Here is a 56,683-nt window from a genome sequence, read left to right on the forward strand (position 1 = left end):
ATGACGCGCTTGGCCGCATCCTCACCGCTGACCTTGGTGCCGGCCGCATCGTTGTCGCGGAACGGGTAGGACATGGGTGCGCGGTAGACCTCACCGGCGAACGGGCCGAAGCCGGCCTTGTACGGGTGGGCCTTCGCAGTCATCGCCATGGTCAGGTTGGTGCGGCCGTGGTACGCGTGGTCGAAGACGACGACAGCGTCACGACCGGTGTGCGCACGGGCGATCTTGACGGCGTTCTCGACCGCCTCGGCGCCGGAGTTGAGCAGCACCGTCCGCTTCTCGTGGTCGCCCGGGGTCAGGCGGTTGAGCGCCTCGGCGACCTCGACGTAGCTTTCGTACGGGTTGACCATGAAGCAGGTGTGGGTGAACGCCTCGAGCTGCTCGGTGGCAGCCTTGACGACCTTCGGGTTCGAGTTTCCTGCGGTCGTGACCGCGATGCCGGATCCCAAGTCGATGATCTGGTTGCCGTCGACGTCCTTGAGGATTCCTCCGCCGGCTGCCACCACATACGCGGGCAGGCTGGAACCGACGCCCGTCGCGACGGCAGCAGTGCGACGCGACTCGAGTTCCCGAGACTTCGGTCCGGGGATCTCGGTGACGACTTTACGTTCCTGCGGCAGGGATTCGCCGCCAATTTCCAATGCTGTCATACGGGGAAGAATAAGCCAGCGCAACGGTTTTTGTCACTCTGCGTCCGCGAGCTGGGCAGAATTAACAGCGAGAGCCGTCCAGAATTACGAAATCCGTTGCTCTCTGCCGCCTTTCCGAGATGCGGAAACAGCGCCCGCCCGCGTGGCCCGAGGCCGGATTGCGCCGAGTGTGAAATCAGCGGTGCTGATTCCGCATGTCGACCTCCCGGTTTCGGCCGGGCAGGCTGGTCCGGTTCCCACGCTCCGGGGCGACGATCGTCTCCTGGGTGCCGACCACGAGGTTGCCCTCGCCGAGGTCGAAGTTCAGGGACGCTTCGGCGGAGATGTTGCGCTTGATCACGGCCAGACCGATCGGACCGAGTTCATAGTGGAGAGCCACCGAGGTCAGCTGTCCCACGGAACGCTCGGCGCCGCGGACCGTGCTGAGCACCTCGGCGCCGGGATCCGGCTGGATGTGCCCGGATCCGTCGAGGTGGACGAAGACGAGGCGTCTGGGCGGCTGCCCCAGATTGTGCACGCGCGCCACGGCCTCCTGACCGCGGTAGCAGCCCTTGGCCAGGTGCACGGCAGTGCGCAGCAGGTCGAGTTCGCCGACGAGCGATTTGTGGTCGATCTCGGGCCGGCCCGGCCGCCAGGCGGCGATCCGCAGCGCTTCCCAGGCGTCGAAGCCGGCGACGGTGAAGTCAGCCGCCGAGGTGGCCCTGAGCTCGTCGCGGGAGACGATCCCGATGACGAAGGGGGTCTCGAGACCAGGATGCTCGGCGGAAGCGGCCTCGAGCCCGAGGTCGAGCTGGGCATAGGACGCCGAGCCCGGGCCGATGTGCGGCCAGGGGTCCTCCCACACCTGGGTTCTCGGCAGGGCCTCGGGCAGGGCGCGCACGGCGCCGATGCACTGATAGTCGTCGCTGACGTCGTCGATCGTCACCCGCATCATGAACACCATGGAGCGGAGGAACTCGAGCGTCTCTTCGGTGCGGAAGTCACTGATCGCCCACAGGGCCTCACCGTCGTCGACGAGGCGCAGCCACCCTTCGATTCGGCCGTTTGGGTCGAGCACCAGTGTCTCGGTGGAGACCCCGGGAGCCAGCGCGTCGAGCTTCTGGGTCGTGATCGAGTTGAGCCACTTAAGCCGGTCGGCTCCGCTCAGACGCAATACGCGCAGGTGAGCGAGGTCGACGATCGCGTCCTTCTCCGCCAGCGCCCTCTGCTCACGCAGGGGCCCACCGTAGTGGAGCGGGGTGTGGACGAGGTCTTCGACGCCGAAGACGGCCGAGGAGCCCAGTGGGCGCGGCAGTGACGAAGACGGCATCTCAGGACAGCTTCTTCAGTCGTGCGGAGGAATGCGTGGCGAGCTCGTGGCCGAGCGCCGCCATATCCCAGGCCCACATCAGTTCGCCGCCCACGAGCCCGTACATGCGGGTCGAGGCCGTGTACTCCTTCGCGGTGCGGGTGCGCGCGACCATGTCGGTGGCGAGATCGATGCGCGGTCCCTTGACGTGACCGGCATAGAGTTCCATGACGCCGTGCGGATGGACGATCTCGGCTTCGATCTCGAAACCGTCGTCGTTCGTGCGCAGGGTTTCGACTGCCGCCGCCGAGGTGAAGCTGGGGTCCTCGGTGGGAACCAGCATCCCGGGCCCGACGTCCCCGGCGTCGCGCTGGCGCACGAGCTGCCAGATCCCCGATTCCAGGGTCAAGGTCGACTCGAGTTCGCCCTCCTCGTCGAGCAGCCAGGCATGCGCGGTGTACTGCAGGTACGGGGTGCCGGGATGGGCGACGAAGTCGATGCGCTGCCCGAACTGCTTCTCAGGCGTATCCGCGTAACCGACTACTCCGACGCCTTCCCACGACCCGATCAGCCAGGACAGGGGGACGAGCTCGGGATGGACCGAGGCATCGATTTCGATCATCGGACTCAGCGCTTGACTTTGAACAGGTTCGTGACGACCTTGATGGCGACGCCAAGGGCGCCGAGGGCTGCGAGGCCGACGAGGGATGAGAAGAAGAGTTCGAGAGCATGCAGGTTTTCCATGCCGCCCAGTCTACAGTTCAGCGCCGACGGATTTCATCGTCGGTCCGAGAGGTCGATAGGAGGCCTGGATGCCGGCCATCGAAGTCCGGCACCAGAGTCGGTCGACCCGAAGCCGAACTTCAATGGAGTTGGCACTGTCTGCTTTGGATGGCTCGACTTGCAAACCGAGCCATCCAAAGCAGACCGGTGACAACACGAAAGCAAACCGTGCTTTTCGCGACGAGTCGATCAGAAGATGCCCGGATTGGTATGGCGCTGACTATCGCGGATGAAGTCAATTCTTTCTTGACTGAAAGGCCTCAGCGCGGGATCCCAAACCGGCAGTCCTGCTGGTGGCTGCGCCGCTCCCGCACCGTTGCCTTCGCCTTGTGTGGCACCGGCGATCAACGCCTCCAAGTGGGCCACGGTATAGCTGCTGCCGTCGTTCATGACGACCCAGAAGTTCTCCGCAGTGACCTGGCTGAGATCAGCAGGATGATAGATCCATGCGATTTCGGGGCTGTTGGACAAGGCCGGTTCAGTCCAATCCCGGTACATCACCCACCCCGGCGGCACCGCGGTGTAGTACTGCATGAGCACTGCTCCCTGGTTGGCCGGACTATTCGGGTCATAGCGATGAACCAGGTAGTAGTCGGCAGCGAATTGGCTGATGCACACATCCCCGTGAGTCACTCCGTCTTGGATGAAGTAGTGGCAGTAGTCCTCACCCCACCAATCCTCCGGTGCAGTCGTGTACTCCAACGGTTGGTCCTCAGCATCCGCGAAGTCTGCGTCGTCTGGTTCGAAAACATCCTCCGGGGGCTCTTCCGGCAGGGGCTGGTTCTCCGGCAGGGGCTGGTTCTGCGCACCTGCGTCCGAAGACTCCCCCTCCGAACCTCCCTCTGCAGGGGCAGTACCCGGGTCACGAGGGATATCAGAATGTTCAGTCGCCGTCTGTCGCGGGGGTTCTGCACTCTGTTCGTCGGCACCGTCTGAGCACGCACTTCCACTGCCCATGAGCGCAAGCAGGCAGATCGTCACCAGGAGTTTCTTGCGCATCGTCAGCCTCCTCGCCGAGAGCGGTGAGGAGCAACTCTAGCACCGCCAGAGACCGCGCGATAGGTGCCGACAGGCCACTATTCCGCTCCGGACAGACCATTGCGTGACCGAAGGCCAGAAGCCGGCCACGAAGCGAAACTCAGAAGCCGATTTCAACGCAAGCGAGCTCGGCCTCAGAGAGCGACGCGCTCGAGGGCGTAGACGACGACGCCGCCCAGTGCGATGGGGGCTGCGCCCAGCGCGAGTTGGACCGCGAAGCTGCGGGCCTTCTCCACGCTCTTCTTCGATTCGATGTTCTGCGCGATCTCCAGGTTGGCCGCTTGGTACTGCGCGTAGGCGATGAGCCCGAGCATCCGATCCACGCCCGCCACGAGGAGGCCCATGACGGCGCCGAGGACGAGCGCGAGCGGCCAGCCGACCGAGGCGTCGAGGACGAGCACGGAACTGATTCCGGCCACCGCCGTGGCCATCGCCACAGCCAGGGGCGAGGTGTAGATGGGCGGCCACGGCAGAGCGGTCATGCATTCCGCCGCCATCAGCGCCATCAGCCCGACGACGATGGCCTCCTTGTCGCCGGGGACGGTGATGGCCGCGACCCAGGTACTCGTCGAGAGCACGATGACTCCACCTGCCACCTGGGCAGACACATTGGCGACGGCGTCGGAGGCCCCGAGGCCGCGGACGAGGTTCTGCACGAAGGCCCACAGCAGACCGAGGCCGGCCAGCACGGGCAGCCAGTCGAGATAGGGAGCCGAGTGGTCACGCCACGCGGCGAAGAGACCGGCCAGACCGAACAGCGCCAGCATGATCGACGTGGCTCGCGGCTGAGGGGAGTCGGTGAGACGCGGCCAGCCGTACGCGACGCCGAGGACGATGAGCACGGTCGACAGAAGGAACAAGGTGTAGCCCCAGTACACCGAGGCCCCCAGAGCCAGGGCCAAGGCGAGGGCGATTGCAACTCGAATCCATCTGATCACACGACTATCGTGCCTCATCGCGGCCGGACGACACGATTCCAAGAGGCGAAACAGCCGCTGACTATACTTTCCTCAGGCCGCACATGGGTGGCCGGCTCGAGTCCGAGGAGATGGAGGGGAAACATGCGCATCCTGCTCATCTGCCCGGATTCCCCTCCCGACGCCCCTCTCTCCCTGCAGTCCCTCGACTATCTGGGTCATCAGATCGAGTCGTTGAGCATCGATCGGCTGCGAGCCGCCGGCACAACCCCGGGTTCCACGAGCGCCACCAGCGCCACGAGCCGGGCACCGGCCACCGTCGCCACCCCCGCCGCGACCATCCCCGAGGCCGATGTCGTCGTGGCCGACGCCAGCGTCGACCTGTCCCTGGCGCCCCTCATCGCCTCCGTCCTCTCCGCCGCCGAGATCGATCTGCCGGTCATCGTCGTCCTCGGCGAGGGCGGGCTGGCCGCCGCCTCGGCGAAATGGACCGTCAGCGACATCGTCCTCTCCACAGCCGGGCCCGGCGAGGTCGAAGCCCGCCTGCGCCTGGCCCGCGACCGACACCTCGCACGTGCCGCTGGCGGCCATGCGCCGGCCGGAGCGCTGCCCGGCGCCGGCAGCGCGCAGCACTCCGGGCTCCCCTGGTCCGCGGACTTCCCCTCCGGTGACCAGGACCCTGCCGTCGTCGTCATCGGAACCCTGCGCATCGACGAGACGGCGTTCACCGCCGACCTCGGCGGGCGCAGCCTCGACCTCACGTATCGCGAGTTCGCCCTGCTGAAGTTCTTCGCCTCCCACCCAGAACGGGTCTTCACCCGCGACGAGATCCTGCTCAGCGTCTGGGGTGACGACTACTACGGCGGTACGCGCACCGTCGATGTGCATGTGCGCCGCCTGCGTGCCAAACTCGGCAAAGACCTGGAGAACGCCATCCACACCGTGCGCAACGTCGGCTATCGCTTCAGCCCCGACGCCGCCATCGAGTCGGACGAAGACTCCGACACCGAGGAGAACTGATGAGAATCGCAGCCACCGGTGCCGTGACCGGAACCCGGATCGAACCTCTCGCCGAGGTGGAGCTCGAGTTCCTCGACCGCGCGACGACAGTCGATGGATCCCCCGCGATCTCCGGAGGGCTGCTGGCCATCGCCGCCGGAGACGATGACGCCCACGATGCGCAGACCGCGTCCAGCGTGTGGCGCGTATACGAGAACGACGAGGCCGACAGTCGTGAGAGGCTCGTCGGATACGGCATCCGGGCGCTGCAGGGCGAGCGACATGCCGCCGAGTTCGTCGTCGACCCCGACCGCCGTCGCCTCGGGGTCGGAGAGGCTCTGCTGTCGGAGATCCTCGCCGAGGAACCGGACTCCTGGTGCTGGTCGCACGGCGACCACCCCGGTGCGCGCAGGCTCGCCGCCATCCACGGCCTCGGACGCGACCGCGTCCTCTACCAGATGCGCACCGACACCGATCTCGCATTGTCCGATCTGCCGGAGGTCTCCGCTCCCGAGGGCGTGACCATCCGCTCCTTCACCCCGGGTGACGAAGCGGGCTGGCTGCGGGTCAACAACGCCGCTTTCGACTGGCACCCGGAGCAGGGTGCGCAGACCTTGGACGACATCGCACGGATCGTGACCGCCGAGGACTTCGATCCGGATTCCGTGATCATCGCCGCCCGAGACAATGAGGCCGCGGCGGCCGACGAAAGCAGCGCGACCGCAACGGCCGACGCCGTCATCGGCTTCCACCAGACCAAGAGCAGTGAGGACGAGACGATCGGTCGCCTCGGCGAGGTCTATGTCGTGGGCGTCGATCCCAGCATCCACGCCAGAGGCGTGGGCAGGGCGCTGACCCTTGAGGGGATGCGGCGGATGGTCGCGGCGGGTGCGCGGGCGATCGAGCTCTACGTGGAGAGCGACAACGAGGCGGCGCTAGGCTTGTATCAGCGGCTGGGATTCCACGTCGCGGTGGCGCATGTGTCGTATGCGCCGGCTTCCTCGACCGCAGGCAACCAGGAGTAGACCGATGTATGACATCACAGCAGCCGGCAGGGAGCTCGACCTGCCCGACCCCGCGGATCGCTTCCTCGACCGGGAGCTGAGCTGGCTGGCATTCAACGAACGTGTCCTCGACCTCGCCTCCGACCCGAGCGTACCGCTGTTGGAGAGGGTCCGCTTCCTCTCGATCTTCGCCACCAACCTCGACGAGTTCTTCATGGTCCGCGTCGCCGGACTCAAGCGCCGGATCAACACCGGCCTCGCCGTGCCCACTGTGACCGGGCGGATGCCACGCCAGGTCATGCACGCGATCGGGATCCGAGCCCATGAGCTGATGACCCGCCACGCCGAACTCCTCAAGACCGACATCGGGCCGGCGCTCGACGCCGAATCGATCACCAAGGTGTCGATGGACGACCTGCGGCCGGAGGAGCGCGCCCGCGTCGACGAATTCTTCGCCCGGCACGTGTTCCCCGTCCTCACCCCGCTTGCCGTCGACCCTGCCCACCCGTTCCCCTACATCTCGGGGCTCTCGCTCAACCTGGGCGTGCTGCTGCGCTACCCGGAGTCGGGCAAGGAGCTCTTCGCCCGGGTCAAGGTGCCGCCGCGACTGCCCCGGTTCTTCAACGTCGCCAAGGTCGCCGACCGTCCTGTCGGCCGTGACGTGCCGTCCCGGTTCGTCGCTCTCGAGGACATCATCGCCGAGCACCTCGACACCCTCTTCGAGGGCATGGAGATCATCCACCATTCGACCTTCCGCGTCACCCGCAACGAGGACCTCGAGGTCGAGGAGGACGACGCGGAGAACCTCCTCAAGGCGCTCGAGAAGGAGCTCCTGCGCCGCCGCTTCGGGCCCGCCGTGCGGCTGGAGATCACCGAGGACATCCACCCCCGGGTGCGGGAGATGCTCAAGGACGAACTCGGCATCGACGAGTCCGAGATCTACCAACTGCCGACCCCGCTCGACCTCTCCGGCATGTCAGACATCGCCGACGTCCCCCGCGACGACCTTCACTTCCCGCGGATGGTCCCGCAGATGAACAAGGATCTGTCCCGCCGCGAATCGAGCGACCAGGTCGACGTGTTCGCCGCCATCAGCCAGCGCGACATCCTCCTCCACCACCCCTACGACTCGTTCTCCACCAGCGTCCAGGCCTTCCTCGAGCAGGCCGCGGCGGACAAGAACGTGCTCGCGATCAAGCAGACGCTCTACCGCACCTCCGGCGACTCCCCCATCATCGACGCCCTCGTCGACGCCGCCCAGGCCGGCATCCAGGTGCTCGCCGTGGTCGAGATCAAGGCCCGCTTCGACGAGGAGGCCAACATCACCTGGGCGCGCAAGCTCGAACGCGCCGGCGTCCACGTCGTCTACGGCATCGTCGGACTCAAGACGCATGCGAAGCTGTCCCTCGTGGTCCGGCAGGAGGCCGAGGGGCTGACCCGCTACTGCCACGTCGGCACCGGCAACTACCACCCCAAGACCGCCCGCCACTACGAGGACTTCGGTCTGCTGACCAAGGACATGCAGGTCGCCGACGACCTGACGAAGCTGTTCAACCAGCTCTCCGGATATGCTCCGCGCGCCGAGTACTCCCGGCTCCTCGTGGCTCCCACCCGCGTCCGGGCCGGCCTCATCGAGCTCATCGAGAAGGAGATCGCCATCGCCGAGGCGGGCGGCGCCGGGCAGGTCCGCATCAAGGTCAACTCGATCGTCGACGAGGCGATCATCGACTCCCTCTACCGCGCCTCGCGGGCGGGAGTCGACGTGGAGGTCTTCGTCCGCGGCATCTGCGCACTGCGTCCCGGAATCCCGGGGCTGAGCGAGAACATCAAGGTCCGGTCGGTCCTCGGGCGGTTCCTCGAGCACTCCCGCGCCTTCGTCTTCGGCAACGACGGCGACCCGATCGTCTACATCGGCTCAGCCGACATGATGCACCGCAACCTCGACCGCCGGGTGGAGGCGCTCATCGAGCTCCGCTCCTCCGATCACAAATCCGAGGTCATGACCCTGTTCGATCTCGCCTTCGACCCGTCCACCTCGGCGTTCGAACTCGCCGCGGACGGCACCTGGCACCGCGACGCGAACGACGAATCCGGTCAGCCCCTGACCGACTACCAGAGTGAGCTCATCCGCCGGCATCGCCGCAGGCGGAGGATCGGGGAGGACGGGTGAACCCCTCCTCGGTCGACAGCGCTCAGGCATCGTCGCGGGTCCGCGCCGACATCCTCGCCGCCGGAGCAGTGTGCTGGCGGGAGGGCCACTACGGCCTCGAGGTCGCCCTCGTCCACCGTCCCCGCTACAACGACTGGTCCTGGCCCAAGGGCAAGGTGGAGCCGGGCGAGACCCTGCCCGAAGCGGCCATCCGCGAGGTCAAGGAGGAGACGGGCTTTGACATCCACCTCGGCGTCCCACTGCCCACGGCCACGTACAAGGTCGGCGGCAACAACCTCAAGAAGGTCTTCTACTGGTCAGCCGAGGTCAAGGGCGACCTGGTCTTCGCACCGAAGAACACCCGCGAGGTCGACGAGGCGCGGTGGTTCCCCCTCGCCGAGGCGCGGGTGAAGCTGAGTTCGTATGCGGACCGGGAGCAGCTCGACGCGGTGGAGAAGTTCGCCGACACCGACGCGCTGCGGGCCTGGCCGCTCATCCTCGTCCGGCACGGCAAGGCGTTCCCCCGGTCGAAGTGGCATGAGACGGAACATGTGCGCCCGCTCCTGGCGCTCGGTACCCGGCAGGCGATGGCCCTGACCGGTCTGCTCGGCGCCTGGGACGTCAGAAAGCTCATCTCGAGTCCGTGGAAGCGGTGCATGGCGACCCTGGTCCCGTTCTCGGCGGCCACCGGCAAGCCGATCAAGAAGGCGGCGTGCCTGAGCGAGAAGGCGGGGTCTGCGAACCCGGAGAAGACCGCTCGCTACATCGAGAAGCTGCTCGAGAAGGGCAAGCCGCTGGCCTACTGCACGCACCGGCCCGTGCTCCCGACCGTCCTCGGCGTCTACGCCAAGCACGCACCGCAGCGAGTCGTCGAGAAGCTGCCGACAGTGGACCCGTACCTCAAGCCCGGCGAGATCCTCGTCGCCTACGTCCGCCCGGGCTCGGTGCCCCGCATCGTCGAGGTCGAGCGATTCCGCCCGATCGACTCCTGAAGCCCGCGGCGAGGTGCCTGAAGCCCGCGGCAGGGCGCCTTGACGCGCCCTCGCGGCAGGGCGGCGGGTGCACGGCGGGGAGACGCCCACAGTCGCCTCGGCGGCAATCGTTTCATGGAACTCTGCTTCCTGTGACTCCGGACTCAGAGCAAACTCATACGTTGCGGAGTCATTCACCTTCCATTCACTTGCGCACTCCCCGCGCTTCACGGACGGTCCTTAGCGTGGAAGGCGAACGATCGAGATCTCTCGAACCGTGTCCATGTGAAGAAAGGCATCTTCGTGAAGCTTAAGCATCTGGCTCCATCCGCGGCTCTCCTGGCAGTCGGCGCACTCACCCTGTCGGCATGCGGTGGAGCATCCGCCACCGGCGAGGACACCTCAGGCGGCGACAGCGGCCTGCAGGGCACGATCACCGGGATCGGCGCCTCCTCCCAGAAGGCCGCCATGGATGCCTGGACCGCCGATTTCGCCACGGCGAACTCCGGCGTGACCGTCAACTACTCTCCGGATGGATCCGGTGCCGGACGTGAGCAGTTCCTCGGCGGGAACGCCCAGTTCGCCGGCTCCGACGCTCACCTCGACGACGACGAGGCCGAGTCGGCCAAGGAGGTCTGCGGACCCGAGGGCGCCTACGAGTTCCCCGTCTACGTCTCCCCTATCGCCGTCGCCTTCAACCTCAAGGGCGTCGACTCCCTCAACCTCTCGCCCGAGACCATCGCCAAGATCTTCAAGGGCGAGATCACCAACTGGAACGACAAGGCGATCAAGGCCGACAACCCGGACGCGCAGCTGCCCGACCTCCCCATCACTGCGGTCCACCGCGCCGATGACTCGGGAACGACCGAGAACTTCGCCGAATACCTCAAGGAAGCCGCAGGCGATGCCTGGGACGCCGAGGTGGACGGAAACTTCCCCAAGGAGTACGGCGGCGAGGCGGCGCAGGGCACCGACGGCGTCGTCCAGACCGTGTCCGACACCGAAGGCGCGATCGGCTACGCCGACGCCTCGGCCGTCGGATCGCTGGGCCAGGCCAAGGTCAAGGTCGGCGATCAGTTCGTCGAGCTGACCCCGGACGCCGCCTCGAAGGTCGTCGACGCCTCCACGAAGGTCGAAGGCCGCGGAAAGGGCGACCTCGCCTTCGATCTGGCCCGCGACACCACCGAGTCGGGCGCCTACCCGATCGTCCTGGTGTCCTACCACGTCGTCTGCTCGACCTACAAGGACCAGGAGACTGTCGACCTGATCAAGGCCTGGGAGAAGTTCGTGATCTCCGAGGAGGGCCAGCAGTCTGCGGCGAAGTCTGCCGGCTCGGCGCCGCTGTCGGCTGACCTGCGCTCGCAGATCGAAACCGTCATCGATTCCATCACAGTCGCAGGCTGAAAGTCACGCCCCTGACCTGCAACGATTGACCGTCACAGAGCGGCGCAGCTGAGGAGAGTTCCCACTGCGCCGCTCTTGGGTGTCCAGGATCCGCGAGCGGATCTTCGCGACGATTTCCACGAGGAGTACCTGTGCCGACCAGCACACAGACCACAGCGACCGGCCCGGCGGCCGGCGCGCCGGGGCCGGCTCTCGGCCCGGCAGTCCAAGGGACGAGGCCCAAGGCCGTGATCCGGCCCGGGGATCGGATCTTCTCCGCCGCGACGCTGATCGCCGGCATCCTGATCCTCGCCATCCTGGCCGGCGTCGCCCTGTTCCTGCTGGCCCAGTCGAAGGACACGATCGACGCCCAGATCAGCGACCCGAGCGCCATCACCGGTGGCAATGGGTTCCTGGCCTACGTCTGGCCCCTCGTCATCGGAACCCTGGTCTCCTCGGCCATCGCGCTGGTCGTGGCGACGCCCTTCGCCCTCGGCATCGCACTCTTCACCACGCACATGGCCCCGCGCCGGCTCGCCCCTGCGCTGGGCTACGTCATCGACCTCCTCGCCGCGATCCCCTCCGTGGTCTACGGCCTCTGGGGCATCGCCCTGGCCGGCAATCTCACCGAGTTCTACCTCTGGCTGTCGAAGTGGTTCGGCTGGATCCCGATCTTCGCCCCAGCCGCTGACGGCTCGGTGTCCAACACGGGCCGCACCCTCCTCACCGCCTCTCTCGTGCTCTCGATCATGATCCTGCCGATCATCACCTCGCTGACTCGGGAGATCTTCCTCCAGACCCCGCGCCTGCAGGAGGAGGCGGCCCTGGCCCTGGGCGCCACGCGCTGGGAGATGATCCGCATGTCCGTGCTCCCGTTCGGGAAGTCCGGAATCGCCTCGGCGACGATGCTGGGCTTGGGCCGAGCACTGGGCGAGACCATGGCCGTGGCCATGATCCTGTCCCCCGGGCTGCTCACCGCGTCGCTGGTCGTCAGCGGCAACCAGACCATCGCTTCGGAGATCGCGCAGAACTTCCCCGAAGCCGCAGGACTGCGCCTGTCCGAGCTCATCTCGATCGGCCTGGTCCTCTTCGTCATCACCCTGCTAGTGAACATGGCGGCGCGCGCCATCGTCGCCAAGACCTCAGTGAAGGGAAGTTGAGATGCTGACGACTTCGGACACCACCTCCTCCCGCTCCCGCTCGCTGACCTCGAAGCAGCTGCCCAAGGCCACGCCCTGGGTCATCGCCGTCGCCTCGATCGTCGTCGCCGCAGGAATCAGCTTCCTCGGCCTGGGCAGATTCTCCATCGCGGTCACCGCGGTCCTCGCGGGAGCCATCAACGCGATCGCCGTGTTCGCGATCTCGGCTGCCTATGAGGGCCGCCGCAAAGCCGTCGACCGGGTCGCCACGACCGTCGTGTCCTCGGCCTTCGTCCTCGCCTGCGTGCCGCTCATCTCGCTGCTGTGGCTGACCGTGTCCAAGGGTGGGGCCGCACTCGACCTCAACCTGCTCTCCCGCACCATGCTCGGGATGAAGGGCGTCCTCGACCAGCAGTACGTCGCCGGGGAAGCAGGACTGGCCGGCGGCTTCTACCACGCGATCGTCGGCACCGTTCTCATCACCGTGGCCGCCTGCGTGATCTCGATCCCCATCGGCGTGCTCGCCGCGATCTACCTCGTCGAGTACGCCGGGAAGAACAAACTCGGCAAGGCCATCACGTTCCTTGTCGACGTGATGACGGGCATCCCGTCGATCGTCGCGGGTCTGTTCGCCTTCGCCCTGTTCTCCACGATCGCGAATGTCCTCATGCCCGAGGCCGCGGGAATCGCGAAGACCGGCTTCACCGCCGCCGTCGCCCTGTCCGTGCTGATGATCCCGATCGTCGTGCGCAACACCGAGGAGATCCTGCGGTTGGTGCCGATGGATCTGCGCGAGGCCTCTTACGCCCTCGGCGTGCCGAAGTGGAAGACGATCGTCAAGATCGTGCTCCCCACCTCGGTCTCCGGAATCCTGTCCGGCGTCACCATCGCCATCGCCCGCGTCATCGGTGAGACCGCACCGATCATGGTCACCGCCGGATTCGCCAAGAATCTCAACTGGAACCTGTTCTCCGGCTGGATGTCGACGCTGCCGACCTACATCTACGATTCGCAGCTGCGTCCGGTCTCCCCCGGCGACGCCGCGATCGCCAGTTCTGAGCGCGCCTGGGCGGCAGCCCTCGTGCTCGTGGCCCTGGTCATGATCCTCAACCTGCTCGCCCGGGTCATCGCCAAGGTGCTCGCTCCGAAGGCCGGGCGCTGATGTGCGCGGGCGGCCTCGGCACTGCCGGTAACCTCGGCGCGGGCCGCTACTCAGCCATACTGACAACCAGCCGTTCCCACTGATTAAGGAAACACAGTGTCCAAACAGATCGACATCAAGGATCTCAACATCTACTACGGCGACTTTCAGGCCGTCGAAGGTGTCGAGATGCAGATCAAGCCCCGTTCGGTGACCGCCTTCATCGGCCCCTCCGGCTGCGGCAAGTCCACCGTGCTGCGCACACTCAACCGCATGCACGAGGTCATCCCGGGTGCCAGTGTCCGCGGTGAGGTCCTCATGGACGGCAGCGACATCTACGGGGCCGGCGTCGACCCCGTCAACGTCCGTCGCGAGGTCGGCATGGTGTTCCAGCGGGCCAACCCGTTCCCCACGATGAGCATCAAGGAGAACGTGCTCGCGGGTGTGCGGCTGAACAACAAGCGCCTGTCGAAGGCGCAAGCCGATGAGTTGACCGAGCGGGCACTGCGCGGAGCCAACCTGTGGAACGAGGTCAAGGATCGCCTCAGCCTGCCCGGCTCCGGCCTGTCGGGCGGTCAGCAGCAGCGGCTGTGCATCGCCCGCGCGATCGCGGTGGAGCCTGAGGTCCTGCTCATGGACGAGCCGTGCTCCGCGCTCGACCCGATCTCGACTTTGGCCATCGAGGACCTCATCAACGAGCTCAAGGACAAGTACACCGTTGTGATCGTCACCCACAACATGCAGCAGGCCGCCCGCGTCTCGGACAAGACCGCGTTCTTCAACATCGCCGGCACCGGCAAGCCGGGCAAGCTCATCGAGTTCAACGACACCTCGGTGATCTTCTCCAACCCGGAGAAGGAAGAGACCGAGAACTACATCTCCGGCCGCTTCGGGTGATCTGAGGACCAGCGCAGGCTGGGTCGCGCGCAGCCACTTCTGCCGACGTTCATTCCGGTCACGAGTCTTCTGCCGACGTCCATTCCCAGGTCGATAATGGTCGATCCGGACCGGATATTTCGACCATTTCCCACCTGGGAATCGTGATCCTGGTTCTCAGTCCCCCAGGCGGCGGGCCCAGTGCCAGCAGGTGGTCGAGCGCCGAGGTCAACTGTCCCGGCAACGGAGCGCCGGGACGGGGGGCTCCCGTTCACATCCGTGGGAAATGGGCGCCCACTCGTCCCGACGCCACGCCGCGCCCGGAGAGATCCTCAGGGAGTGATGAACCCGGATTCGAACGCCGCGATCACCGCCTGCGTGCGATCCCGCGCACCGAGCTTGCCGAGCACGGAGCTGACGTAGGTCTTCACCGTCTCCACCCCGAGGAACAGTTCGGCCGCGATCTCGTTGTTGCTCAGCCCTCGCGCCATCAGCCGCAGCACCTCATCCTCGCGCCCGCTCAGCTGCGCCGTGGCCACCCTCCCCGAACGCGGCTGCGCCCGTGCTGCCATCTCCCGCACCTTCGCCGGGTACAGGAGCACGTCGCCGCCGGCCACGGTGTGCACCGCCCGCATCAACTCCTCGGGCTGGGCGCGTTTGAGCACGAACCCGTCCGCGCCCGCGCGCAGGGCTTCGAAGACGTAGTCGTCGCTGTCGAACGTCGTGAGGATGAGGATCCGTGGCGGCTCCTGCAGCCCCAGCAGCAGCCGAGTCGCCTCCAGACCGTCGAGGCGAGGCATGCGGACATCCATGACGACGACGTCGGGGCGGGTCCGGCGCACCAGGTCGAGCGCCTCGGCGCCGTCCGACGCCTCCCCCACCACGTCCAGTCCGGGATCGGAATCGATGATCGCAGCCAACCCTGCCCGCACCAGCGGTTCGTCGTCGATGAGTGCGACCCGTACGCTCATGAGCTCTTCTCCCTCGTCACCGAACTGTCCCGTCCTCTCTGACCTCGACCGCTGACACCTGGATCCGCGTCGCCGCCAGTGTCCTCCGCATCTCCGCCCGTGTCCTCCGCGGGCAGCGCGACCCGGAGCACCCAGCGATCGCCCTCGAGTCCCCAGTCCACCGTCCCGCCGAGCATCTCGACCCGTTCCCGGATCCCGCCCAGACCGCTCTCCCTCGTCACAGCCGCTCCGGTTCGGCAGGCATTGCTCGAAACCATCCTCACCCTGCCGTCCGCCACCGTCAGGTCGAGCGACATCCCCGGCGCCGAGGCGTGCCGCAGTGAGTTCGTCATCGCCTCCCTGACGATCAGGTGAAGTTCGCCGGAGACCGCTGTCGGCAGCGCTGAGACCTCCCCTTCGATGGTGAGATCGACGGGGTGGCCGAGAGAGCGCGCTTCCGCGGCCAACGCGCGGATGTCGTCGACGCTCCGCCGAGGCGACGCCGAGGTGGCGGTTCGCACCTGCGTCCGCGACGCCGAGGTGGCGGGCAGCTTCTGATCGACAGAGGCGGAAGTCTCGCCCTGTTCGGCTTCGGCGCGAAGGAGGGCGAGGACGTGGTCGAGTTCGGCCACCGCCTCCCGACCGGTGTGGGCGATCTCGTCGATGGCCGCCTCAGCGGTGGTGGGGTCGATGTGCAGCAGTCGCTTGGCGACGGCGGCCTGCATCGTGGTCACGGTCAGAGCGTGGCCGATCGAATCATGGACCTCCCGGGCAAGGGTGCTGCGGCGGAAGGCTTCGACGCGGGCTCGGCGGTCGAGCTCCTGCCGGTCCGCACTCGACGGGCCCAGCAGGACGACGGAGTAGTGCGGGAGGAAGAAGCAGGTGATGACGATGAAGCCGAGGCACACGATGAGGACGACGACGGCGAGCACGACGGCCAGGCCCGGCGTGAGGAAGCCCGGGACGCGGTCTGCTTCCGTGATCTCCCGGTAGAGCAGCTCCGCCTGGGCGGGGTCGACGATGAGGACGAGTGCCGTGGGCAGGATGAAGAACAGGGTGACCAGCAGCACTCCGCCCGAGAACGCGTGGGCGAAGTAGAACGCGGCGCCGCGGAGTCGATCGCCCGGGTCCGGTCGCCTCGGCGCGGTGGGGATCGAGATGTCGAGCAGGTGAGCGGCGAGGGTGCGCTCGAGTGCACGGGTGACCTCAAGGAACGCGGGCAGGCAGAGCAGCGCGAAGACGAGCACACCGGTGCCGAGGACGAGGAAGGGACCCGCGACGTCGGCGCGACGGCCGGAGACGGTGAGGATCCAGAGCAGCACAAGGGTGTAGGGCACGGCGAGGACGCCGCCGATCAGCAGGACCAGCAGCCTGCGGCACACGGTCGAAAGCCAGCTCTTCATCTCACTCACAGCGTAGGCCACTCCCGGGGATCGGGACGCGAACCTCTTGCCGCCACGCTATCGCCGATATATCGTTGTATATCGTTAAGACTGTTCGCGACAACTGCAGGAGGCTGTGATGAACGACTTCATGAATGGCGGATTCGGACGCCGATCGGGCGACTTCGGACACGGCAGCGGCATCTGGGAGGCGATGGAGCAGTTCCGCTCCTCGTTCGGTCCCCGATCGAGCACCCGGATGAACCGCGGCGACGTGAGAGCCGGGATCCTGGCGCTGCTCGCCGAGTCGCCGATGCACGGCTACCAGATCATCCAGGAGATCGAGGAGCGCAGCGGCGGCGCATGGAAGCCGAGCCCCGGATCGGTGTACCCCACCTTGCAGCTGCTCACCGACGAGGGTCTGATCACCGCTGAGACCTCGAACGGCCGCAAGACGTACTCCCTCACCGAGGCGGGCCGGGAGATGGTCGACGCCGATGCAGAGCGGCGCGCACCGTGGGAGTCGATGGGCGGGCACGAGTCGTCGCGGGCCTCCGACCTCGCGAAGGCGGGCATCGAACTCGCCCAGGCAGCCGCGCAGGTGGGTCGCACCGGCAGTTCGGATCAGGTGAAGCGCGCCGTCGACGTCCTCCAGGATGCTCGCCGCCAGATCTATTCGATCCTCGCCCAGGACTGAGACGGTGGCGCCGTCGCGTCGCTATCGCGTCATCCTCCGCTTCGCCTTCATCCACCTCGTGCAGACCTGGTGGTTCGAGCTGTTCCTGCCCCGCATCGGTTTGGGCGCACTCTCCGCGCGAGGTCGTGCAGACCGGCTGCGGCGGATGGCGGAGCGCTTCCACGTGCTCGCCGTCCGCCTCGGCGGGCTGATGATCAAAGTGGGGCAGTTCCTCTCGTCACGACTCGACGTCCTGCCGCCCGAGGTCACAAAGGAGCTCGAGGACCTCCAGGATGAGGTCCCGCCCGTTCCGTTTTCTGAGATCCGCGCCCTCGCCGAGGCGGAACTCGGGGTCGGTCTCGACGTCGCCTTCTCCTCCTTCGACGTCACACCCCTGGCCGCAGCCTCCCTGGGTCAGGCGCACCGCGCGAGGCTCTCGCCCGACGATGCGGCGGCATCAGGCACCGAGGAGGTCGTCGTCAAGGTCCAGCGGCCCGGGATCGAGACGATCGTCGACATCGATCTCGCCGCCCTCCGGAGGATCGCGGGGTGGCTGAGCAGAATCCGGCTGGTCGCCCGGCGCGTGAACATGCCTGCCCTGGTCGAGGAATTCGCGGAGATCAGCCTGGCCGAGATCGACTATCTCCACGAAGCGGCGAACGCCGAACGATTCGCCGAGAACCTCGCCACCGACGCTTCGGTGAACGTGCCCGATGTCGTCTGGGAACGGACCACGAGGCGCGTGCTCACTCTCACCGATGTCACCGCGATCAAGATCAACGACACCGCGGGGCTGCTTGCGGCCGGAATCGACCCGTCCGCGGTCGCCTCGCGCTTCGCCGCCGTCATGTTCGCCCAGCTTTTCGGCGACGGCTTCTTCCATGCCGATCCCCACCCAGGGAATCTGTTCGTCACCGTCAGAACAGGGTCCGAGGCCGGGCCCCAGGCCGGGACTGCCACCAGCTCTGAGGCCCGTTCCGAGGCCGGGCCCGCTTGGCAGCTGAGCTTCGTCGACTTCGGCATGATGGGCGAGATCCCGGATTCGCTGCGCGCCGGGCTGCGTGAACTCGTCATCGGGGTCGCCGCCCGCGACGGGAAGCGCCTCGTCGCCTCCATTGAGGACATCGGGGTCGTTCTCCCCTCCGCCGACATCAGTGAGCTCGAGCGGGCGATGACCCAGCTCTTCGCCCGGTTCGGCGGCATGAGCATCGCGGATCTCCGACGTGTCGATGAGGCCGAGCTGCGCGATTTCGCGGTCGAGTTCGGCGAAGTCGTCCGGGGCATGCCGTTCCAGCTGCCGGAGAACCTACTCCTCGTCATCCGCGCGATGTCGCTGACCTCGGGGCTGTGCACGTCACTCGACCCGGAGTTCAACATGTGGGAGTCCGTCGAGCCCTATGCGGCAGCGCTGCTGCGCGAAGAGCGGGGAGATCTCGCGGCACACCTGGGGCATGAAGCTCTGTCCTTCGCGAGCGACGTCGTCCGGCTTCCCGCCCGGCTGCACTCCCTCGCCGGTCGGATCGAGGACGGCCGCCTGACCGTGGGCACCCCGCAGCTCGAGCGACGGATGACTCGTCTGGAGCGCACGGCTCGCCGGGTGGTCTGGGCGATCGTCTTCGCCGGCCTCCTCATCGCCGGTGCCCTGCTCCGCGATGAGGAGCCCACCTTCGGTGCGGTGCTCATGGTCGCCTCGGCGATTCCGCTGTCGATCGCTGTAATCACCTTCCGGCGGCCCTGAGCTCAGCCGGTGAGTGCACGCACTCCCAGGCCGAGGACGATCGCGAGCAGCGCCGCCGCGGGGATCGTCAGCAGCCAGACGGCGATGACGGGGATGAAGAACCGGGCCCGGGCGTGACCGGGGCGGCCGGCGAACTGGGTGCCGAGGATCGCCGACCCGAGAACGAAAGTCAGCGACACGGGCACGCGCATGACGATGGCCGCGATGTACATGAGGACAGAGGCGGTCGCGTCCGCCGCGGCGAACTTCACCGGGTCGAGGCTCGCCATCCGCACTGACAGTGTGCGCACGACCCGCCAGCCGCTCAGCCCGGTGCCCAGGGCGAGCGCCGCCGCAATGAGGATGCGCACCGGCCAGGAGATGCCGAGATCGGAGAGTTCGGTGTGCGGACTCGCCTCGACCGCCAGCAGAGCCACCATCACGAGCGCCGCGGTCTTCTGCGCGTCCTGGATTCCGTGGACCAATGACAGTGACGCGGTGAGGACGGAGTCGACCATCCGCGCGCCGCGGAAGAGCGGCTTGGGCGGAGTCGATGCCACGAGCTTGGAGACCAGCAGAGTCAGCGCCCAGGACAGGAGGAATCCGAGGATCGGCGAGATCAGGAGCGGCAGAACCACCGAATGCACGCCTTCGTCTAGGTCGATCGTGAAACCGAGGACGATTCCCGCACCGAGGAGACCCCCGATGAGGCAGTGCGTCGAGGACACCGGCAGCGCGAGCCAGTAGGTGAAGAGGCTCCAGGCCGTCGCCGCGACGAAGGCGAGGATGATCGAGGTGAGAATCACCTCGGCGGCGCCGTCGAAGCGCACGATCTGGTTGGCGACGACGAAGCCGATCCCCTCCCCCAGCAGCGCCCCGATGAAGTTGAAGATCACCGCGAGCGACACAGCCCAGCGAGGGCTGAGGGCACGCCCGACCACGGCATTGCCGATGGTCAGTGCCGCATCATGGAAGCCGTTCGAGCCGACGAAGAGCACCGCGGCCACGATGACTCCCGCCAGGAGGAGCTCCACTGACTACGACTCCTTGATCGCGATCGAGGCGACGACCTTGCCGAGCTCGGTGAAGCCGTGGGCGGCACGGACGAAGGCCTGTCCCAGCTGGGACACCGCTGCCATGTAGGTCAGGCCACGCTTCGAGTTGGTCACCGCGTCGGACATTCGCCACTGCAGGCTCTCGACCTGGTATGTCAGTCTGTTGATCGCATCGACATAGTCCCACTGGTCGAACTTGCCGGGCAGGCGGGTGATCATCCGACTCGTGTGGTCCGTCTGATTGGACAGGACGGCGAGGGTCTCGAGGACTCCGGACGGAAGTTCGTCGAATGCTTCGGAGGCGAGGACGAATCCGACGCCGTGGAGCCGATGGCAGATGTCTCGCATATGGTGGCCGAGCAGATAGAGGTCGTTGCGGTCGAACGGGGTGATGTAGTTCTCGCGCAGGGCTCGCAGGACGGCCCCCATGTCGTCGTCGGCGCGGTCGCTGATCTCTTGAAGGCGAGCCGCGACATCGCGTCGCTCGGTGACTTCGATACCGGAGAGTTCGGCCAGCACCAGGTTGCATTGGCGCATCTGTCCGACCAGGTCGGACATCCGCTCGTAGAAGACAGTGTCCTGCGGAACGCGTCTGAGCCGCATGCCATCCTCCTGCCCGGCCCGGGCGAGCCGGACGAATCATGCCTAAGTTGTGAGCCGGACGCTGAACCGCGAGAGCGCCTCTCGGCGATAGGCCGCTCGCAGCGGCTGAGGTTGGAGCCCGGGGCTTCGGCGATCCAGCGTCCGGTGGCCTCGAGGGCCACACACCACGATACCTGTTCACGCTCCTGAGTAAACCGTCGCCGGGGAATCGAGGCGATTGAAAAATCTCACACCCGCAGGTGCGGGCGTTCAGTCGAGTCCGCCGTTGCGGCGCGAGAGTGCGGCGTCGCGCAGATCCCGCGAGAGCTGCTCGAGGCGAGCGCGGACGTCCTCGCTGCCAGCGCCCGCCGCGCAGAGCCGGACGAAGGCCGCAGCCCGCAGGAGGGCGATGACGACATCCCCGCGGAACGCTCCGGCAAGGATCTCATCGATGGCGCGAGCCACCTCGGCGGGGCCGGCGGGGATCTCGACCCCGGCGAGGATCTCGTCCATGCCGATGCCCTCGGTCAGCTGTCTCTGCCCGGTGGCGAACATGTCGCTGAGCTCACGCGGCTGGGTGCGGATCCACTCCCGCAGAGCGTAGAGCCGCCAGAGCGCGCCGGGGGCGGACACGGCGGGAGCGCTCGACCACATCTCGGCGATGACTTCGAGGCCGATGTCCTCGGTCAGTTCGACGAACCGCCTGGTCGCGGCTTCGTCGCGGTGTCCGTGGACATCGCCGAGCAGGAGCGCGGCAGTGGCGTGGGACGTCTCGGATCGGGTGACCGGATCGGTCGAACCGCTCAAGGATTCGAGATCGGCCAGCGGGATGGGACGGTGGAACGGTCGCTGTGTCATCGTCGACCAATTCTAGTCCTCGAACCGGCCGGGGGCACTGTGGTCGTGTGGAGCCGCCGAGTCTGTCGCAATACGGTCAGGGAACACTGGCCCGTCTCACAGTGGCCCGAACTAGACTGAAGGCGATGCTTGCAGGCAGGGTACTCTGTCCTGATCTGCGATGCGCGGACTCGAACTGTTGAACGCGGAAGGGACTCTCGTGGCCAAATCGTATGTGGTGAGAAAAGGGCTGGACCGGGCGGCGAAATTCGCCGTCAACGAGGATGGGTCGCTTCATCCCCGGACCCAGTCGATGCTGTCGAAGCTGCTCTCCGTGCAGCGTCCCGTTGCGCTGGCCTACGTCCGCAGCCTGCGCCGCAAGCACCCCGAGGCGACTCCCGAGGAGCTCATCGCGATCATTCGCCGGCATTATCTGACGCTGACGACCTCGGGAGGCGCGGCTGTCGGCGCGACTGCCGCGATTCCGGGTCTGGGCACGACCGCTGCACTGGGGGTCGCCGCTGTGGAGACTGCCGGGTTCCTCGAGGGCACGGCGCTGTTCGCCCAGGCCGTCTCCGAGATCCACGGACTGCCGGTCAAGGACGCGAACCGTGCGAACGTGCTGGTGCTGGGCCTGATGCTCGGCCAGGACGGGAAGAACCTGGTCCAGAAGCTCGGCAAGGAGTCCGTCGGCCCGGAGGCGGTCCTCGGCAACTGGGGCTCCGTCGTCACCAAGCAGCTGCCCGGCCCGTTCGTCGACATCCTCTTCCGCAAGCTGCGCAAGACGTTCATCCGCAAGTTCGCGACCCGCGCCGGTGGGTCACTGGTGGGACGCCTGCTGCCGTTCGGCGTCGGGGCGGTCGTCGGTGCCGTGGTCAACTCGCAGATGTCGCGGAAGGTCGCCGCCGAGGCGAACGACGCGTTCGGTCCTGCTCCGACCGTGTTCCCGCTGGAGACAGATCCGGAGTTCGTGCCCCCGAAGAAGGATCGGAAGCTCCTGTCGACGCTCAAGCACGTGGCCGCGCTGCGCGGCAAGATCAAGAAGAGCAAGCCGATCGAGAGCGATGTCGTCGACGAGGCGGTGGCGATCGAAGGACCCGCGCCCGAAACGGCGATTCCCGATTCGACGGACATCCGCACGACCGCTCGGAATGACCAGGAGCAGTAGGTCCTCCGGTTTGGGAAAACACCTCGCCTCGCTCTAATATTGGTGAGTCTCCGATTGAGCGTGCGCAAGTTTCGTGTCGCACGCTGCGGTTGGGGCGGGGCCTCTAGCTCAGTTGGTAGAGCAGCGGACTTTTAATCCGCGGGTCGTGGGTTCGATCCCCACGGGGCCCACCGTGACACCATGGACTTCACCAGTCCAGTTCCACTGGAACACACTCAATCGTCGCTGCTCCACAGTTGTCGGCGGGCCGTCAGCAGCTCGATCTCAGGGCGCTCGGCTACGAAACGCTCAGCCTGGTCCAAAACCTCGACCACGCGGCCGCGGTCCCCGGCGACCAAGCCCACACCGATGGCCGCACGCCGGTGCAGATCCTGGTGATCGACCTCAGCTACCGAGGCGTCATACCGCCGCCTGAGGCCGGCCAGGATCGGGCGCACCACTGCCCGCTTGGCCTTCAGCGAATGCACGTCGCCAAGCAACAGGTCGAATTCGATCCAACCGATCCACATTGCTTCATTATGCCGCCCGATGGGTTCGTGGCAGTATCTTTTCTGAAGGTTACTGCAGGCGGACCGGAGGAACGCATGATCGGCGATGAAAGCATCAGGGAGTACCTGGACCGCACGGCTTCCCATGCGCCTGCCCCCGGTGGCGGAGCCGCAGCGGCCCTCCAATTGGCCCAGGCGGCGGCGCTGACTGCCATGTCCGCCAGGTTCACCACGGGCGCCAACTTCGCCCAGCACGCCCCGCTCGTCGAGCGTGTGCTCGCCGCCGCCCAACCGCTGATTGCCGAGTCCCTTGACGTGGGCGACGCTGACGCGGAGGCCTTCGCGAGGGTCGCCGACGCCTATGCCCTGCCGCAGGGCTCGGCAGCGGAAAAGGATGAACGGACCGCAGCAATCCAGGCGGCGTTGGTCGAAGCGACCGAGCCCCCGCAGCAACTGATCGAGCTGGCCCGGAGCATCTCGGCACTCGGCGAAGAACTGCTCGGTTGCGCCAATCCGAATATCCTCAGCGATATCACTGCGGCCGCGGCGGCGGCACGAGCAGCCGCCACAATCGCGCAGGCCACGCTGGAGATCAACCTGGCCAGCGTCAAGGACAGCTCCGCCCGCCGGACGATCGAGGACCGCATCCACGCCGCGGACGACGTCATCGACTTCTGCAACGGCCTCATCGTCCGAACCCGGGAGGAGATCGCCCGGTGACCGTGACCACCTCGCACCATGGGCACGGCACCTGGCGGCGTGGTCAGCTGCTCCGTCCCGCCTCGGCGACGCGTCGTTGGTGGGCCCGCATCATCGACGCCCTGCTCATCCTCGTTCTGACTTCGGTCACCGCTGTGACGGCAATGTCCCTGTACGGAGCGACCGTGCTCAGTCTGGACGCTGCCACCGCCGCGGCACTGCTCAGCTACCCGGCGGTCCTGCTCCTGTTCGGCGCACTCTACGGGTGCACCCTCTCACCGGGTCAGGCCATGATGGGAGTCGTCTCCCTGAGGACTCACGACGGGAGAAGAGTCGGCTTCTGGAGAGGAATGGGACGCTACCTCGGCGTCGGTCTCTTCCCGATCGCCCTGGTGGTGCTCATCTGGACGCTCTTCGAGGCAACGAGCTTCGGCTCGGCACCGATCCGCGTCTGCCAGCGGGTTCGGTAGGAGCGTTTCGGCCGCATCCGACCTCGCGGGGCCCACCACGGAACATGAGTGTCACCAGCACGATTCCGCTGGAACTCGCTCAGTCGTCACTGCTCCACAGACCTCAGGGCACTCGGCGACGAAACGCTCGACCTGGTCCAGAATCTCGTCCACACGACTCTGTCCCCGGCGACCAGGCCCATACCGATGGCCGCGCGTCCGTGCAGGTCCTGGTGATCACCCTCGGCCACCGAGACCTCGTACCGCCGCCTGAGGCCGGCGATGAGCGGGCGCACCACCGCCCGCTTGGCCTTCAGCGAATGTACGTCGCCGAGCAACAGGTCGAATTCGATTCACCCGATCCACATTGCTTCATTATGCCGTCGGGCAACGGCTGGATCTACTCGTGGGCGACAGGGACCGCCCGGCGGCTCCGCGTCGGCCGACGTCCCTGAGCATCCGGCCGGGCCGGCGGTCACAGCTCCTGAGGTTCACGGCGTGGGGCGGCGAATGCCGTCCTCGACACACCGGAGCCACCGGAGTACCAGCCGCTCGGGCCGATGCGGGCACCCATTCGAGGCACGTACTGATCGAAGTACACGCGCGCGACGAGTTCACGCCGGCTGGAGACCCCGGCCTTGGTGAAGATCGACTTGAGGTGGTCCTGGACCGTGTAAGGCGAGAGGTGCAGCGCTGCGGCGATCCCCCGAGTGTCGATGCCGCGCAGCACGGCCGTGACCACGTCTCGCTCGCGGAGCGTGAGGTCGAACGCAGCCCCGATCAGGTCGATGACGTCCTGCGGTCGCGCCTCCTCGATCGTGACGACCACGTCACCAGCGCGGTCACCGGCACCGCCGAGTGGCGACGCGTGCAGCACGACCCAGACTCCATCCGCCGTGCGGGCGCGGATCCGCGGCACGGTGCCGACCTCGCCGCGGGCGAAGCGGCGGGCGCCGCTCACCAGTGCCTGCGCCGACGTCAATGGGTCGGCCATGCCGGGCACGGCAATCATCTGTGCAAGGAGCGCATGCGCGCCCGGAGTCGACTGCACGACGCGGTCGTGGGAGTCGAAGACGACGACCGCCGGGCCCGCCTGGGCTCCGGCCTCCTCTCTGCTGAGCTTGGCGAGCAGGCCGGTGCGGAAGCCGCGGGTGAACGCCGGCGCGACGGCCGATAGGAAGTCCAGCTCTTCCACCGCGAACGCCGGTTCGCCATTGCCCCGGAACAGCGAGATGTGTCCCCAGGCGCCGTTGCGGTCGACGAACGCGACGCGCGCTTCGTCGCGGAAATCGAAGTGGGGCACGAGGAGTTGGGACATGCGCACCGAGAGGTCCAGCACCCCCTGCGTCACATGATTCATGCCGATGGCGATCTGACCCGCTGCGACCATTGCGGTGATCGAGGTGGGATCGTCGCTGCCGTACTCGATCTGCGACCAGGTGACATCCTGCTCGTTGCGGCCGTCGAGCTCACCCAGCTTGCGTGAGCTCGAGATCATCGTCGTCGCCGGATCGAGCGTCGAGATGCACGCCGCCACGAACGGCACGACGTGCTGCAGCGTGGCCGCCGTCTCGTCGACGAAGCTGTGCAGCGGCAAGCCTGCGCGCGAGATCACGTCGATGTCGCTGCGCGCGCGACCGAGCGCCAGTGCCGAAGTCATGGACCAAGTGTGCTCCCGTGCAGCGTTCCGTCGCTACCCCCAGGCATCTGGGGGCGGAGATTCCCACACGAACTGGGATGTTCCCCGCCCGCCGCCGCCAGCCAGAGTAGAAGTGTCCCAATCGACTCTCATCCAGGAGCAATCATGACCCTTGCCGACTTCACCACCACGGCCGACGCGCGACCGGCATCCCTTCGGGACGCGCTCGGCGACCGCGTCCTGTTCGCGGGAGATCCCGGCTACGATGCGGCACGCGTGCCGTGGAACGTGGCCGTTGACCAACGTCCCTACGCGGTGGTCCGGCCCGAGACTCCCGAAGAGGTGGTCGAGGTCGTCCGCGCCGCCGCGGCAGCCGGACTCCGCGTCGCCCCGCAGTCGACCGGCCACGCCGCCGCCGCGCTCGCCGATACCGATCTCGCCAACGTCGTTCTCGTCTCGCTCGCGGGCATGCGCGGGGTGACTGTTGACCCTGTCACGCGCACTGCCCGGGTGCTGGGTGGCTCGCTCTGGAACGACGTCATCGAGGCCACCGCGCCCCACGGTCTGACCGCGCTGCACGGCAGTGCGGGCGATGTCTCCGTCGTCGGCTACACCCTGAGCGGCGGCCTGTCATTCTACGCCCGCGCCCACGGGCTTGCGATCAACACCGTCCAAGCGGTGCAGGTCGTCATCGCCGACGGCAGCCTTGTGAGAGCGAGCGCCGACGAAAACGCTGAGCTTTTCTGGGCGATGCGCGGTGGCTCGGGGGCTTTCGGCGTCGTCGTCTCGCTCGAGCTCGATCTGCTGTCGTACACCGATGTGTTCGCCGGCATGATGCTGTGGGATGCATCGCGAGCGGTCGAGATCTCACACACATGGGCGGAATGGACCGCCACAGCGCCCGAGTCCGCGACGACCACGCTTCGGGTGATGAATTTCCCGCCGCTGCCCGAACTGCCACCGTTTCTGTCGGGCCGATCCGTGGTCGTGATCGACGGGGCGATCCTGGAGACGGATGCCGTGGCGTCCGCGCTTCTCGCGCCGCTCCGCGCGCTGGCCCCCGAGATGGATACGTTCACACGCATCCCGGCCGCAGGCCTCCTCGCGGTGCACATGGACCCGCCCGGGCCGACACCCGCCGTGACGGCGCACTCGATGCTGATGGAGCTCCCGGCCGAGGCAGTGGAGGCGTTCGTCGCGGCTGGTGCCACGCCGGGGGTGTTCTTCGCAGAACTGCGCCATCTAGGTGGTGCGATTGCGCGGCGACCTGAGCACGCCGGCGCGGTCGCCTCGGCCGAGGGCGCATATCTCGCTCACACGGTGGCGATGGTGCCGTTTCCTGAAGCGGAGGCGGAGGCGGATGACGCGGTGCGGGCAGGACTGGCCGCGCTCGAACGGTGGAAGGCTTCCAATCTCATGCTCAACTTCATCGACGGCGGCGCCGACCGCGATGCCGGTTTCGGTGAGGCCGTCGAGCGTCTGCGCGCACTCAAGCAGCGCTTCGACCCACACGACGTCTTCGCGTCGGCGCACGCGCTCTGAGCGCCGATCGGTCCGTCTGGCGAGGTCCCGGCGGACCGATCACGGCCGTGGCAGTCTGTCTTCCGCCCCCGGTCGGGTCGAAGGGCGCACTTCAATCAGCGGCCGCCTCGGCGAGCTCACGTGCCGCCCGGGCTTCGAGGTCGGCGAGTTCGTCCAGTCTGTCGGCCAGACGAGCGAAGTGGGCGCAGCGGCCCTCCGCGGTGACATCGGGGTTGCTCTCGTCAATGAGGCCGTCCCACAGCGGTGCCAGTCTCCGGTAGCTGGCCGCAGACTGCTCGAGAGTTCCGAGGCCGGGCAGCTCGGCCGCCTCTGTCAGGAAATCGGCGTAGAGCCCACGCAGACCCCCTGGCCCGCCCCACCGGTTTCCGCCTGCGGTGAGCTGAACCATCTCCAGGCCCTCCCGCAGACGTCGCTGGTCGGCGAACAGTGTCGACCATCCCCGCTTCGAGCGTTCATCGCGCAACAGTCCCGCCCAGGTACGCATACCCTGCACCCCGAACTTCGGCAGCCATGACGACGGGATGCCCTCCAGCGGCAGCGTTCCCAGCAGCCGGCCGGTCGTCTCCGCGATCGCGATCCTCACCTGTTCGGCGAGCTGCTCGATGCCGTGCCCGCCGGGTTCGGTCGCGATGCTCACGGCCCAATGCCGGTCGGCCCTGCGTCTGCGCCTGGCCTCGGCGAGCTCAGTCCGCTTCAGCCGGCGCAGACGGTCGGCGTCGTCTTCACCCGGGCTCCATCCGCCTCCGTCGACGAGGCGGTCGTCCCCGTCCCGCCCGACCACGGCGATGTCGATCGATTCCTGGTACAGCGGACCATCTGAGGAGATCCAGGGGAGCGCTCCGTGGGTCACACGGACGACGCATGCTCGGCCCGCCTCCAGGGCGGAGTCGAGTGCGTCGGCTGCCGCCTTCGCCCCCGTGGTGCCGGTGCGGTCGAGGGCGACACCGGAACGGTCGAGCATCCGGTCCGTATAGGCCTCGGGATGGGCACGCAGCACCACGGTCGCGGTGGTCAGCTCCTGGTAGCTGAAGGTGGCGAACATGAAGCCGATCCCTCCGCCGAGCCCGGCGAGCATCGCGGGGCTGAAGGGCTCGCCGGTGAGCGGGTTCTCCACTCCGGCCTGCGCAAGGATCCGGTGCCAAAGTGCCGCGTCATATTGGGCGGTCGATGAATCGGCTCCGATCGGCAGTGCAGGATATCCCGGGAGCAGGCCGGGTTCAGGGGCAGGCGTCGGGCGAGCTGCCATGATGCGCAGGCGGGCCGTGGTGTAGCGTTCGCCGGTCTTCTTCATCCGCTCGCGGACAAGACTCTTGAAATGCTTGTTCTGGACCATGATGGTTCCTTCCACGCGGGCAGAATCCTGGTCCCACGCACCGCAGACACGCCCGCACACGAAGGTGCCACTGAGCCGATGACCCGAAGGCTGAACCTCCTTTGCCCCGTGGGTCCGGTGGCGTGGGCGCCGGCGGCGGGGGTGGGCGTTGGGTCGCGCCACTCCCGATCCTAGTACGCCCTCGCAACCGGCGACAGGGCAGAAGCTTCACTCGCGCCGCAGGTGCTCGATCAGCCCATCGAGTTCGCCGCGCTGGGCTGTGGCCGAAGGCAGGAGCGGAAGCTCGGTGACTGGGACCTCGGGCAGCTGCTCACGCACCCGGTCGAGGAGCTTCGCCTCCGCCCGTCGCCGCCCAGCCAGCAGCTCCCCGGCATCGTCGGGTGAACGACGATTGGCGACCAGGCCCGCGACGTCGATGCCCAGATCATTCAGGTGTCCGTGCAGTTCGATGGTCTCGGCGACCGGCATCGCCTCGGCGGTGAACACGATGATGAACGCGGTGCGATCGGCGTCGAGCAGGGTCGAACGCAGCGTCTCGAAGCGCTCCTGACGGCGGAGGAGAGTCGCCCGGAGCCGGGAGTCCGCGTCCTCCCGCTGCGCCTTCGCTCCCCCGAGACCGTGCAGGGCAGAGGCGAACTTCTCGGACCTGTCCCGATTGGCGAGGAGTTCTCCTGTCCACGTCGAGAGGCGGCCGGGCAGAGCCATCAGCCGCACGGTGTGTCCGGAGGGTGCCGTGTCGAACACGATCCGGTCATAGTCGGAGAAGCCGTCGGCGACCACCTCGGCGATCCGGTCGAGAATCGCGGATTCATGGCTGCCGGGGGCATGGCGAGCCAACTCGAGATGCCGGCGGGCAGCCTCCTGCATGTGCTCGGGCACAAGCTCGGCCATGGTCGCCCCGACCGCGGCGAAGTGCCGCGACACTGTCGCCTCGGGATCGATCTCGAGACCGTCGAGATGCCCGGTGTCAGCCGCCAGGAGCCGCCTCGGTCGATCGCCGATCTCGGTCGACCAGAGGTGACCGAGGTTGTGGGCAGGGTCCGTCGAGACGACGAGAACCCGGTCCCCCGCCTCGGCGAAGGAAGCACCGAGCGCGGATGCGACGGAGGTCTTGCCCACACCGCCCTTGCCACCGACGAAGATGACCCGGCGGGTCTCGAGGAGTTTCAGCAGCATGAGATGTGCTCCAAGGGTGACCGGCGCATGCCCATCCGACGGTGCCAGTCGTGGAAGTTCTCATAGAGGACGGGCATCAGCTCAGCAGTGTAGTAGGCGGCCGGGTCCGGCACACCGAGGGCCTCGGCCAGGACAATGAGGGTGAAGAAGTCGTCCTCGTCCCGCTGAGCCCGCGCGAAGGTGCGCCGATACGGACCCATGTAGTATTCGCGCAGCCCCTCGGAGAACGCCGACAGGCGCCGGGCCCAGGTGGCCCAGCGCCCGTCAGCAGGAGAATCGGTCATCTGTTACGACTGGAGTAGGCGGCGTCCGCATCGAGCGCCTCCGGCTCGTCGATGCGCGCGCGGCGCATCGCGCCGATCGCCTCCACGGCCACCCAGACCGCGGCGATGATGATGACGATGTCGATGACCAGCAACAGCCAGTCGCCGTCAGCCGTGAGCGATTGCAGCTGCACTATGGCGGCGTAGAACGACATGACGAACACGAACACCAGTGGGATGAGCGCCGGCCACGGATTGCGGCGCTTGCGCAGGAGGATGACGGCCAGGATCGACAGGGTCAGTGAAGCCATCAGCTGGTTGGTGGTTCCGAACAGCGGCCAGATCCGCAGTCCGCCCTCTCCCTCGAGGCCCTGGCTGAACGTCAGTGCCAGCACCAGTCCGACGACGATCACGGTGGCGGTGTACTTGCCGACCTTCCAGCCGAAGGATTCGCCGATCTCCTGGATGACGAAGCGGTGCAGTCGCACACCGGTGTCGAGAGTCGTGGCTGCGAAGAGGATGGTCATGGTGGCCAGCACTGTGGCCGCGAGTGAGGCGGGCAGGCCGAGGCCGTCGGAGACGATGGCGCCTCCGCCGGAGACGAAGGCTCCGACTCCACCTTCGTTGAATGCCGTGTAGACGGACTCCCACTCCGCCACCGTCTTGAAACCGGCGGTGGTGGCCAGAATCGCGCCGAGAGCCAGCAGGCCCTCGCCCACGGCTCCGAAGTACCCGACGAATCGGGCGTCGGGTTCCTTGTCGAGCTGCTTGGACGTGGTGCCCGAGGAGACCAGACCGTGGAATCCCGAGATCGCGCCGCAGGCGATGGTGACGAACAGCAGCGGCACGAGGCTCGGCGTACCCTCCGGCACCGCAGTGTTCCAGCTCGGGGCGACGACAGTCGGTGCCGAGAGCAGCACCGCTCCGAAGAGGATTCCGAGGCCGATGAAGAGCTGGACTCCGTTGATGTAGTCACGCGGCTGGAGGAGAACCCAGACCGGCAGCAGTGAGGCGATGGCGGAATAGAGCATGAGGGCGAGGATCCAGAAGGTGGCCGGAGACATGCCGAGGATCGGGTCCGGCAGCACGATCGGGAAGGCATCGCCGAGGAGGATGAGCGCGTAGAGCGCCACGACCCCGATCACGGTGACCGCGATGAGGTTCATCCTGTACCGGTAGACCGCCTGACCGACGAGCAGCGCCACGACGATCGCACCCCAGGAGGGGATGACGGCTTCCGGATTGCTGATGAGCAGATCCTTGATGATGACGGCGAACGCCATGAGGACCATCAGCAGGAGGACGAAGATGATGACGAGGAACAGGCTGGCCCCGCGTTTGCCGATGTAACGCTCGGACAGTGAGCCGATCGACTTCCCGCGGTTGCGGGCAGAGGCCCACAGCGCTCCGAAGTCGTGCATCCCGGCGAAGAAGATCGTGCCCAGAGTCACCCACAGGAAAGCGGGCAGCCAGCCCCAGATCACGGCGACAGCAGGACCTGCGATGGGCGCGGCCCCCGCCACCGAGGTGAAGTGGTGTCCCCACAGGATGTACTTGTTCGTCGGAACATAGTCCACCCCGTCCTTGAGCTCATGGGCTGGAGTGGAGAAGTCGGGGTCGAGTTGGAAGATCCTCTTCCCGAGGAACTTCGAATAGACGAAGTATCCCAAGGCGAAGATCCCCAGACCCACGAGGAGGAGAACTATTGAGTTCATGACTGGCGCATCCTTCCGGCGTCATTGTCGCAAGCCGATTTGCGCCCAGTCTATTCGTGTCCTTCTCCCAGCGCATTCACACCGTCGAAGTCGGTCCCCGGCGTCACCACCGGAGACGGCGTTGACCTGCTGGAGGACTCAGTTGAGCCGGGGACCGCCGAGGGATCGCTCGAGGGGGATGGAGTTGTCCTGCCATGGGGTGAGAACCCAGGCAATGAGGTAGGCCCCGACCCCGACGACGGGAAGCAGTGAGGCGACGAGGATGAGAAGGCGGACCAGCCACACGTTCATGTGCAGCGACTGAGCCAGACCGCCGGCGATGCCGCCGACGATTCGCTGTGGTCCGCGCCGGAAGCCGGATTGACGAATGGCGTTGAATATTCTGTTCATGTCTTCGACCATACGCCGTGCGCTCTCCGCCCGCAGTGGAGCAGACCCGTTGCCTCGCGGAGGATAACCCGAAACACGCCTTGCCCGTCTGTGCGACAGCAGGTCAGCTGTTCAGGACCTCTGTGATCGCGGCGAGCGCCGTGCGCAGTTCGAGGTCGCTCGGAGCCCCGTAGCCGAAGACGATCCCCCGCCGGCCAGGCCGTGTGTCCCGGTGGTAGTAGGCGCTCAGCGCGGCGAGACCGACGCCGCGCGCGGCCAAGGCGGCGACTACCTCGGCGTCGGTCCTCCCTGTCGTCCACGACAGGGTCGCGTGCAGCCCGCCTTCGACGGCGTCGAGTCTGACGTTCGGTCCGAGCTCAGCCGCTGCCGCGATGACGAGGGAGCGGCGGTGCCGGTACTCCCGCCCGACGCGGACGAGGTGACGCTTGAGCCCCCCGCTGCGAAGGAATTCAGCCAGGGCGGACTGGACGAAACCCGACACCGGCTGGCCGAGAGTCGCTCGCACTTCGAGGACGCGCGCCCGGAGTTCGGGATCAGGGATGACGAGGTAGCCGCAGCGCAGCCACGGGGTGAGGATCTTCGAGAAGCTGCCGATGAGCACGACCCGTCCTTCGGTGTCGAGGGATGCGATGGCGGGCAGCGAAGGAGCGCCGTGGCGGAATTCGCTGTCGTAGTCGTCCTCGATGATGACGGCGTCAGCCTTCCGCGCCCACTCAAGCAGCGCGAGCCTGGCCGCCACGGGCAGCCTGCCGCCCAGCGGGTATTGATGACTGGGAGTGAGCAGGGCCGCTGCGAACGGTCCCGGCGCACGTCCCAGCTCTGCCAGGTCCATTCCGCCCTCCCGCACGGAGATCGGCACCGGAATCGCGCCGAGGCGGTCGATGACCTTCCGCGCTGTTGGGTAGCCGGGGTTCTCCGTTGCGATTCGCAGCCCCGGGGCACCTGCGGCGCGCAGTCCGTGGAGGAGCAGCCCGAGCCCGTCGCTGGTTCCCGCGGTCACCACGACGTCCTCGACATCGCAGCGGACCCCGCGGGCCATCCGCAGATGAGCGGCGATCGACTTCCGCAGCTCGGGGTCGCCGCCGTCGGGAGGAGGCAGGCTCGGCAGATCGTGCCTGACGGCATCGCGCCACGCCGAGATCCATTCCCTGTTCTCCCCGAACCTCGTCGAGGGGCTGCCTGGAGAGAGGTTCACGACCGCCCTGACAGCGGCGACGTCCCTACCGGAGGCCGGTGTCGCGTTCGCCTGCCGCGAATGCGGCGGTGCCGCGTACGCCTGCCGCGAATGCGGATTCGGAGACTGGTGTCGAGGCACCCCTCGCCCCCGCCGACCTGAAGCCGATCGAGCAGGGGTCGGGGCGGCAGCGAGGTCGGGCCGTGGGAGATCCTCCGCCACGAAGGTCCCCGACCCCGGCACGCTGACGACGTAACCCTCGCCGGCGAGCTCCTCGTAGACGGAGACGACTGTGCCACGGGAGACTCCCATCGCCTCGGCGAACACCCGGGACGAGGGCAGAGGCTCGTTCGCGCGGATCTCCCCGGCCAGCAACGCGGTCCGCAGCTCCTCCACGAGGTATTCACGAGGGGATCGGCCCGCCGGTGGAGGGACGATGACGAGGTGGAAGGGGACGGCATGACGCATTCGCTCATTTTACTGGTCCAGCAGTAATCACCATTTCCGGCATTGTCCATGGTCCGGAACCGCTCGTAGTCTGGTCCTCAGTGACACCAGCGGATCCAACAGATGAGGAAGAACCCGATGAACCAGCACCAGCCGCCCGCCGTCCGTCCGCTCGAAGCCTCTGATGAGCACCGGTGGCGCGAACTCTTCCACGGCTACCGCGAGTTCTACCGTCTGCAGGAGTCGGATGAGGTCGTCTCGCGAGTGTGGTCCTGGCTGCGCGATCCCGAGCACGAGTGCCAGGGGCTTGTCGCCGAGACTGAGGACGGGATCGTCGCTGTCGCCCACTTCCGTCGCTTCTCCCGGCCTTCGACCGGAACCGTCGGCATCTGGCTCGACGATCTCTTCACCGTCCCCGAGGCGCGCGGCCGCGGAGTGGCTCGCGCCCTGATCGCCCACCTGCAGGAGATCGCCGGCGCCGAAGGCCGCTCCGTCGTCCGGTGGATCACCGCCGAGGACAACCACCAGGCGCAGGCCCTCTACGATCAGGTGGCCCGCCGCACGCACTGGGTCACCTACGACGCCGCGCCTGCACCTGCTGCGGACAGCAGGTCCTGATGCCGACGAACGATTACGGTCAGTCGGTCGGCGATCCACTCCCCGACTGGGCACCGGCGCGGCTGCCCGAAGCGCTGCGCCTCGAGGGGCAGCACTGCAACCTCGAGCGACTCGACCCCGACCGTCACGCCGCCGAACTCTTCGCGGCCTTCTCCTCCGCCTCCGACGGCCGTGACTGGACGTACATGCCCGTGGGTCCGTTCGACTCGTTCGACGACTATCGGGTCTGGGCCGAGGATGCCGCCGCTCAGACCGATCCGCGTCATTATGCGGTCATCGCCGCTCCCACGGGCCGGGCCGTAGGCACCCTCTCGCTCATGCGCCATGACCCCGCCAACGGAGTGATCGAGGTCGGCTACGTCGCGTTCTCCCCGCTGCTCCAGCGCACGGCGGCGGCGACCGAGGCCCAGTACCTGCTCATGCGCTACGCCTTCGACGACCTCGGCTATCGCCGCTACGAATGGAAGTGCGACGCCCTCAATGAACCTTCCCGTCGTGCGGCCGCTCGCCTCGGGTTCACCTACGAGGGCACGTTCCGACAGGCGGTCGTGACCAAGGGGCGCAATCGTGACACGGCATGGTTCTCGCTCCTCGACGGGGAATGGCCGCACGTGCGCAGAGCGTTCGAATCGTGGCTCGAGCGGTCCAACTTCACGCCTGAGGGAAGGCAGATCGCGCCCCTGAGGGCGGCTCAGACGAAGACACTGAGTCCATAGAGGACGAACAGCAGCAGGTGGGGTGCGCCGTGGAGCGCGGTGACCCGACCGCCGCCGAACGTCGTGACGGTGAGCAGGAGCGTGACGCCGAGGAGAACCAGATTGGCAGGAGTCTCGGCGAGGATGACGGTCTGTCCGGTGAGCAGGCCGATCGTCAGCACCGCGGGAATCGTCAGACCCACCGTAGAGACCAATGCCCCGTGGCAGAGGTTGCTCACGCGCTGGATCTCACCCATGTATGCGGCGCGGATGGTCGTGATGGTCTCCGGCAGGAAGACGATCATCGCGATGAGGATCCCGGACAGAGCGATCGGAGCGCCGAGGCGGTTCAGCCCGTCGTCGAGCAGCGCCGCCATGTCATGGGAGAGAAGGACGATGGGGACCACCGTCGCCACCAGCACTGCGGTCCGAGCGACCACCTCGGCGCGCGCGTTCTGCTGGGGTGCGAACTCTGCGTCCGAGTTCATCAGCCCCACTTCCCGGAAGTCCTCGCTTTGGGCTCCTATCTGCCGCCAGAGGAAGAACGCGTAGAGGACCACTGTGAGGACGATGATCGGGATCTCCTGCGTCGGCGAATACGCTCCCCGACTGCCGATGACCGCGGGCAGGGCGAAGGCGACCGCGGTGAGGACGACGAGCACCGACAGATAAGCCGACACCCCCGCCCGGTTCGGCCGGAGCCGGGAGTGGCGCAGCCCGCCGACGAGAAGGGCTGCGCCGACGACGAGGTTGAGGATGATCATCGACACCGCCATCACGGAGTCGCGGGCGATCGTCGCATGCTCGCCCGGACCGAGCATCACCGCGGAGATGAGAATGACCTCGATGAGCACGATCGACAGGGTGAGCACCAGGGTGCCGTAGGGATCGCCGAGGCGCCGGGCGAGATGCTCGGCTTCGGACACGACCCCGAAGGCGCAGACGACGATGACCAGCACGATCGCTGCGAGGACCGCAATGAGTGCGGGGCCGGGGAGAGGAGAGGCAAGAATCGGTCGGGCCGGGATCGTGAGGAGGAAGGCGCCCCATCCCAGAACCAGCCGGATGAGTGCTTTCGGAGTGAGAACTGTTCGGAGAGTCGTCGGTCGGAGTGTCTGCACCACCACTTGCTCGATTTTCTGCAGGGCCGTCCCAGCTCGTGCTCACGCCTGCGGGTCGTCCCACGGGCTGCTTCCCTCTCCATGCTAATCGGTGACGATGCCCCGATCGTCGCCGCCTCTGGCCGACGGTGTTTCGATAGGGGGCTGGGGTATCAGGGGTGATCGCCGTAGAATGTTCGTGATGCCGACGACTTCCGCCTGTTCGCCTCACCCGAGCCGCTTCTCGGCTCTGCGCGTCGTCGTGCTCGGCGGTCTGCTGGCGGTGCCGATCATCGTCGGACTCCTGTCGATGCACATCTTGGCCATGCACGGCAGCCCGGCCGCCCTGTGGGCGCAGTCCTCACCGCATTCCATCTCCGAGCATTCATCTGCCGACGCGGGCAATGTACACCATTCCGCGCATTCCGACGAACAGCTCGACGGACACGTTTCGGCAGACCGTGCGCACGCCTCGGCGGCGGGTCACTCGACCGCATACGCGGACCAGTCGTCGGCGACGGACCACTCGTCGGCACAGGCGGAACCGACGGAGCACACGTCCGCGTCGGAGCATCTGCCCGCTTGTCCCGGGTGTCAACCGCATGATGGCCATGTGGGAATGATGCTCGGCTGTGTCCTGGCGCTGCTCGCCGTCGCTCTCGTCCTCGCGCTTCCCCGGGTCCGACCGCAGTGGTTCCACGCCGAGCACCGGATCGCCGCTCGGCAACCTCTTCCGGCACGGCATGCCCGTCGCCCACGGGCACCCTCCTTGACGGTTCTGTGCATCAGTCGGACGTGATGGGGGCTTCCGCCCCGACCGCTCAGTCGAATCCGCCTGGGCGGACCGCCACCGACGACACGAACAGATGACACAAGGAGAACTGACATGAGAAATCGACTCTGCACTTTCAGCACCATCGCCCTGGCCACCTCACTCGCCCTCACCGGCTGTGGTGACAGCGGATCGCATTCCGGCGGCCACGGAGACAGTGCCGAGCCATCCGCCTCCGCCTCGTCCGCCGCCTTCAACGACGCCGACGCCAAGTTCGCCACCATGATGATTCCGCATCATCAGCAGGCGATCGAGATGAGCGACATGCTCCTCGCCAAAGACGGAGCCGACCCCAAGGTGGCTCAGCTGGCGAAGGACGTCAAGGAGGCCCAGGGTCCCGAGATCGAGCAGCTGAAGAAGTGGTCCGACGAGTGGAACGTCGGGGCCGACCACGGCTCCGGCCATGCGGGCCACGGTGACGGGATGATGAGCGGCGACGACATGAAGGCGCTGGAGGACGCGGACGGGCCCTCCGCCTCGAAGCTGTATCTCGAGCAGATGATCGAACACCACGAGGGTGCCGTCGCCATGGCGAAGACGGAGATCGAGGAGGGTCAGCACGCGGAGGCGGTCGACATGGCCAGGGAGATCGTGGCCAGCCAGACCAAGGAGATCGAGACGATGCGGACGCTGCTCTCCGAACTCTGAGGCCACGTGCCGAACTGACAACCACATCGATCCGAAGGACACCCATGTCACGATCAATTCCATCTCGGCGATCCCTGCGCCTCTTCGCCTCCGCCCTCTTCGTCGGTGCCCTGGCACTGTCCGGCTGCGCCACGGAGAAGCCCGTACCTGAGATGAAGCCCGCAACCGACTCGACCATCCTCACCGAGTACGGGCTCGACGGCCTCGACGTCCGGGAGATCATCGACACCCTGGACTCGACACCGGTCGCCGAACGGCCCACCGACCTGCTGGCGTCCGTTCGCCCGGACGCGCTGGAACTGAGCAGCAGCCTCGGCGAGGTTGCGCTGCCGATGCCCGATGACGAGGTCTATGTCTCGGTCGCCCCTTACCGGACGCAGACCCACGACTGCCATTTCCACAGTCTCACGACCTGCCTCGGTGAACTGTCGAACACCGAGGTGGATGTGACCGTCACCGACAGCACGACGGGCGAGACGGTGATCGACGAAACCCGGACCAGCTTCGACAACGGTTTCGTCGGCCTCTGGCTGCCGCGCGGAATCGAGGCCGAACTGCATCTGGAGAGCGGCGGGCTCAATGCCGACGTTCCCCTGTCCACGACGAGCGACGCCGATGCCACCTGCGTGACCACGGCCGAACTCAGCTGAGCCAGACCCGGCCGGTCGGAGGGCACCCGCGGACTGCGAGTGCCCTTCGGCCGACAGCACTGGTCCTCACTGGCTGAAGGTCGTCGCTCCGTCCCCGACCCATTCCCACAGCTGCACGGTCGTGGAACCGGCAGCTCTGGCCTTCGAGATCAACGGCCAGTTCCTCGCCGCGAATGCCGGCTGCAATCTGACGGAGAATCCAGCTGTCCTCGATCTGGCATACGCCGTCCTGCACCGACGGCTCGAGGGCTGAGCGCCGAGGCAGCCGACCGTTTGAGACTGCCCGGAGTTCCGGGCACCCGGCCCTGGTGCCCGGGACGCCGCCCGGACGAATGTTGACCTCGCACGCTCCGCCGATCCCGGCAGGGCACTCAACAAGGAGGTCCCATGTCCACCGTTCCCGAAGCCAACACCACCCCGACCACTCCTGCGCATCAGCACCCTCTCGCGCTCCGCCCGCCCCGAGCGTGGGCCTGGACCGGAGTTGCCGCCGGTGCGCTCGGCATCGCCACGATTCAGGCCTCTCTGGCCACCTCGATCAACTGGGCGGCCTCAGCGGGCGACGCCGATGCCATGCTCGCCGACGCCGCGGGCAAGCAGATGGCCTTCATCGTCTTCCATGTCCTGTCCATGCTCACCTTCCTCGCCTTGCCCGTCTTCGGCGCCGGCCTCAAACGCAGGCTCGACCAGCAGGGGCCTGCGAGCGGGCTGCACGGTCAAGTCGCTCTCGGCGGAATCATGCTCACCACGGTTGCCTTGCTCCTGGGCAGCGGCCTCAACACCCAATTCGCACTCGGCCTCTCGGACCCGTCGACGTACGTGCCCGAATCCGTCGCCTTCTACACCGACTGGGTAGCGACGATCCCCTGGCTGTGGGTGGGTACCGGACTGTCGGCCCTAGCGGTGGCGGCGGCCTCCCTGCGGCATGGGGCAGTGCACCGGTGGATCGGCATCGTCTCGCTCATCTTCGGCCTGCTCATCATCCTCACCGGGGTCTCGCCGTTCCAATACCTGGCCGGATTCATCGGCCCGGTCTGGGTGCTCATCGTCTCCCTCGGCTTCGCCTTGGGCGACCGGCGCTGACCGTGCGCGCGCCTCGGCCAGAGGCTGCAGCGGACTGCCCCGCGATGTCCTCACCGCGGGGTATTCCGCCGGTTCGGCCCGCGCGGTACTGTTCAGCCATGACGACGCCGCAGGTCCGCCGTGCCGGACGCCCTCGGGCGGGGATCGCCGTGCTGATCGCAGCAGCGCTGCCGGCCCTGGCGGGAGTGCTGCTGCAGATCGCCAGCCGCGCCGAGCTCACCCCCGATTCGCTGTTCCTCGCCGTCGACGCGATGGTCGGCCTCGTCTACGGGACCGTCGCCGCTGTGATCCTCTCCCGTCGCAGCCACCCCGTGGCCTGGCTCACCGCCCTCACCGCTGTGGGAGGAGGCCTTGCCACTCTGGGCGGCGGCTGGGCATCGTTCGCCATGGCCCGCGACCTCCCGGCCGACGACGCCGGCATCTTCCTCTTCGGCTCTGCCTGGGTGCCGGGCACCCTCGCGCTGTTCCTCGTCGTGCCGTGGCTCGTGCGCGAGACACCGTTGCCCCGCAGCTCCACGTGCGGCCTGGCCGTGGGAATCGCGGTCACCCTCGCACTCACCGTTCAGCGCCTCGTGTTCCCGACGAGCGACAACACGTGGGTCCTCATCGGCGTCGTAACCTGGGGGTTGGTCACCGCCGCGACTGTGCACCGGCGCCACCGCTTCGGGCCCGTGGACGAGCGCAACGGGCTCGGCCTCCTGGCCCTGGGAACCGCGGTGATGGCGGCGTCGTTCCTCCCCCTGCTGCTGGTTCCGTACACCTCGACGAGCGTCCTCTTCCTCGTCCCGATCTCCCACCTGGCCTGCCAGGCCCTGTTCCCCGGTGCACTGCTGGTCACCGTGCTGCGCAACCGGCTATGGGGCATCGATCTTGCTGTGAGCCGCGGAGTGCTCGCGGGGCTGCTCACCCTGATCATGGTCATCGTCTACGCGGCGCTCGTGTGGACGGCGTCGTCCCTGGTCGGGAACTCCACGATCGCCCAGCTCGTCGCCGCTGTCGGCGTCGTCCTCGCCGTCCAGCCGATCCGGTCCAGCCTCGACGCCCGGGTCCGCCGTCTGGTGTGGGGCGAAGCGGCCTCGGCCGGACGTGCCGCCCTGCAGATCGGCGCGAGCCTGACCACCCCCAGCCGCCCGGCCGAGCTCCTGGACAGGCTCGCTGCCGCAATCGGTGAGACGCTGCGGTTGGAGTCGGTGACCCTGACTCTGCCCGATGGCGCGACGGCCGGGCATTGGGGCACCCCGACGAGCCCGCCCCTGGAGAGGGCCATGGTGCGCAGCCCCGCCACCGGCGCCGAGGCGGTTGCTGCGTCTGCCGGCACCGAGGCGGTGACTGCGAACCAATCACCGACCGCCGAGGCGGTCGGTGCCGAGCTCGGGACCCTGACCTTCACTCCCCGCCCGGGTGAGCGGCTCGACCGGCGCACCTTCGACGCCCTCGCGAGGGTCGAACCCCTGCTCGCCGTGGGCCTGAGCCTGATCCGGGCCACCGCCGAGGTGACCGAGGCCAAGGATGCCGCGACGCAGGCCAGGGATGTCGCCGATCGGGCACGGGAGGCGACGTCCCGGGCACGCCTGGCCGAGCGGCAGCTGATCCGGCGCGAGCTCCACGACGGTATCGGGCCGTGGCTCTCCGGACTGCACCTGGGCATCCAGGGGGCACGCAATGTGCTGCGTTCGGATCCGCAGACCGCTGATGAGGTGCTTGAGGCGTTGCAGAACGAGGCGGCGCAACGGGTCCAGGACATCCGGCTGTTCTCGCGCAGCCTGCTGCCGCCGGTCCTTGAGGAACGCGGACTGGCCGCTGCCGTCGAGCAGCTCGCCTCCCGCTACGCCCAGACGGGCTTCACTCTCAAGCTCGGCGGCCTGCTCGCCCACGATCCCAACTCCCTGCGTGGACTCGATGCCCGCGTGACGGCTGCCGCGTACGCGGTCATCGCCGAGTCCTCGCTCAACAGCTCCAGATATGCAGGAGTCGACGACGCGGAGGCAAGAGTGGAGTGGACCGATGACCCGCAGCCGGTCGATGCGCCTCGGGGAATCGTCGTCGAATGCCGGGACTACGGAGTGGGACGAGCACCCGACTCCGCTGACGGAGTCGGCACCCGTTCGATGCGCGAACGCGTCGAAGAGCTCGGCGGCCGATTCAGCATCGGACCCGCAGAAGGCGGCGGAACCCTCGTGCGCACTCAGCTGCCCCTCGTTCCGCTCGAGGTGTCACCATGACCGCAGGCCAGCCGGCGCCGCGCGGGCAGGAGCCGGGAACGATCAGGGTCGTCGTCATCGATGACCATCCCGTGTTCCGGATGGGGATGACGGCTCTGCTCAATTCCCTGCCCGGGATCACCGTGACCGGCCAGGCCTCGAGCGTCGCAGACGCCCGCGAACTGTTCGCGTCGCCCGGTCCTGGGTCGGTCGACGTCGTACTCATGGATCTCGATCTCGGAGATGGCTCGGGGGTCGACCTCACCCGGGAGCTGCTCCAGCAGCACCCCGGGATCAATGTTCTCGTCGTGACTATGCACGAGGATGACGACGCCGTCGTGGCCTCCGTCCGAGCGGGTGCACGCGGCTTCCTCGTGAAATCGGCACCACCGGACTCCGTGGAGCGGGCAGTCCGGGCCGTGGCGGCGGGAGAGCTCATCCTCTCCCCAAGCGTCACCGCGCAGGCTCTGTCCTATGTCATGGGCGGACAGAGGGCTGCTCGGCTGCCGTTCCCCCAGCTGACTCCGCGGGAGCGGGAAGTCCTCGACCTGGTCGCGTACGGCCTCGACAACACTGCCATCGCCAGCCGGCTTTCGCTGAATCCGAAGACAGTGCGCAACACAGTGGCCACTGTGCTCGCGAAACTGTCAATGCGCGACAGGTCCGAGGCCATCGTCCGCGCCCGCGCCGAAGGTCTCGGCGGAGACATCTAGACTGGTCACAGCAGGGTGAGATCCTGTCGCGGGGTCTCACGACCGCTGTCACCTCGCCCATCGTCGCAAAGGAGCATCCGTGTATCAGGCAGCTGAGGATCGCTACGATTCCATTCCGTATCGTCGGGTCGGCCGCTCAGGTCTGGTGCTGCCCGCCCTCTCCTTGGGTCTGTGGCACAACTTCGGCGACGACGTTCCCTTCCAGAACCAACGTGACATCGTCCGCCGCGCCTTCGACCTCGGCATCACCCACTTCGATCTGGCCAACAACTACGGCCCGCCTCCAGGTTCGGCGGAGACGAACTTCGGGCGCTTGCTGGCTGAGGACCTGAAGTCGTATCGGGACGAATTGATCATCTCGACCAAAGCCGGCTGGGCGATGCATCCCGGGCCCTATGGCGGCCCCGGAGGCAGCCGGAAGTACCTGCTGTCCAGTCTCGACGCCTCCCTGCGCCGTTTGGGCCTCGACTACGTCGACATCTTCTACTCCCATCGCCCTGATGCCTCGACGCCGCTCGAGGAGACGGTGGCCGCGCTCGACGCCGCTGTGCGCTCCGGCCGCGCCCTCTATGCCGGAATCTCCTCCTATTCGGCCGCAGACACCGCAGCTGCGGCGGCGATCGCCCGCGATCTCGGCACCCCGCTGCTCATCCACCAGCCCTCGTACTCCATGCTCAACCGGTGGATCGAGACGGACAGTCTCCTCGACACCACCGAATCCGAGGGGCTCGGAGTCATCGCCTTCTCTGCTCTGGCCCAGGGTCTGCTCACGGACAAATACCTGGGAGGTGTACCCGAGGACTCTCGTGCGGGCAGGAAGGCCCCGTCGTTCAAAGAGGGGTTCCTGTCCCAGGACAATGTGGCTCGCATCCGTGCCCTGGGCGAGATCGCGAAGCGCCGCGGCCAGTCCTTGGCGCAGATGGCGCTGGCCTGGGCTCTGCGCGACGACCGCGTGTCCTCCCTGGTCATCGGCGCGAGCCGGGTCGAGCAGCTCGAACACAATGTCGCGGCTCTGGCGGCCGAGCCGTTCACGGACGAGGAGTTGGCCGAGATCGACGACTACGCAGTCGACTCAGGCATCGACATCTGGGCGGATGCACGCCGCAGCACCCAGGCCTGAGCCGAGCCCTCACGCGTCGGAGCTCTGCCCTTCCTCGAGTCCGGCGTTCGGAGTGCTCAGCCCGGCGATCGTGAGCAGGTGGTGGTACGTCGCCCCAGAGCGCTGACTCGGCAGCCGCGTCCACCCCTCGAGAACAGGATTGGCGGTCGGTGCGTCCGAGACGACTGCCTGCAGGTCGGGAACCGTGTCGATGTCGAGACCGACCATCAGCTGCACTGCCTGTTCGATCACCTCGGCTTTGAGGGGAGCACCGGGATGAGTGTTCGCAGGCTTGCGGTTCTCCACCACGTCGGCGGCCCAGGCACGCGCACCTCCCCCTCCGGCGATCGAGTACTGCAGTGCCCTGGCGCCGTCGGTCCGTCCGTGCCTGGCAACGTATCGCTCGACGACATTGGCCACGGCACGGGGATGCGAGCCGGTGGTGAAGACCGCCGCGATGATGCACAGCGCCAGGCTCGCGGGAAATCGCAGGTGGACGCTGACCTCCTCGCTGCCGTGCGCCGGGTCTGAGCTGACCGGGATGTCTGTGACCGTCATTGCTCTGCCTTTCGTTGGAGCCGCTGTGAAGCGGCGAGCGGCCCCGAACCCATGTCCAGGACCGAGTGAGCATTCACGCTAGACCCCGGCCCGGACACGAAACCCCGCGGTGGCGTTACGATGGCAGTATCTGCTCGAACGACGGGAGCCGTCATGGTTCAGGTACATGTCCTCGGCGTCGCGCTCGACGCCAAGCAGCAGCACATCGTGCTGTTGAAGCCGCTGGTCGAGGAGCTCGGCGAGAGCCGGGTGCTGCCGATCTGGATCGGTGAGCAGGAGGCGACATCGATCCTCGTCGCCGTTTCGGGAGCGTCGGCTCCGCGGCCGCTCTCCCACGACCTGATGAAGACCCTCCTCGACGCCCTCGACGCCGATGTCGATCGGGTCGAGGTGGAGCGCATCGACGGCGGCACCTTCTACGCCTCCATCACTCTCCGCGGTCCGTCCGGAGCGCATGTCATCGATGCCCGACCTTCGGATGCGATCGCCCTGGCGGTGCGGATGCACGCGCCTCTGTTCGTCGCCGAGGAAGTCCTGGCGGAAGCCGCGATCCCCGGTTCCTTCATCGATCAGAGCGGGGCCGACGAGGAGACCGAACACGAGCTCGACGAGTTCAAGAAGTTCATCGAAGGGGTGGACCCCGAGGACTTCAAGGGGTGAGCGCCCGGCGACGCAACCCGTCTTGCGCCCGGGCACTGGATGCGCAAAGGTCTGGGACATGACATCCACTGTTGAACGCGCACGTGAACTCGCCGCAGATGCCTTCGGTTGGGAGCAGCTGCGCCACGGTCAGGAAGACGCCATCACGGCGCTCGCCGCGGGGCGGGACACCCTGTGCGTCATGCCGACGGCGTACGGCAAGTCGGCGATCTATCAGATCGCCGGCATGCTCGTCGAGGGGGCAACCGTCGTCGTCTCTCCCCTCATCGCCCTCCAGCTCGACCAGATGGAAGGCCTGGCCGACGCCCCCGACGCACCCGAAGCCGTTGCCGTGAACTCCGCGCAGAGCGAATCGCGCAATGAGGCCGCGTGGGAGACGATCGCCGTCGGTGAGTCCGAGTTCGTCTTCCTCGCCCCTGAGCAGTTGGCGAAGCCGGAGGTCGTCGATCAGCTCGCCGCCGTCGGCGTCTCACTGTTCGTCGTGGACGAAGCGCACTGCGTGTCCGCGTGGGGGCACGACTTCCGCCCGGACTATCTGCGACTCGGCGCCGTCATCGATCGTCTCGGGCATCCAACGACCCTCGCGCTCACCGCGACCGGCGCCCCGCCGGTGCGCGACGAGATCGTCGAGCGTCTCGGATTCCGCGACCCTCTCGTGCTCACCCGCGGCTTCGACCGGGAGAACCTGTGGCTGGGAGTCACGCGGCACGAGTCCGACAGCGACAAGCGCGAGGCCGTGATCGAGCAGGTCTCCGCGCAGACCACTCCGGGTCTGGTCTATGTCGCGACCCGGCGGGCGGCCGAGGAGTACGCGGCCGCACTCACCGAGCGGGGCCTGCGGGCAGCCGCCTATCACGCAGGGCTTCCGGCCAAGGAGCGGACTCGCGTCCACGAAGCGTTCCTCGATGACGAGCTCGACGTGGTGGCCGCCACCAACGCCTTCGGAATGGGAATCGACAAGCCGAACGTGCGGTTCGTCATCCATGCCGCCGTGACGGAATCCCTCGACAGCTACTACCAGGAGATCGGCCGTGCCGGTCGAGACGGTGAACCGGCGACGATCCAGCTGCACTATCGTGCCGAGGACCTGGGCCTGCGCCGCTTCTTCGCCGCTCGGCATCCCGACTCCGAGCTCGTGCACGCGATCGTGGAGACCCTCCGAGCGGCCGATGGGCCTGTGCGCAATGCCGATCTCGCCCAGACCGTCGATGCGAACCCGCGCAAGGTCAGCGGTCTCGTCGGCCTGCTGCACGACGCGGTCGTCGTCGAACGGGTGCCGGCCGGCATCCACCTCTCCAGCCAGTTCAGGGGCTCGGCCGACGACGCCGTCGACCTGGCTGAGGCCCAAGCGGACATGCGGGAGCGGATCGACGAGTCACGGATCGAGATGATGCGCGGCTATGCCGAAACCCAGGGGTGCCGCCGGCAGTACCTGCTCGGCTACTTCGGAGAAACACTGGGGAGACCTTGCGGCAACTGCGATCGCTGCGACGCAGGAACGTCGGAGGCCGCTGACGTGATCGAGAATGACCCGTACGCAGTCCAGACACGAGTGCGGCACGTCGACTGGGGCGACGGGGTCGTCATGAGCACCGAGGACGATCGCATCACCGTGTTCTTCGACCGTGAGGGCTACAAGGTCCTCGCCCGCACCCTGATCGCCGACGAAAAGCTCCTCGAAACCGTCTGAGGTGCGTTCAGCAGGCGTCGATCAAGTCCCCGATCAGCGCCCTCCACCTGGGCCGGAACACGTAGACGCAGACCAGGCGCAGCAGCGCCGCGCGTTCGTACACGCCGACGCGGGCAACATCCGCCCCCGTCGCCGAGGTGGCCGTCGCGATCGCGTGCACCACTGCGTCGGCGTGGGGCTGCGACCAGATCCCCTGGCGGTGCCTCCACCAGGCATGGGCCCGCAGATTGCCCAGATCGAGTTCCCGTTCCCCGACGCAGGCGGTGTCGACGTCGAGCAGGCCGGGGCCGTGCTCCGAGTCCCACATCAGCTGCTTGTCGTGGAGGTCGCGGTGCAGCGGACCCCAGAGCCCCGCCGAGGTGCTCAGTTCGGCCTCGACGGCAGCGATCCCGCGCTCGAGGGATTCGAAGCGAGGCCCGTCGAGCAGAGGTTCGAGGAACGATTGCGCCCTGTCCCTCCACTCGCGCAGCACCCGGATCTCATCCTTCGCGGAGTGAACGGGCGTCAGGTGCCTCGGACGCGTCGGGTCCATGCTGCCGACGTCCTCCCCGGTCTCCTGCTGCGTCCCAGTCGCCCGGTCACTGCCCACCCTGGCCCAGGCGTCGAGCACCTCCGCCCACGCGCGCGTCCATTCCTCATCGCTGAAGGGCGACGGATCGTGAAGGCCCACTCCGGCGAGGGGACTGAGCACGACGGTCGAGTCATCGACGCGGATCACCTCGGGCATCCTGAACCCTGCTGCGAACGGGGCCGCGCTGAGGGTGCCGTCCACGACTGCTCGGGCTGCGCCGGTGCGCACGCATTTGGCGAATGTCCCGTCGCTGAGACGGACGACGGCGCGTTTGCCCGGTCGATGGGAGATCAGCCGATTCCCCGGGCCGGACAGGCAGTGCGCCAACCCCGGCAGTCTCGGATCCTCACCTGCGGGAAGCACTGTCACCCGGCCGTCTTCGAGGAATCCGGACCGGAGACGCCCCTCATGCTCGGCCTCCACCGCGGTCCGACCGCGGCTCGCCGGCCACGCTCGGCGGATGGCCCAGCGGCGCCCACCCACCTCGATGGTGCCGGGGATCTCCGTCATCACCGCAGCGCCTGCTTCGCTGCGGCCACGGTGCGGACAGTCTGGTCCCGCCAGTCCGTTCGGCACTGCCGGAAGGGTTCGATCGCCGTGGTCAGCAGGGCACGCGCGCACCAGGCTTCGACGTCGTCGATGCGACCACCTCGGCGAGCATAGCCGTCGAGGAATGCGTCTTCCATGTCGGTGAGGTCGTTCATGCGGCATCTCGCCACCCAGCTCCCCACATCCACTCCGGCGGGTCCGGCGCCGACGCGGTCGAGGTCGATGATCCGGAAGTCGTCCCCGTCGATGAGCACCTGATCAGGGCTGAGATCACCATGGAGCGGACGGTCTTCTCCCTCCTCGACGGCCTGGGCCAACCGTGTGCCCAATTCGTCGGCGAGCGTTCGGAGGTCGGCGTCGAGCTCCGGGACGAGTTCGGCAAGGGTACGGGCCACGTCGACCAGATCGAGCGGGGAGCACGAGCTGCCGGGGGTGTCGGGGTGGGAACTGTCCTGCTGGAGCGAGGAGGCCGGTGGGGGTCCAATATCCGGGCCGGCCCCCGGGACCTGCCCGGCCAGGAGACCCGGCGGCGGTGGTACGTCCGGCCGGGACACCGCGTCGTCGGCGGACAGCTCGTCCGGCTGGACCACCGTGCCCAGTGCGGTCGGCGGCTCCTGCCGGTGCAGTTCGGCGATGCTCTCACCGACGGCCGTTGCGATCCCGGCGTCGGGACAGCGTTCCAGATCGCCGGTCCCCCACCACGGGGAGTGGACCGAAGTGCGGCGCCGGCCGAGGAATTCAACCGGGAGGGTGGGGATGCCCCAGCGCTGCCATTGCCGGGACGTGCGGACCAGGTGGTCGCAGTCGGTGGAACTGATGCGCACGAACCGGTTCCCGCTGCGCAGGAGCAGGCGGCGTCCCGGGTTGTAGCCGAGCACCTCGGCCTCGGAGGAGAACCCGGAACCGGGGCGGCCGATCACCTTGTTCAGCTTCGGATCGCCCGGCAGCTCGCCGCTGACCAGCACGGAGCGTGCCTCCCCCGCCGCGTGGAGGCGGATGGGGGTGCCCCGTCGCTCGGCACGGCGACGGATGTTGTCGAGTTTGTTCGGGTCGGTGACGATGGCGGTCCAGCCCCAGTCCGCCGAGGTGAAGGTGCACGAAGACGAGGCCCCGCTCCGCGGGTCCCGGCGCCAGGCCAGGAGCGCGCCATGCCCGGGTTTGACCCGGATCCGGGTCGGTGCGACCGCGAAGCCGAGTCGCTGGGACAGGCGTTCGGCGTCGACGATCTCGTCGATGAAGGGGATGCGGGCGAATTCGGCGAGGCTCATGCAGGATCCTTGACCATGTCGCTGTCCTGGGTCCACAGCCACCGGGCGAATCGTGAACCCGGGTCGGCTGCCAGTGAGTTCGGGGGTCCGTCTTCCACGATCGTACCGTCTTCGAGCCACAGAATCCGGTCGAGACCCCGGATCATCGACACGTCGTGGGTGATGACCAGGCTGGTGCGCCCCTCGGTCAGCGACTGCACGGATTCGGTGACGAGCTCCCGGGTCTGCGGATCCAGTCCGGAGGTCGCCTCGTCGAAGACGACGATCGGAGCCGCGCGAACAAGGGCACGCGCGATCGCCAGCCGCTGTCGCTGCCCGCCCGAGAGCGTGTCTCCGCGGTTGCCGAGCACTGTGTCATAGCCGTCTGGCAGACTGCGGATGAACTCGTCGACCTGCGCGGCACGGGCGGCAGCCTCCACCTCGGCGTCGGTGGCGTCCAGGCGTCCGTAGCGGATGTTCTCCCGCACAGTGGCGGCGAAGAGGACGGACTCCTGGAGGAGGACGGAGACGTTCTGGCGCAGAGAGGAGCGGGTGACGTTGCGGGTGTCGTAGCCGTCGATGTAGATCGACCCGGTCTCGGGTTGGGACAGCCGCAGCAGATAGCTGACCAGAGTTGACTTCCCGGCCCCCGAGGACCCCAGCAGGCCGACTTTCTGACCTGCGGGGATGAGGAGGCTGAGATCGTCGAACAAGGGCCGGCCATGCCCGTCGCGGGAGGTGATGCGATCGAAGGCGATGTCGCCGCCGGGGCGACCCATGGTCACGGCGCCGGGGGCGTCGGCGATCTCCACCGGTTCGTCGAGGAGGTCGGCGATCCGCTCCCCCGAGGCTGCGGCGCGGGCGATCCTGCCCGTGTACTTGGCCATGTCCCGCAGGGGCTTCATCGCGATCTTCAGGTACATGAGGAACAGCACGAGATCGCCGGGGGTCATCGCCTGCCGCAGCACCTGGTAGCTGCCGAAGGCGAGCACCAGGGCCTGGGAGATGCCGACCAGGACGTCGGTGGAGCGCTCGAGGCCGGCCGCGAGCCTGCGGGCGCGGACCCCTGCCTGCAGGGCGCGTTCATTGCCGTCGGCGAACTCGCGGGCAACCGTCTTCTCCAACCCGTAGGCCTGGACGACTCGGATCGCTGAGAGGGCCTCGGCGGCGGATCCGACGAGCTTCCCCTCGCCCTTGCGAGTCGAGCGTGAGGCGGTGGTGATCTTCGGCGTCGAGACCTTCGACAGCAGACCGTAGATCGCCGCGGTGACGAGCACGATCGCGCTCAGAACCGGGTCGAGGACGATCATCACGCCGAGCAGAACCACGAGGGTGATGACGTTGCCGACCAGCGGCAGGCCGGCGGTGACCGCGACCTCCTGGAGGCGGCCGATGTCGCCGACCAGCCGCTGAGAAGTGTCCCCGATCGATGCCTTCGAATGATATTTCAGCGACAGTGACTGCACGTGGTCGAAGACTCGCGACCGCAGCTGGGTCGCGACCCGGGCGCCGACGAGGGCGAAGCAGATCGTCGAGGCGTAGTTGGTGACGGCTCGACCGGCGACGATGACCGCCAGTGCGATGGCGGCCGCGGCGAGGGTGAGACCGACGTTTCCGCCGAGGCTGAACGTCGTTGCGATCTCAGCGCCCAGAGCCGCGGTCACGGCGTCGACGGCGATCTTGATCGGCCAGGGCTCGAGGACCCGGAAGACCACGTCTGCGAACAGCGCCAGGAGACCGCCGACGATGAGCAGCCGGTGCCGGCCGATGTGGGGGCGCAGGATCTGCAGGGTGCGCCCCAGGGCACCTGCGGACACCGTGTCGCGTGATCGTCTGCTCATGTCGCTGCCACCGCCCCGTCCGGAACCTCAGTGTGCGTGCGGGTGAAGGGGGCGAGGATGTCCTCGCATCGGCTCAGCCAGGTGTGACGGATGACCGCTGCGGCCCGCGCCGCCGTCCCCATCCGTCTGCACGCGGCAGGGTCGTCGATGAGCGTCTGCAGGGCGGCGGCGAGAGCGCTCACGTCGCCCGGCGGCACGAGCTCGGCTGCTCCGGTTCCCTCCAGCAGCTCGGGGATCGCCCCGATCCGGGAGGCGACGATCGGCAGGCCTGCCGCCATGTACTCGTAGACCTTGAGCGGGGAGAAGTAGTTGTCACCCGGAGGGTAGGGTGCCACCGCGATGTCGAAGCGGCGCAGATGCTCGGGCATCACGTCTGGCGCCACGGCTCCGTGGAAGGTCACGGACTGCTCGAGGCCGAGGGAGGCGACCTGGGCACGAAGTGCTTCCGCTTCGGGGCCGTGCCCGCAGATGTCGAGGTGGACGCCGCCCTGCAGGTGCGCGCAGGCGGCGATGAGATTCTCGGTCCCGTGCCACGGTTTGAGGGTGCCCACGAAACCGATCCGCACCGGTTCCGCCGGCGTCACCTCGGCGGGGGTGGCGCAGTTCGCGCGCACCTCGGCGACGTCCTCCTCTTCCAGGGCGCCAGGGGTGATCCGGTCGGTGTTGACCCCGTTGGGGATGACCGTGACTCCGGCGATGCCGGGATAGTCCCGGTCCACCCAGGCGGCCACCGCGGGGCTGACGCAGTTGATGCGATCGGCAGCCGCGAAGCTCGAGGCGGTGGCGCGTTCGGCGTGCTCGGTGTGGACGAGCCCGCGGTGGTTCCGCTGCTCCTCGAGCAGAGGTGCGTTGACCTCGAGGATGAGCGGTGCGCCGAGGTGAGCGCTCAGTCCGCCGCCGGCCGTGGAGAACAGCGAGTACCGTTCGTAGACGAGGTCGAACGGTCCGTCGCGGAGAGCGGCGTCGACGAGGTCTGCGGACAGACGCAGCAGCTCCATCTCCCGCTCGCCGGCGTCGAGGCCCTTCGGCACCGGCAGGACGGTCACGGGGAGATCGGCGAGGTCGACGGGCACTTGGGAGTCGCGTCGGGTGCAGAAGACTCTGACCTCATGGCCGAGTGCGCGCATGGCTCGCACGATCTCCTGGACGTGGACGCTCGCGCCCTTGGTCCCGAACACTCCGATGCCCGGGTCGAGCAGCATGTAGGCGATTCTCATCGGACCTCCTCCAGTTCCCGCTCGAGCCCCGGTGCGAGGTCGATCGGTGCGGTCATCGGTGCGGTCATCGGCGCGGGATCCGTCGCCGAACTGAGCCTGCGCAGCGCCTGCGCCTGCCGCCTCGAGTCGTAGGATTCGACGATCCGCGCCCGCGCGGCATCGGTCATCCGCCTCCAGGTGCCCGGCGTCTCCTGCTCGAGGCGCAGCGCCTCGGCGACGGCTGCGGCGATCGAGTCCGGGTCGTGTCCCTCCACGAGCCATCCGGTGGCCCCGGTCTCGACCACCTCGGGGACAGCGGTCACATCGCCGGCGATGCACGGAATGCCGCTGGCCATCGCTTCGAGCAGCACGGTCGGCAGGCCGTCGGCATTGCCGTCGGCGCCGATGACGAAGGGGGCGACGAGGAGGTCATGGGTGTGGAACATGTCCCGGATCTCGGCCTGGGTGAGGGGACCATGCATCGTCACCCGGTCATCGAGCCCGCGATCGACGACGGCTGCCTGCAGCTCCGGTCGCAGCGGCCCGTCGCCGACGAGGTCGAGATGGACGGCAATCCCGTCCTCTCGCAGACGATCGACGGCCGCGATCAGGTGCCCGAACCCCTTCTTCTCGACCAGCCGCCCGATCGCGAGCAGCCGGAGGAGCCCAGGGGTGCGGCAGCCCGCATGCGGGCGGTAGGCGAAGCGCTCCAGTTCGAGTCCGTTGCGGACCAAGGCGATCTTCGCTCCCGCGTCCTCTCCCAGCGCAGCGCGCAGGTAGTTCCGGTTGTACTCGCTGATCGCCACCATGTTGTGGGAGTCGAGAGTCTTGAGCCTGAGGTCGGTGAGGTCGACGCTCTCGTGGAAGATGTCCTTCGCATGGGTCGTGAACGAGTACGGGATCCCGGTCAGCAGGGATGCCGACCTGGCGACGGTCGTCGCCACGGAGGCGAAGTGTGCGTGCAGGTGGGTGACTCCGTGCTCGAGGGCCAGCCGGGCCACGCTCAGGGCTTGGACGGCGTCGTCGTGGCCGAGCTGCGTGAGCGCCGGGAGCGCAGCGGCCAGCCGCTGCGCCGGGCCCGCATCCGCGGGTCCCGCATGGGACCGCGTCGTGGACTGCTCGTCACCGGCGACGGCCTGCGCCGCAGCCTGGAAGGACTGCCAGAAGCTGCGGGCGCTCGCGGGCCGCTCGACGTGGATGACCTGTGCCTTCACCCGCGCCAGTTCGGGGTGGAACCGCGAGTCCGTGGTGGGACGCAGGGAGAAGATGACGAACTCCTCTCCGGCGGCTTCGCGGGCGAGGATCTCGGAGACGATGAAGGTCTCCGAGAAACGCGGGTACATCTTCAGCACATAGGCCTGCAGGCCTCGAGTCGCCGGACGTGCCGAGAAGGGCGCCGGTGAGTGCGTCGGCTGCGAGGACGAGGGTGCGGAATCAGCCGACAAAGCGGACCTCCTGGGTGGAGCGGACATGGTCAGTGATGGAATCGGGGACGTCACCCAAGAGCCCGGCCGCCAACAGGGGAACCCGCCGCAGGCCATCGCGGTCGATGCCGCTGCGGTCGATGTGGCAGTCGGATCGAGAGGCGAACCATTCGCCGAGGCCGTGCGGAGTGAGGTCGGCGAGAGCGCACATGTCGACGGCCTGGGCCCGGCTCAGCGCGGCTGCCCGGCGCGGCTGTTCCGCCCGGCGCCCGACCCGCGGGACGACGAGGGCGGGGGTGGTCGTGGCCATCACCTCGGCGAGGGTGTTGTACCCGGCCATGCAGACCACGGCGCGGGCGGACTGGATCAGCCCGGGCACGTCGTTGCTGTGCCGGATCACGCGGGTACCCCGCCGTGCCGAGCGCTTGAGCGATTCGAACTCCTCCCAGTCCATCTGCGGTCCGGTGACGACGAGGTGGGTGTGACCTGCGGGCGGTCGCGCCTGCGCGGCGATCCGGGCCAGCGCTCCCCCGTCCGAACCGCCGCCGAGGACGGTGAGGACGAAGGGGCCCTCGGTGATCGGGGCGAACAGAGGGTCGGGGCGGGAGAGCGAGAGGTAGCCGGTGGTGACGGCGATTCGCGCGAGCTCTGCGGGAACCTCCCCGGTCAGGCGCGCGTCGTAGACGCTCGAATCCCCGAAGATCCAGACTTGGTCGAAAGCGTCGGCGACAGCGGCAGCACCGCCGATGCGGGCCCATTCCCCGTCGACCACGTCCGGGTCGTCGAGGACCTCACGCAGTCCGAGCACGGTCGCGCAGCCGTGGGTCCTGGCTGCGGCGAGGGCATCCTTGAGCTCCCCGTCGATGCCGAAGGGGTGGCGATCGGCGATGAAGAGATCAGGCTGCTGGGCGATGAGGATCGCCTCGATCGCGGCCGACCGCAGCGTGCGCAGGCCCGCCATCGAAGAGCCGAAGGACCGCGGAGCATACCCGTCGGCAGCAGGCGTGACTCCGGGCAGGATCACCCAGTCCCAGCCGGGCGGGAGACTGAAGCGCGTGGCCTCGGGGTTGCCGGCGATGAGCAGCCCGCTCACGGTCTTACCGGTGAGATGCGGAAGATCCCTGGCCAGAGCGAAGGCGAGCGCACGGTTGCGACGGACATGCCCCAAGCCCACCGAGTCGTGGGAGAACAATGCAATCGTCGTCGACGTGAGGTGATCGCCTCCACCAGCCCTGTAGTCTGCCATGCTTCCAGCCTCCGGGCACCGGATAAGGCTGAGATGAGAACTCGATGAGAACATTCTCATCTTCCGTTCGCCGCGGCCGGTACCTGCCGTGCTGCTCCGCAGGAGTTCCGGCCGCGAGTCAGTCGACGCGGTAGCCGAACCCCCGCACGGTGGTCACGAAATCGCTGCCCAGCTTCTTGCGCAGGTAGCCGATGTAGACATCGACGACGTTGGACCCGGGGTCGAAGTCGTAGCCCCAGACGTGGGAGAGCAGCTGCTCCCGGGACAGCACCTGGCCTCGATTGTGAAGCAGGATCTCGGCCAGGGACAGCTCCCGCGCGGACAGGTCGACCTCCCTGCCGGCCACTCTCACCCGCCGGCGGAGGAGGTCGATGTGCACGTCACCGCGGACGAGCTCCGTCGCCGGCGCCTCGGGCTGGGTCTCCTTGAGCCGGAGCTTGATCCGCGCCAGGAGCTCGCCGAAGCGGAAGGGCTTGACCATGTAGTCGACGGCCCCGCTCTCCAGCGCGTAGATCGTGTCATCGGTGTTGTCGCGGGCCGTGAGCACGAGCACCGGCACCTCGGGCCGCTGCTCCCGCAGCTCGGAGAGCACGCTGAATCCGTCCATGATGGGCAGGCCGATGTCGAGGACGACGAGGTCGAAGTCACCGGTCAGGGCCAGATCACGTCCGCTGCGCCCATCGCTGGCGATGTTCGAGGTGAAACCGGCCGCTTTGAGGCCCTTCGCGATGAATGAGGAGATGCGGCCCTCGTCCTCGACGATGAGAATTCTCTTCACTCTGCTCCTTTCGGCAGGATCATCCGGAACCGGGCCCCCACCTCGGTGTCGTCGAGGACCACGCTACCGCCGTGCGCCTCGGCGATGGCTCTGATGATCGACAAGCCCAGTCCGAAGCCGTTGCCCTTGTCGGTGCCACGGCGGAAGCGTTCGAAGATCCCGTCGGCGATCTCCGGGGCCACACCCGCCCCCTCGTCGCGGACCCATAGGTGCACGTTCTCGCCGTCGAGGCGGGCGCCGAAGGCGATCGTGTCTCCCTCCTCGGTGTGGTCGACGGAGTTCGCGGCCAGCTGCAGCAGTGCCTGGGTCAGGCGTTGCCGGTCGGCGTGGAACGTCACGCCGTCCACCTCGTCGAAGTTCCAGTTCCGGACGCCGAGCCCCCGGGCCTTGGCCAGCACGTCCTGGAGCAGGGGTGCGACGTCGACGGCCTCGGACCGGACGAAGTCGGGACGGCGGGAGCGCGCCAGGAGCAGCAGTTCGTCGACGAGGCGCGACATCCGGTCCGTCTCGTCGAGCAGCAGCGCCTGTGTCTCCTCGACGTCGTCCGGGTCGGTGACGTCCATGATCTCGAGGTGGCCGCGCAGCACGGTCAGTGGGGTGCGCAGCTCGTGCCCGGCGTCGTCGAGGAAGGTGCGCTGGGCGACGAAGGCCGCCTCGAGCCGGTCGAGCATCTCGTTGAAGGTCCGTCCGAGCTCGGCGATGTCGTCGTTGCCCTCCACGCTCAGGCGTTTGCCGAGATCGCCGCCGGAGATCGACTGCGCCGTCCGACGCAGCTCCGTCACCGGGTGCAGCAGGCGACGGGCGAGGATCGAGGAGATCCCGGAGATGAGGATGGCCGCGGCCAGGGCGACGACGATGTAGATCTGCATCACCTGGGTGAGGTCGGCGCGGCTCGCGGTGTCGTTGTGCATGACGACGAAGGAGGCGGGCTTCGCCGCAGAGGGCTGCGTTCCGCCCGCGGCCACCGGCAGCACATAGCCTTCGTACTCGGTCTTCCCGATGCTCAGCTCGATGCGTCCCCCCGCTCCCGCGACGCCGGCGACCGCTTTCTCGAACTCCTTGGATTTGCGCAGCAGCGGCTGCGAATCCCCCTGGTAGAGGACGCGACCGTCGGTGAGGAAGGCGAAGAACGCCTCGTCCGCGTTGGGCTGGTTCTGGGCGAGGAACTGGCTGAGCAGATGGTCGACCGAGGTGAAGGGCTGGCCGGTCTCCGGGTCGACGCCGGTCTGGGCGAAGGACCGCATCTCGGCGATCTCCTGCGACA

Annotated in this window: 54 protein-coding genes, 1 tRNA gene and 1 pseudogene (2 of these 56 only partly in view); 27 read left to right on the forward strand and 29 right to left on the reverse strand. The window is 67.6% G+C overall.

The annotated features are described in order from the left end of the window. The 5 genes from gabT to RIT73_RS07070 form a co-directional block, all read right to left on the reverse strand. Positions 1-650, reverse strand: the 5' end (the start) of a protein-coding gene (gene gabT / locus RIT73_RS07050; protein WP_309131360.1) for a 4-aminobutyrate--2-oxoglutarate transaminase. It extends 715 nt beyond the left edge of the window; the window shows 650 of its 1,365 coding nt (coding positions 1-650); it begins with the start codon at positions 648-650; its stop codon lies beyond the left edge, outside the window. A 175-nt stretch (positions 651-825) separates the two neighbouring features. Next, positions 826-1,959: a folate-binding protein gene (locus tag RIT73_RS07055; protein WP_309131361.1), complete on the reverse strand. Its 1,134-nt coding sequence runs from the start codon at positions 1,957-1,959 to the stop codon at positions 826-828. A 1-nt stretch (position 1,960) separates the two neighbouring features. Beyond that, positions 1,961-2,560, reverse strand: a complete 600-nt coding sequence (locus RIT73_RS07060) for an FABP family protein (protein WP_309131362.1) — start codon at positions 2,558-2,560, stop codon at positions 1,961-1,963. Positions 2,561-2,910: 350 nt separating this feature from the next. After that, positions 2,911-3,720 (reverse strand): hypothetical protein, encoded by an 810-nt coding sequence (locus RIT73_RS07065; protein WP_309131363.1) that lies wholly within the window; start codon positions 3,718-3,720, stop codon positions 2,911-2,913. A gap of 173 nt (positions 3,721-3,893) precedes the next feature. Further along, positions 3,894-4,697 (reverse strand): ammonia permease, encoded by an 804-nt coding sequence (locus RIT73_RS07070; protein ID WP_309131364.1) that lies wholly within the window; start codon positions 4,695-4,697, stop codon positions 3,894-3,896. A gap of 123 nt (positions 4,698-4,820) precedes the next feature. On the opposite strand from RIT73_RS07070, the gene RIT73_RS07075 reads away from it, so the two are divergent. The 8 genes from RIT73_RS07075 (at position 4,821) to pstB (ending at position 14,359) form a co-directional block, all read left to right on the forward strand. Then, positions 4,821-5,696, forward strand: coding sequence for a winged-helix domain-containing protein (locus RIT73_RS07075; RefSeq protein ID WP_309131365.1), 876 nt, complete (start codon positions 4,821-4,823; stop codon positions 5,694-5,696). Beyond that, positions 5,696-6,700, forward strand: coding sequence for a mycothiol synthase (gene mshD / locus RIT73_RS07080; protein ID WP_309131366.1), 1,005 nt, complete (start codon positions 5,696-5,698; stop codon positions 6,698-6,700). The genes RIT73_RS07075 and mshD overlap by 1 nt, the downstream gene beginning before the upstream one ends. 4 nt (positions 6,701-6,704) lie before the next feature. Next, positions 6,705-8,849 carry an RNA degradosome polyphosphate kinase gene (locus RIT73_RS07085; protein ID WP_309131367.1) on the forward strand — a complete coding sequence of 715 codons (2,145 nt, stop codon included), beginning with the start codon at positions 6,705-6,707 and terminating at the stop codon, positions 8,847-8,849. Further along, positions 8,846-9,820 (forward strand): NUDIX hydrolase, encoded by a 975-nt coding sequence (locus RIT73_RS07090; RefSeq protein WP_309131368.1) that lies wholly within the window; start codon positions 8,846-8,848, stop codon positions 9,818-9,820. The genes RIT73_RS07085 and RIT73_RS07090 overlap by 4 nt, the downstream gene beginning before the upstream one ends. Before the next feature lie 282 nt (positions 9,821-10,102). After that, on the forward strand, positions 10,103-11,203 hold the full coding sequence (pstS, locus tag RIT73_RS07095; RefSeq protein WP_309131369.1) for a phosphate ABC transporter substrate-binding protein PstS: 1,101 nt from the start codon (positions 10,103-10,105) through the stop codon (positions 11,201-11,203). A gap of 227 nt (positions 11,204-11,430) precedes the next feature. Beyond that, complete coding sequence (gene pstC / locus RIT73_RS07100) at positions 11,431-12,342, forward strand: phosphate ABC transporter permease subunit PstC (protein WP_309131449.1); 912 nt, start codon at positions 11,431-11,433, stop codon at positions 12,340-12,342. A 1-nt stretch (position 12,343) separates the two neighbouring features. Continuing rightward, positions 12,344-13,483, forward strand: a complete 1,140-nt coding sequence (gene pstA, locus RIT73_RS07105) for a phosphate ABC transporter permease PstA (RefSeq protein WP_309131370.1) — start codon at positions 12,344-12,346, stop codon at positions 13,481-13,483. 96 nt (positions 13,484-13,579) lie between these two features. Then, positions 13,580-14,359: a phosphate ABC transporter ATP-binding protein PstB gene (gene pstB / locus RIT73_RS07110; protein ID WP_309131371.1), complete on the forward strand. Its 780-nt coding sequence runs from the start codon at positions 13,580-13,582 to the stop codon at positions 14,357-14,359. A gap of 311 nt (positions 14,360-14,670) precedes the next feature. Here pstB and RIT73_RS07115 read toward each other — a convergent pair whose 3' ends face one another. Further along, entirely contained in the window at positions 14,671-15,309 is a 639-nt protein-coding gene (locus RIT73_RS07115; RefSeq protein WP_309131372.1) for a response regulator transcription factor, read from the reverse strand. Then, entirely contained in the window at positions 15,306-16,691 is a 1,386-nt protein-coding gene (locus RIT73_RS07120; RefSeq protein WP_309131373.1) for a histidine kinase, read from the reverse strand. The genes RIT73_RS07115 and RIT73_RS07120 overlap by 4 nt, the downstream gene beginning before the upstream one ends. Before the next feature lie 118 nt (positions 16,692-16,809). On the opposite strand from RIT73_RS07120, the gene RIT73_RS07125 reads away from it, so the two are divergent. Next, positions 16,810-17,367: a PadR family transcriptional regulator gene (locus RIT73_RS07125; protein WP_309131374.1), complete on the forward strand. Its 558-nt coding sequence runs from the start codon at positions 16,810-16,812 to the stop codon at positions 17,365-17,367. Further along, on the forward strand, positions 17,327-19,084 hold the full coding sequence (locus tag RIT73_RS07130; protein WP_375294981.1) for an ABC1 kinase family protein: 1,758 nt from the start codon (positions 17,327-17,329) through the stop codon (positions 19,082-19,084). Before RIT73_RS07125 ends, RIT73_RS07130 begins: the two co-directional genes overlap by 41 nt. 2 nt (positions 19,085-19,086) lie before the next feature. On the opposite strand, the gene RIT73_RS07135 is transcribed toward RIT73_RS07130, so the two are convergent. The 3 genes from RIT73_RS07135 to RIT73_RS07145 form a co-directional block, all read right to left on the reverse strand. Next, on the reverse strand, positions 19,087-20,097 hold the full coding sequence (locus RIT73_RS07135) for an anion permease (RefSeq protein WP_309131376.1): 1,011 nt from the start codon (positions 20,095-20,097) through the stop codon (positions 19,087-19,089). A 3-nt stretch (positions 20,098-20,100) separates the two neighbouring features. Next, the gene (locus tag RIT73_RS07140; RefSeq protein WP_309131377.1) at positions 20,101-20,721 is read right to left on the reverse strand and encodes a DUF47 domain-containing protein; all 621 of its coding nucleotides are present in this window, start codon (positions 20,719-20,721) and stop codon (positions 20,101-20,103) included. Between the two features lie 249 nt (positions 20,722-20,970). Further along, positions 20,971-21,558, reverse strand: coding sequence for a hypothetical protein (locus RIT73_RS07145; protein WP_309131378.1), 588 nt, complete (start codon positions 21,556-21,558; stop codon positions 20,971-20,973). Positions 21,559-21,757: 199 nt separating this feature from the next. Here RIT73_RS07145 and RIT73_RS07150 point away from each other — a divergent pair, with 199 nt between their 5' ends. Together RIT73_RS07150 and RIT73_RS07155 are read left to right on the forward strand one after the other, a co-directional pair. After that, positions 21,758-22,705: a hypothetical protein gene (locus RIT73_RS07150; protein WP_309131379.1), complete on the forward strand. Its 948-nt coding sequence runs from the start codon at positions 21,758-21,760 to the stop codon at positions 22,703-22,705. A gap of 97 nt (positions 22,706-22,802) precedes the next feature. Then, positions 22,803-22,875, forward strand: a tRNA-Lys gene (locus RIT73_RS07155). Between the two features lie 45 nt (positions 22,876-22,920). Here the strand turns inward: RIT73_RS07155 and RIT73_RS07160 are convergent. Further along, positions 22,921-23,214, reverse strand: coding sequence for a DUF503 domain-containing protein (locus tag RIT73_RS07160; protein ID WP_309131380.1), 294 nt, complete (start codon positions 23,212-23,214; stop codon positions 22,921-22,923). A gap of 75 nt (positions 23,215-23,289) precedes the next feature. Here RIT73_RS07160 and RIT73_RS07165 point away from each other — a divergent pair, with 75 nt between their 5' ends. Continuing rightward, positions 23,290-23,913, forward strand: coding sequence for a cyclodeaminase/cyclohydrolase family protein (locus tag RIT73_RS07165; RefSeq protein WP_309131381.1), 624 nt, complete (start codon positions 23,290-23,292; stop codon positions 23,911-23,913). Next, positions 23,910-24,362, forward strand: coding sequence for an RDD family protein (locus tag RIT73_RS07170; RefSeq protein WP_309131382.1), 453 nt, complete (start codon positions 23,910-23,912; stop codon positions 24,360-24,362). Before RIT73_RS07165 ends, RIT73_RS07170 begins: the two co-directional genes overlap by 4 nt. 51 nt (positions 24,363-24,413) lie before the next feature. On the opposite strand, the pseudogene RIT73_RS07175 reads toward RIT73_RS07170, so the two are convergent. Beyond that, positions 24,414-24,694: pseudogene (locus RIT73_RS07175) on the reverse strand (DUF503 domain-containing protein). A gap of 122 nt (positions 24,695-24,816) precedes the next feature. Next, the gene (locus RIT73_RS07180) at positions 24,817-26,001 is read right to left on the reverse strand and encodes a helix-turn-helix transcriptional regulator (RefSeq protein WP_309131383.1); all 1,185 of its coding nucleotides are present in this window, start codon (positions 25,999-26,001) and stop codon (positions 24,817-24,819) included. Positions 26,002-26,145: 144 nt separating this feature from the next. On the opposite strand from RIT73_RS07180, the gene RIT73_RS07185 reads away from it, so the two are divergent. After that, a complete protein-coding gene (locus tag RIT73_RS07185) occupies positions 26,146-27,522 on the forward strand; it encodes an FAD-binding protein (RefSeq protein ID WP_309131384.1) in 1,377 nt (458 codons plus the stop codon). 91 nt (positions 27,523-27,613) lie between these two features. On the opposite strand, the gene RIT73_RS07190 is transcribed toward RIT73_RS07185, so the two are convergent. From RIT73_RS07190 to RIT73_RS07215, 6 genes are all read right to left on the reverse strand, one after another. Further along, positions 27,614-28,855: a DUF4872 domain-containing protein gene (locus RIT73_RS07190; protein ID WP_309131385.1), complete on the reverse strand. Its 1,242-nt coding sequence runs from the start codon at positions 28,853-28,855 to the stop codon at positions 27,614-27,616. Positions 28,856-29,062: 207 nt separating this feature from the next. Continuing rightward, the gene (locus RIT73_RS07195) at positions 29,063-30,031 is read right to left on the reverse strand and encodes an ArsA family ATPase (protein WP_309131386.1); all 969 of its coding nucleotides are present in this window, start codon (positions 30,029-30,031) and stop codon (positions 29,063-29,065) included. Continuing rightward, the gene (locus RIT73_RS07200) at positions 30,022-30,315 is read right to left on the reverse strand and encodes a cory-CC-star protein (protein WP_309131387.1); all 294 of its coding nucleotides are present in this window, start codon (positions 30,313-30,315) and stop codon (positions 30,022-30,024) included. Before RIT73_RS07200 ends, RIT73_RS07195 begins: the two co-directional genes overlap by 10 nt. Next, a complete protein-coding gene (locus RIT73_RS07205) occupies positions 30,312-32,009 on the reverse strand; it encodes a carbon starvation protein A (protein WP_309131388.1) in 1,698 nt (565 codons plus the stop codon). The genes RIT73_RS07200 and RIT73_RS07205 overlap by 4 nt, the downstream gene beginning before the upstream one ends. A gap of 138 nt (positions 32,010-32,147) precedes the next feature. After that, positions 32,148-32,399, reverse strand: a complete 252-nt coding sequence (locus RIT73_RS07210; RefSeq protein ID WP_309131389.1) for a PspC domain-containing protein — start codon at positions 32,397-32,399, stop codon at positions 32,148-32,150. Positions 32,400-32,502: 103 nt separating this feature from the next. Beyond that, complete coding sequence (locus RIT73_RS07215; RefSeq protein WP_309131390.1) at positions 32,503-34,041, reverse strand: PLP-dependent aminotransferase family protein; 1,539 nt, start codon at positions 34,039-34,041, stop codon at positions 32,503-32,505. 117 nt (positions 34,042-34,158) lie between these two features. Here RIT73_RS07215 and RIT73_RS07220 point away from each other — a divergent pair, with 117 nt between their 5' ends. Both RIT73_RS07220 and RIT73_RS07225 read left to right on the forward strand, forming a co-directional pair. Beyond that, on the forward strand, positions 34,159-34,638 hold the full coding sequence (locus RIT73_RS07220; RefSeq protein WP_309131391.1) for a GNAT family N-acetyltransferase: 480 nt from the start codon (positions 34,159-34,161) through the stop codon (positions 34,636-34,638). After that, positions 34,638-35,354, forward strand: a complete 717-nt coding sequence (locus RIT73_RS07225; RefSeq protein WP_309131392.1) for a GNAT family protein — start codon at positions 34,638-34,640, stop codon at positions 35,352-35,354. Before RIT73_RS07220 ends, RIT73_RS07225 begins: the two co-directional genes overlap by 1 nt. On the opposite strand, the gene RIT73_RS07230 is transcribed toward RIT73_RS07225, so the two are convergent. Further along, the gene (locus RIT73_RS07230) at positions 35,330-36,457 is read right to left on the reverse strand and encodes a calcium:proton antiporter (protein ID WP_309131450.1); all 1,128 of its coding nucleotides are present in this window, start codon (positions 36,455-36,457) and stop codon (positions 35,330-35,332) included. The two genes, RIT73_RS07225 and RIT73_RS07230, sit on opposite strands and share 25 nt — an antisense overlap. Before the next feature lie 178 nt (positions 36,458-36,635). Here RIT73_RS07230 and RIT73_RS07235 point away from each other — a divergent pair, with 178 nt between their 5' ends. The 8 genes from RIT73_RS07235 to mgrA all read left to right on the forward strand — a co-directional run bounded on the left by RIT73_RS07235 (position 36,636) and on the right by mgrA (position 43,680). Further along, complete coding sequence (locus tag RIT73_RS07235; RefSeq protein ID WP_309131393.1) at positions 36,636-37,232, forward strand: hypothetical protein; 597 nt, start codon at positions 36,636-36,638, stop codon at positions 37,230-37,232. An 87-nt stretch (positions 37,233-37,319) separates the two neighbouring features. After that, positions 37,320-37,913 (forward strand): DUF305 domain-containing protein, encoded by a 594-nt coding sequence (locus tag RIT73_RS07240; RefSeq protein ID WP_309131394.1) that lies wholly within the window; start codon positions 37,320-37,322, stop codon positions 37,911-37,913. Between the two features lie 44 nt (positions 37,914-37,957). Beyond that, positions 37,958-38,563: a CueP family metal-binding protein gene (locus RIT73_RS07245; RefSeq protein ID WP_309131395.1), complete on the forward strand. Its 606-nt coding sequence runs from the start codon at positions 37,958-37,960 to the stop codon at positions 38,561-38,563. Positions 38,564-38,684: 121 nt separating this feature from the next. Next, entirely contained in the window at positions 38,685-38,816 is a 132-nt protein-coding gene (locus tag RIT73_RS07250; RefSeq protein ID WP_309131396.1) for a hypothetical protein, read from the forward strand. 134 nt (positions 38,817-38,950) lie between these two features. Continuing rightward, positions 38,951-39,646, forward strand: a complete 696-nt coding sequence (locus tag RIT73_RS07255; RefSeq protein WP_309131397.1) for a hypothetical protein — start codon at positions 38,951-38,953, stop codon at positions 39,644-39,646. 98 nt (positions 39,647-39,744) lie between these two features. Next, the gene (locus tag RIT73_RS07260; protein ID WP_309131398.1) at positions 39,745-41,868 is read left to right on the forward strand and encodes a histidine kinase; all 2,124 of its coding nucleotides are present in this window, start codon (positions 39,745-39,747) and stop codon (positions 41,866-41,868) included. Next, positions 41,865-42,560, forward strand: a complete 696-nt coding sequence (locus RIT73_RS07265) for a response regulator transcription factor (RefSeq protein ID WP_309131399.1) — start codon at positions 41,865-41,867, stop codon at positions 42,558-42,560. Before RIT73_RS07260 ends, RIT73_RS07265 begins: the two co-directional genes overlap by 4 nt. A 79-nt stretch (positions 42,561-42,639) precedes the next feature. Further along, a complete protein-coding gene (mgrA, locus tag RIT73_RS07270) occupies positions 42,640-43,680 on the forward strand; it encodes an L-glyceraldehyde 3-phosphate reductase (RefSeq protein ID WP_309131400.1) in 1,041 nt (346 codons plus the stop codon). Positions 43,681-43,689: 9 nt separating this feature from the next. On the opposite strand, the gene RIT73_RS07275 is transcribed toward mgrA, so the two are convergent. Continuing rightward, the gene (locus RIT73_RS07275) at positions 43,690-44,217 is read right to left on the reverse strand and encodes a hypothetical protein (protein WP_309131401.1); all 528 of its coding nucleotides are present in this window, start codon (positions 44,215-44,217) and stop codon (positions 43,690-43,692) included. Positions 44,218-44,370: 153 nt separating this feature from the next. On the opposite strand from RIT73_RS07275, the gene RIT73_RS07280 reads away from it, so the two are divergent. Both RIT73_RS07280 and RIT73_RS07285 read left to right on the forward strand, forming a co-directional pair. After that, positions 44,371-44,877: a bifunctional nuclease family protein gene (locus tag RIT73_RS07280; RefSeq protein WP_309131402.1), complete on the forward strand. Its 507-nt coding sequence runs from the start codon at positions 44,371-44,373 to the stop codon at positions 44,875-44,877. A gap of 58 nt (positions 44,878-44,935) precedes the next feature. Then, on the forward strand, positions 44,936-46,567 hold the full coding sequence (locus RIT73_RS07285; protein WP_309131403.1) for a RecQ family ATP-dependent DNA helicase: 1,632 nt from the start codon (positions 44,936-44,938) through the stop codon (positions 46,565-46,567). A 7-nt stretch (positions 46,568-46,574) separates the two neighbouring features. On the opposite strand, the gene RIT73_RS07290 is transcribed toward RIT73_RS07285, so the two are convergent. The 8 genes from RIT73_RS07290 to RIT73_RS07325 form a co-directional block, all read right to left on the reverse strand. Further along, positions 46,575-47,648, reverse strand: coding sequence for a phosphotransferase (locus RIT73_RS07290; protein ID WP_309131404.1), 1,074 nt, complete (start codon positions 47,646-47,648; stop codon positions 46,575-46,577). Beyond that, the gene (locus RIT73_RS07295) at positions 47,648-48,955 is read right to left on the reverse strand and encodes a phosphotransferase (protein ID WP_309131405.1); all 1,308 of its coding nucleotides are present in this window, start codon (positions 48,953-48,955) and stop codon (positions 47,648-47,650) included. The genes RIT73_RS07290 and RIT73_RS07295 overlap by 1 nt, the downstream gene beginning before the upstream one ends. Beyond that, positions 48,952-50,775, reverse strand: a complete 1,824-nt coding sequence (locus RIT73_RS07300) for an ABC transporter ATP-binding protein (protein WP_309131406.1) — start codon at positions 50,773-50,775, stop codon at positions 48,952-48,954. The genes RIT73_RS07295 and RIT73_RS07300 overlap by 4 nt, the downstream gene beginning before the upstream one ends. Then, complete coding sequence (locus tag RIT73_RS07305) at positions 50,772-51,992, reverse strand: glycosyltransferase family 4 protein (RefSeq protein ID WP_309131407.1); 1,221 nt, start codon at positions 51,990-51,992, stop codon at positions 50,772-50,774. Before RIT73_RS07305 ends, RIT73_RS07300 begins: the two co-directional genes overlap by 4 nt. Next, positions 51,989-53,416 (reverse strand): glycosyltransferase family 4 protein, encoded by a 1,428-nt coding sequence (locus tag RIT73_RS07310; RefSeq protein WP_309131408.1) that lies wholly within the window; start codon positions 53,414-53,416, stop codon positions 51,989-51,991. The genes RIT73_RS07305 and RIT73_RS07310 overlap by 4 nt, the downstream gene beginning before the upstream one ends. After that, a complete protein-coding gene (locus tag RIT73_RS07315; RefSeq protein ID WP_309131409.1) occupies positions 53,406-54,641 on the reverse strand; it encodes a glycosyltransferase in 1,236 nt (411 codons plus the stop codon). Before RIT73_RS07315 ends, RIT73_RS07310 begins: the two co-directional genes overlap by 11 nt. Positions 54,642-54,759: 118 nt before the next feature. After that, positions 54,760-55,419: a response regulator transcription factor gene (locus RIT73_RS07320; protein ID WP_309131410.1), complete on the reverse strand. Its 660-nt coding sequence runs from the start codon at positions 55,417-55,419 to the stop codon at positions 54,760-54,762. Then, positions 55,416-56,683, reverse strand: the 3' portion of a protein-coding gene (locus RIT73_RS07325) for a HAMP domain-containing sensor histidine kinase (protein WP_309131411.1). Its footprint extends 205 nt past the window's final position; the window shows 1,268 of its 1,473 coding nt (coding positions 206-1,473); its start codon lies beyond the right edge, outside the window; the stop codon is at positions 55,416-55,418. Before RIT73_RS07325 ends, RIT73_RS07320 begins: the two co-directional genes overlap by 4 nt.

Origin of the sequence: Brevibacterium sp. (assembly GCF_031179145.1) — a bacterium.
Taxonomy (GTDB): Bacteria; Actinomycetota; Actinomycetes; order Actinomycetales; family Brevibacteriaceae; genus Brevibacterium.

Bases quoted from the DNA above. Each gene is read 5' to 3' on its own strand.
- RIT73_RS07055 (WP_309131361.1), bottom strand. From the start codon at position 1,959: ATGCCGTCTTCGTCACTGCCGCGCCCACTGGGCTCCTCGGCCGTCTTC.
- RIT73_RS07060 (WP_309131362.1), bottom strand. From the start codon at position 2,560: ATGATCGAAATCGATGCCTCGGTCCATCCCGAGCTCGTCCCCCTGTCC.
- RIT73_RS07065 (WP_309131363.1), bottom strand. From the start codon at position 3,720: ATGCGCAAGAAACTCCTGGTGACGATCTGCCTGCTTGCGCTCATGGGC.
- RIT73_RS07075 (WP_309131365.1), top strand. From the start codon at position 4,821: ATGCGCATCCTGCTCATCTGCCCGGATTCCCCTCCCGACGCCCCTCTC.
- mshD (WP_309131366.1), top strand. From the start codon at position 5,696: ATGAGAATCGCAGCCACCGGTGCCGTGACCGGAACCCGGATCGAACCT.
- RIT73_RS07085 (WP_309131367.1), top strand. From the start codon at position 6,705: ATGTATGACATCACAGCAGCCGGCAGGGAGCTCGACCTGCCCGACCCC.
- pstA (WP_309131370.1), top strand. From the start codon at position 12,344: ATGCTGACGACTTCGGACACCACCTCCTCCCGCTCCCGCTCGCTGACC.
- RIT73_RS07115 (WP_309131372.1), bottom strand. From the start codon at position 15,309: ATGAGCGTACGGGTCGCACTCATCGACGACGAACCGCTGGTGCGGGCA.
- RIT73_RS07120 (WP_309131373.1), bottom strand. From the start codon at position 16,691: ATGAAGAGCTGGCTTTCGACCGTGTGCCGCAGGCTGCTGGTCCTGCTG.
- RIT73_RS07125 (WP_309131374.1), top strand. From the start codon at position 16,810: ATGAACGACTTCATGAATGGCGGATTCGGACGCCGATCGGGCGACTTC.
- RIT73_RS07130 (WP_375294981.1), top strand. From the start codon at position 17,327: ATGCTCGCCGCCAGATCTATTCGATCCTCGCCCAGGACTGAGACGGTG.
- RIT73_RS07140 (WP_309131377.1), bottom strand. From the start codon at position 20,721: ATGCGGCTCAGACGCGTTCCGCAGGACACTGTCTTCTACGAGCGGATG.
- RIT73_RS07145 (WP_309131378.1), bottom strand. From the start codon at position 21,558: ATGACACAGCGACCGTTCCACCGTCCCATCCCGCTGGCCGATCTCGAA.
- RIT73_RS07160 (WP_309131380.1), bottom strand. From the start codon at position 23,214: ATGTGGATCGGTTGGATCGAATTCGACCTGTTGCTTGGCGACGTGCAT.
- RIT73_RS07165 (WP_309131381.1), top strand. From the start codon at position 23,290: ATGATCGGCGATGAAAGCATCAGGGAGTACCTGGACCGCACGGCTTCC.
- RIT73_RS07180 (WP_309131383.1), bottom strand. From the start codon at position 26,001: ATGACTTCGGCACTGGCGCTCGGTCGCGCGCGCAGCGACATCGACGTG.
- RIT73_RS07185 (WP_309131384.1), top strand. From the start codon at position 26,146: ATGACCCTTGCCGACTTCACCACCACGGCCGACGCGCGACCGGCATCC.
- RIT73_RS07190 (WP_309131385.1), bottom strand. From the start codon at position 28,855: ATGGTCCAGAACAAGCATTTCAAGAGTCTTGTCCGCGAGCGGATGAAG.
- RIT73_RS07195 (WP_309131386.1), bottom strand. From the start codon at position 30,031: ATGCTGCTGAAACTCCTCGAGACCCGCCGGGTCATCTTCGTCGGTGGC.
- RIT73_RS07200 (WP_309131387.1), bottom strand. From the start codon at position 30,315: ATGACCGATTCTCCTGCTGACGGGCGCTGGGCCACCTGGGCCCGGCGC.
- RIT73_RS07205 (WP_309131388.1), bottom strand. From the start codon at position 32,009: ATGAACTCAATAGTTCTCCTCCTCGTGGGTCTGGGGATCTTCGCCTTG.
- RIT73_RS07210 (WP_309131389.1), bottom strand. From the start codon at position 32,399: ATGAACAGAATATTCAACGCCATTCGTCAATCCGGCTTCCGGCGCGGA.
- RIT73_RS07215 (WP_309131390.1), bottom strand. From the start codon at position 34,041: ATGCGTCATGCCGTCCCCTTCCACCTCGTCATCGTCCCTCCACCGGCG.
- RIT73_RS07220 (WP_309131391.1), top strand. From the start codon at position 34,159: ATGAACCAGCACCAGCCGCCCGCCGTCCGTCCGCTCGAAGCCTCTGAT.
- RIT73_RS07225 (WP_309131392.1), top strand. From the start codon at position 34,638: ATGCCGACGAACGATTACGGTCAGTCGGTCGGCGATCCACTCCCCGAC.
- RIT73_RS07235 (WP_309131393.1), top strand. From the start codon at position 36,636: ATGCCGACGACTTCCGCCTGTTCGCCTCACCCGAGCCGCTTCTCGGCT.
- RIT73_RS07240 (WP_309131394.1), top strand. From the start codon at position 37,320: ATGAGAAATCGACTCTGCACTTTCAGCACCATCGCCCTGGCCACCTCA.
- RIT73_RS07245 (WP_309131395.1), top strand. From the start codon at position 37,958: ATGTCACGATCAATTCCATCTCGGCGATCCCTGCGCCTCTTCGCCTCC.
- RIT73_RS07255 (WP_309131397.1), top strand. From the start codon at position 38,951: ATGTCCACCGTTCCCGAAGCCAACACCACCCCGACCACTCCTGCGCAT.
- RIT73_RS07260 (WP_309131398.1), top strand. From the start codon at position 39,745: ATGACGACGCCGCAGGTCCGCCGTGCCGGACGCCCTCGGGCGGGGATC.
- RIT73_RS07265 (WP_309131399.1), top strand. From the start codon at position 41,865: ATGACCGCAGGCCAGCCGGCGCCGCGCGGGCAGGAGCCGGGAACGATC.
- RIT73_RS07275 (WP_309131401.1), bottom strand. From the start codon at position 44,217: ATGACGGTCACAGACATCCCGGTCAGCTCAGACCCGGCGCACGGCAGC.
- RIT73_RS07280 (WP_309131402.1), top strand. From the start codon at position 44,371: ATGGTTCAGGTACATGTCCTCGGCGTCGCGCTCGACGCCAAGCAGCAG.
- RIT73_RS07285 (WP_309131403.1), top strand. From the start codon at position 44,936: ATGACATCCACTGTTGAACGCGCACGTGAACTCGCCGCAGATGCCTTC.
- RIT73_RS07290 (WP_309131404.1), bottom strand. From the start codon at position 47,648: ATGACGGAGATCCCCGGCACCATCGAGGTGGGTGGGCGCCGCTGGGCC.
- RIT73_RS07295 (WP_309131405.1), bottom strand. From the start codon at position 48,955: ATGAGCCTCGCCGAATTCGCCCGCATCCCCTTCATCGACGAGATCGTC.
- RIT73_RS07300 (WP_309131406.1), bottom strand. From the start codon at position 50,775: ATGAGCAGACGATCACGCGACACGGTGTCCGCAGGTGCCCTGGGGCGC.
- RIT73_RS07305 (WP_309131407.1), bottom strand. From the start codon at position 51,992: ATGAGAATCGCCTACATGCTGCTCGACCCGGGCATCGGAGTGTTCGGG.
- RIT73_RS07315 (WP_309131409.1), bottom strand. From the start codon at position 54,641: ATGGCAGACTACAGGGCTGGTGGAGGCGATCACCTCACGTCGACGACG.